50 protein-coding genes, 1 tRNA gene and 1 pseudogene (1 of these 52 running past the window's edge) are annotated in these 56,123 nt (G+C 66.4%); 35 read left to right on the top strand and 17 right to left on the bottom strand.

The features are described from left to right. The 4 genes in view from QMX81_RS06545 to QMX81_RS06530 are tightly spaced (at most 1 nt apart) and all read right to left on the bottom strand, a layout consistent with a single transcriptional unit that may run on beyond the window. Window positions 1–496, bottom strand: the 5' portion of a protein-coding gene (locus QMX81_RS06545; protein ID WP_019185338.1) for a Slp family lipoprotein. Its footprint begins 29 nt before the window's first position; the window shows 496 of its 525 coding nt (coding positions 1–496); it begins with the start codon at window positions 494–496; its stop codon lies beyond the left edge, outside the window. Next, complete coding sequence (locus QMX81_RS06540; protein ID WP_282259839.1) at window positions 493–2,445, bottom strand: DUF3488 and transglutaminase-like domain-containing protein; 1,953 nt, start codon at window positions 2,443–2,445, stop codon at window positions 493–495. Before QMX81_RS06540 ends, QMX81_RS06545 begins: the two co-directional genes overlap by 4 nt. Beyond that, window positions 2,438–3,394, bottom strand: a complete 957-nt coding sequence (locus QMX81_RS06535; protein ID WP_282259837.1) for a DUF58 domain-containing protein — start codon at window positions 3,392–3,394, stop codon at window positions 2,438–2,440. Before QMX81_RS06535 ends, QMX81_RS06540 begins: the two co-directional genes overlap by 8 nt. 1 nt (window position 3,395) lies before the next feature. Next, window positions 3,396–4,349 carry an AAA family ATPase gene (locus tag QMX81_RS06530; protein WP_121043048.1) on the bottom strand — a complete coding sequence of 318 codons (954 nt, stop codon included), beginning with the start codon at window positions 4,347–4,349 and terminating at the stop codon, window positions 3,396–3,398. Window positions 4,350–4,389: 40 nt separating this feature from the next. Here QMX81_RS06530 and QMX81_RS06525 point away from each other — a divergent pair, with 40 nt between their 5' ends. Both QMX81_RS06525 and QMX81_RS06520 read left to right on the top strand, forming a co-directional pair. After that, window positions 4,390–6,231, top strand: coding sequence for a glycosyltransferase family 39 protein (locus QMX81_RS06525; protein WP_282259833.1), 1,842 nt, complete (start codon window positions 4,390–4,392; stop codon window positions 6,229–6,231). A 61-nt stretch (window positions 6,232–6,292) separates the two neighbouring features. Next, the gene (locus tag QMX81_RS06520) at window positions 6,293–7,957 is read left to right on the top strand and encodes a hypothetical protein (RefSeq protein WP_282259831.1); all 1,665 of its coding nucleotides are present in this window, start codon (window positions 6,293–6,295) and stop codon (window positions 7,955–7,957) included. Between the two features lie 3 nt (window positions 7,958–7,960). Here QMX81_RS06520 and QMX81_RS06515 read toward each other — a convergent pair whose 3' ends face one another. After that, window positions 7,961–8,533, bottom strand: coding sequence for a nucleoside triphosphate pyrophosphatase (locus tag QMX81_RS06515; protein WP_282259827.1), 573 nt, complete (start codon window positions 8,531–8,533; stop codon window positions 7,961–7,963). Window positions 8,534–8,647: 114 nt separating this feature from the next. On the opposite strand from QMX81_RS06515, the gene QMX81_RS06510 reads away from it, so the two are divergent. The 17 genes from QMX81_RS06510 to QMX81_RS06430 all read left to right on the top strand — a co-directional run bounded on the left by QMX81_RS06510 (window position 8,648) and on the right by QMX81_RS06430 (window position 24,804). Continuing rightward, window positions 8,648–9,157, top strand: a complete 510-nt coding sequence (locus QMX81_RS06510; RefSeq protein WP_121043054.1) for a YceD family protein — start codon at window positions 8,648–8,650, stop codon at window positions 9,155–9,157. Window positions 9,158–9,265: 108 nt separating this feature from the next. Then, entirely contained in the window at window positions 9,266–9,463 is a 198-nt protein-coding gene (gene rpmF, locus QMX81_RS06505; protein ID WP_017357626.1) for a 50S ribosomal protein L32, read from the top strand. A gap of 88 nt (window positions 9,464–9,551) precedes the next feature. After that, window positions 9,552–10,529 carry a beta-ketoacyl-ACP synthase III gene (locus QMX81_RS06500; RefSeq protein ID WP_152154360.1) on the top strand — a complete coding sequence of 326 codons (978 nt, stop codon included), beginning with the start codon at window positions 9,552–9,554 and terminating at the stop codon, window positions 10,527–10,529. A gap of 75 nt (window positions 10,530–10,604) precedes the next feature. After that, window positions 10,605–11,387: a serine/threonine protein phosphatase gene (locus QMX81_RS06495; protein WP_282259819.1), complete on the top strand. Its 783-nt coding sequence runs from the start codon at window positions 10,605–10,607 to the stop codon at window positions 11,385–11,387. Between the two features lie 88 nt (window positions 11,388–11,475). Beyond that, a complete protein-coding gene (fabD, locus tag QMX81_RS06490; RefSeq protein ID WP_282259817.1) occupies window positions 11,476–12,420 on the top strand; it encodes an ACP S-malonyltransferase in 945 nt (314 codons plus the stop codon). 74 nt (window positions 12,421–12,494) lie between these two features. Further along, window positions 12,495–13,238: a 3-oxoacyl-ACP reductase FabG gene (fabG, locus tag QMX81_RS06485; protein WP_121043061.1), complete on the top strand. Its 744-nt coding sequence runs from the start codon at window positions 12,495–12,497 to the stop codon at window positions 13,236–13,238. 153 nt (window positions 13,239–13,391) lie between these two features. Continuing rightward, complete coding sequence (gene acpP / locus QMX81_RS06480; RefSeq protein WP_017357544.1) at window positions 13,392–13,631, top strand: acyl carrier protein; 240 nt, start codon at window positions 13,392–13,394, stop codon at window positions 13,629–13,631. A gap of 136 nt (window positions 13,632–13,767) precedes the next feature. Further along, window positions 13,768–15,030, top strand: coding sequence for a beta-ketoacyl-ACP synthase II (gene fabF, locus QMX81_RS06475; RefSeq protein ID WP_121043063.1), 1,263 nt, complete (start codon window positions 13,768–13,770; stop codon window positions 15,028–15,030). A gap of 94 nt (window positions 15,031–15,124) precedes the next feature. Beyond that, a complete protein-coding gene (locus QMX81_RS06470) occupies window positions 15,125–16,480 on the top strand; it encodes an aminodeoxychorismate synthase component I (protein ID WP_282259807.1) in 1,356 nt (451 codons plus the stop codon). Window positions 16,481–16,546: 66 nt separating this feature from the next. Next, a complete protein-coding gene (gene mltG, locus QMX81_RS06465; RefSeq protein WP_121043067.1) occupies window positions 16,547–17,608 on the top strand; it encodes an endolytic transglycosylase MltG in 1,062 nt (353 codons plus the stop codon). After that, window positions 17,605–18,273, top strand: a complete 669-nt coding sequence (gene tmk / locus QMX81_RS06460) for a dTMP kinase (protein ID WP_282259803.1) — start codon at window positions 17,605–17,607, stop codon at window positions 18,271–18,273. The genes mltG and tmk overlap by 4 nt, the downstream gene beginning before the upstream one ends. Then, window positions 18,266–19,225, top strand: a complete 960-nt coding sequence (locus QMX81_RS06455; protein WP_176990982.1) for a DNA polymerase III subunit delta' — start codon at window positions 18,266–18,268, stop codon at window positions 19,223–19,225. Before tmk ends, QMX81_RS06455 begins: the two co-directional genes overlap by 8 nt. Then, window positions 19,222–19,575 carry a PilZ domain-containing protein gene (locus tag QMX81_RS06450; protein ID WP_088432861.1) on the top strand — a complete coding sequence of 118 codons (354 nt, stop codon included), beginning with the start codon at window positions 19,222–19,224 and terminating at the stop codon, window positions 19,573–19,575. The genes QMX81_RS06455 and QMX81_RS06450 overlap by 4 nt, the downstream gene beginning before the upstream one ends. 65 nt (window positions 19,576–19,640) lie before the next feature. Next, window positions 19,641–19,715, top strand: a tRNA-Val gene (locus QMX81_RS06445). 215 nt (window positions 19,716–19,930) lie between these two features. Beyond that, window positions 19,931–20,941 (top strand): tetratricopeptide repeat protein, encoded by a 1,011-nt coding sequence (locus tag QMX81_RS06440; protein ID WP_282259794.1) that lies wholly within the window; start codon window positions 19,931–19,933, stop codon window positions 20,939–20,941. Between the two features lie 812 nt (window positions 20,942–21,753). Further along, window positions 21,754–22,917 (top strand): nucleotidyltransferase, encoded by a 1,164-nt coding sequence (locus QMX81_RS06435; RefSeq protein ID WP_282259792.1) that lies wholly within the window; start codon window positions 21,754–21,756, stop codon window positions 22,915–22,917. A gap of 777 nt (window positions 22,918–23,694) precedes the next feature. Then, window positions 23,695–24,804, top strand: coding sequence for an SAVED domain-containing protein (locus tag QMX81_RS06430; RefSeq protein WP_282259790.1), 1,110 nt, complete (start codon window positions 23,695–23,697; stop codon window positions 24,802–24,804). Window positions 24,805–25,183: 379 nt separating this feature from the next. Here QMX81_RS06430 and QMX81_RS06425 read toward each other — a convergent pair whose 3' ends face one another. Together QMX81_RS06425 and QMX81_RS06420 are read right to left on the bottom strand one after the other, a co-directional pair. Further along, window positions 25,184–26,875 (bottom strand): hypothetical protein, encoded by a 1,692-nt coding sequence (locus tag QMX81_RS06425; RefSeq protein ID WP_282259788.1) that lies wholly within the window; start codon window positions 26,873–26,875, stop codon window positions 25,184–25,186. Window positions 26,876–27,154: 279 nt separating this feature from the next. Beyond that, window positions 27,155–27,340, bottom strand: a pseudogene (locus QMX81_RS06420) (hypothetical protein); the annotation flags it as partial. A gap of 181 nt (window positions 27,341–27,521) precedes the next feature. Here QMX81_RS06420 and QMX81_RS06415 point away from each other — a divergent pair. Beyond that, window positions 27,522–28,433, top strand: coding sequence for a type II CAAX endopeptidase family protein (locus tag QMX81_RS06415; protein WP_282259786.1), 912 nt, complete (start codon window positions 27,522–27,524; stop codon window positions 28,431–28,433). Window positions 28,434–29,110: 677 nt separating this feature from the next. Here QMX81_RS06415 and QMX81_RS06410 read toward each other — a convergent pair. After that, window positions 29,111–29,812, bottom strand: a complete 702-nt coding sequence (locus QMX81_RS06410) for a LytTR family DNA-binding domain-containing protein (RefSeq protein WP_282259784.1) — start codon at window positions 29,810–29,812, stop codon at window positions 29,111–29,113. After that, window positions 29,800–31,509: a sensor histidine kinase gene (locus tag QMX81_RS06405; protein ID WP_282259783.1), complete on the bottom strand. Its 1,710-nt coding sequence runs from the start codon at window positions 31,507–31,509 to the stop codon at window positions 29,800–29,802. The genes QMX81_RS06410 and QMX81_RS06405 overlap by 13 nt, the downstream gene beginning before the upstream one ends. Before the next feature lie 159 nt (window positions 31,510–31,668). On the opposite strand from QMX81_RS06405, the gene QMX81_RS06400 reads away from it, so the two are divergent. The 5 genes from QMX81_RS06400 to QMX81_RS06380 all read left to right on the top strand — a co-directional run bounded on the left by QMX81_RS06400 (window position 31,669) and on the right by QMX81_RS06380 (window position 36,443). Beyond that, on the top strand, window positions 31,669–33,183 hold the full coding sequence (locus tag QMX81_RS06400) for an alpha/beta fold hydrolase (RefSeq protein ID WP_282259781.1): 1,515 nt from the start codon (window positions 31,669–31,671) through the stop codon (window positions 33,181–33,183). 96 nt (window positions 33,184–33,279) lie between these two features. Further along, window positions 33,280–33,576, top strand: a complete 297-nt coding sequence (locus QMX81_RS06395) for a hypothetical protein (RefSeq protein ID WP_226956720.1) — start codon at window positions 33,280–33,282, stop codon at window positions 33,574–33,576. A 122-nt stretch (window positions 33,577–33,698) separates the two neighbouring features. Next, the gene (locus tag QMX81_RS06390) at window positions 33,699–34,082 is read left to right on the top strand and encodes a YbjQ family protein (protein ID WP_121043079.1); all 384 of its coding nucleotides are present in this window, start codon (window positions 33,699–33,701) and stop codon (window positions 34,080–34,082) included. Between the two features lie 86 nt (window positions 34,083–34,168). Beyond that, window positions 34,169–35,047, top strand: coding sequence for an SDR family NAD(P)-dependent oxidoreductase (locus QMX81_RS06385; protein WP_121043081.1), 879 nt, complete (start codon window positions 34,169–34,171; stop codon window positions 35,045–35,047). Between the two features lie 13 nt (window positions 35,048–35,060). Beyond that, entirely contained in the window at window positions 35,061–36,443 is a 1,383-nt protein-coding gene (locus QMX81_RS06380) for an energy transducer TonB (protein ID WP_282259776.1), read from the top strand. Window positions 36,444–36,479: 36 nt separating this feature from the next. Here the strand turns inward: QMX81_RS06380 and QMX81_RS06375 are convergent, their stop codons facing one another. From QMX81_RS06375 to QMX81_RS06365, 3 genes are all read right to left on the bottom strand, one after another. Next, window positions 36,480–37,292 carry a sugar phosphate isomerase/epimerase family protein gene (locus QMX81_RS06375; RefSeq protein ID WP_282259775.1) on the bottom strand — a complete coding sequence of 271 codons (813 nt, stop codon included), beginning with the start codon at window positions 37,290–37,292 and terminating at the stop codon, window positions 36,480–36,482. 84 nt (window positions 37,293–37,376) lie between these two features. Continuing rightward, window positions 37,377–38,747 (bottom strand): ATP-binding protein, encoded by a 1,371-nt coding sequence (locus QMX81_RS06370; protein ID WP_282259774.1) that lies wholly within the window; start codon window positions 38,745–38,747, stop codon window positions 37,377–37,379. Then, entirely contained in the window at window positions 38,740–39,423 is a 684-nt protein-coding gene (locus tag QMX81_RS06365) for a response regulator transcription factor (RefSeq protein WP_282259772.1), read from the bottom strand. The genes QMX81_RS06370 and QMX81_RS06365 overlap by 8 nt, the downstream gene beginning before the upstream one ends. Window positions 39,424–39,601: 178 nt before the next feature. On the opposite strand from QMX81_RS06365, the gene QMX81_RS06360 reads away from it, so the two are divergent. The 3 genes from QMX81_RS06360 (at window position 39,602) to QMX81_RS06350 (ending at window position 44,260) form a co-directional block, all read left to right on the top strand. Then, a complete protein-coding gene (locus QMX81_RS06360; RefSeq protein WP_282259770.1) occupies window positions 39,602–40,807 on the top strand; it encodes an efflux RND transporter periplasmic adaptor subunit in 1,206 nt (401 codons plus the stop codon). A 7-nt stretch (window positions 40,808–40,814) separates the two neighbouring features. Next, a complete protein-coding gene (locus QMX81_RS06355; protein WP_282259768.1) occupies window positions 40,815–43,928 on the top strand; it encodes an efflux RND transporter permease subunit in 3,114 nt (1,037 codons plus the stop codon). Between the two features lie 113 nt (window positions 43,929–44,041). Then, window positions 44,042–44,260, top strand: coding sequence for a hypothetical protein (locus tag QMX81_RS06350; RefSeq protein ID WP_143592064.1), 219 nt, complete (start codon window positions 44,042–44,044; stop codon window positions 44,258–44,260). Here QMX81_RS06350 and QMX81_RS06345 read toward each other — a convergent pair. Then, entirely contained in the window at window positions 44,257–44,667 is a 411-nt protein-coding gene (locus tag QMX81_RS06345; RefSeq protein ID WP_282259757.1) for a GFA family protein, read from the bottom strand. The genes QMX81_RS06350 and QMX81_RS06345 overlap by 4 nt on opposite strands. A 212-nt stretch (window positions 44,668–44,879) precedes the next feature. Between QMX81_RS06345 and QMX81_RS06340 the strand changes: the two genes are divergently transcribed. Together QMX81_RS06340 and QMX81_RS06335 are read left to right on the top strand one after the other, a co-directional pair. Next, window positions 44,880–45,857: a DUF4105 domain-containing protein gene (locus QMX81_RS06340; RefSeq protein WP_282259866.1), complete on the top strand. Its 978-nt coding sequence runs from the start codon at window positions 44,880–44,882 to the stop codon at window positions 45,855–45,857. A gap of 38 nt (window positions 45,858–45,895) precedes the next feature. Continuing rightward, entirely contained in the window at window positions 45,896–47,803 is a 1,908-nt protein-coding gene (locus QMX81_RS06335; protein WP_226956682.1) for an alpha/beta hydrolase, read from the top strand. A gap of 25 nt (window positions 47,804–47,828) precedes the next feature. Here the strand turns inward: QMX81_RS06335 and QMX81_RS06330 are convergent, their stop codons facing one another. Continuing rightward, on the bottom strand, window positions 47,829–49,202 hold the full coding sequence (locus QMX81_RS06330) for an MFS transporter (RefSeq protein WP_121043101.1): 1,374 nt from the start codon (window positions 49,200–49,202) through the stop codon (window positions 47,829–47,831). Window positions 49,203–49,293: 91 nt separating this feature from the next. On the opposite strand from QMX81_RS06330, the gene soxR reads away from it, so the two are divergent. Further along, window positions 49,294–49,728: a redox-sensitive transcriptional activator SoxR gene (gene soxR / locus QMX81_RS06325; RefSeq protein ID WP_183073810.1), complete on the top strand. Its 435-nt coding sequence runs from the start codon at window positions 49,294–49,296 to the stop codon at window positions 49,726–49,728. A 25-nt stretch (window positions 49,729–49,753) separates the two neighbouring features. On the opposite strand, the gene QMX81_RS06320 is transcribed toward soxR, so the two are convergent. From QMX81_RS06320 to QMX81_RS06310, 3 genes are read right to left on the bottom strand one after another with little or no spacing between them, the layout of a single operon-like run. After that, window positions 49,754–50,356 (bottom strand): short chain dehydrogenase, encoded by a 603-nt coding sequence (locus QMX81_RS06320; protein ID WP_282259746.1) that lies wholly within the window; start codon window positions 50,354–50,356, stop codon window positions 49,754–49,756. A 60-nt stretch (window positions 50,357–50,416) separates the two neighbouring features. Next, window positions 50,417–51,238 (bottom strand): pyrroline-5-carboxylate reductase, encoded by an 822-nt coding sequence (gene proC, locus QMX81_RS06315; protein ID WP_282259744.1) that lies wholly within the window; start codon window positions 51,236–51,238, stop codon window positions 50,417–50,419. Between the two features lie 27 nt (window positions 51,239–51,265). Then, window positions 51,266–51,946 carry a YggS family pyridoxal phosphate-dependent enzyme gene (locus QMX81_RS06310; protein WP_282259742.1) on the bottom strand — a complete coding sequence of 227 codons (681 nt, stop codon included), beginning with the start codon at window positions 51,944–51,946 and terminating at the stop codon, window positions 51,266–51,268. Window positions 51,947–52,054: 108 nt separating this feature from the next. Between QMX81_RS06310 and QMX81_RS06305 the strand changes: the two genes are divergently transcribed. From QMX81_RS06305 to QMX81_RS06290, 4 genes are all read left to right on the top strand, one after another. Continuing rightward, window positions 52,055–53,092 carry a type IV pilus twitching motility protein PilT gene (locus QMX81_RS06305; RefSeq protein WP_019185385.1) on the top strand — a complete coding sequence of 346 codons (1,038 nt, stop codon included), beginning with the start codon at window positions 52,055–52,057 and terminating at the stop codon, window positions 53,090–53,092. 51 nt (window positions 53,093–53,143) lie between these two features. After that, window positions 53,144–54,280, top strand: coding sequence for a PilT/PilU family type 4a pilus ATPase (locus QMX81_RS06300; RefSeq protein WP_282259735.1), 1,137 nt, complete (start codon window positions 53,144–53,146; stop codon window positions 54,278–54,280). Between the two features lie 113 nt (window positions 54,281–54,393). Then, window positions 54,394–54,969 (top strand): hypothetical protein, encoded by a 576-nt coding sequence (locus QMX81_RS06295; protein ID WP_282259733.1) that lies wholly within the window; start codon window positions 54,394–54,396, stop codon window positions 54,967–54,969. A gap of 133 nt (window positions 54,970–55,102) precedes the next feature. Then, window positions 55,103–56,086 carry an aldo/keto reductase gene (locus QMX81_RS06290; protein WP_282259731.1) on the top strand — a complete coding sequence of 328 codons (984 nt, stop codon included), beginning with the start codon at window positions 55,103–55,105 and terminating at the stop codon, window positions 56,084–56,086. Window positions 56,087–56,123 lie beyond the last annotated feature (37 nt).

Below are 56,123 nucleotides of genomic sequence, written 5' to 3'. Positions count from 1 at the left end.
AACCCGGACCCCAGCCCGGGCCCCACGGGCCGTACGGGTAGGCGGGCACCACATCCACCTGGCGCTGTTCCGGCCACAGGTAGATGACGTCGGCATCCAGCTTCGGCAGGCGATAGTCGTACTCGCCGATCCGGGTGTTCTCGTAGCCGCCGATCTTGCCGATGAAGGTCACATCGCGGCCCGGCTCGAACACCGCTGGATCATAGAAGCCGGCGCGGCAGGCGATGAAGCGGCCGTCACTGGCGTCGGCCGAGGTGGTGCTCGGGCGGCCACTGCCGTTGAGCGGGCGCGAAATCATCTGGAAGCAGGTCTGGCCCTGGCCCGGATTGGTTTCGATGATGCGGCCACCCCAGCGCACCGGGGTGCCCACCTGCTGGGTGGGAACCGCGTCGCGCGGGCTGACCATACTGAACTGCCCCTGCAACGGCTTGGGCGCGGTGGCGCAGGCAGCCAATGCCAGAGAGGCAGCAAGGGGAAGCAGGATTTGAATCTTCATGGGGATGCTCCGGAGGTCGGGCGATGCCTGCGCAGGTCGCGCAATAATGAAGTGAGGTCGACGTCAGCGCCAGCGTAGCGCGCCTGGACGAAACGCGCGCTGAGCGACAGCAGCGCAGGATCGGGTCGCTGCCGGTCTACCCGGCGTGCCCACTCGCCAGCCGGTTCGGCGCTGGCGCGGGACAGTCCATAGCGCGCGTACCGGCGTCCCAGCACGTGCCACGCGCGCAGCAGCGGGTCGCGCTCGCGTTCGCCCCGGGCCAGCAGCCATGCCATCCAGCCTAGCGCGGCCAGTGCGAAGACGATGAAAATTCCCACCAGCTGGCTCGGATCCAGCCGCTCGAAACCAAACGGTTCAAGAAGCTGCTGTTGACGGTTGGCATCGAAGGACAGGACCAGGTCGTTCCAGCCCCGGCGCAGCCAGTCGCCCATCTGCCCGATCTGCAGCCATCGGCTGTCCAGCGTGGCGCCGGCGGCGCCGGCCCCCAGCCGGTCCTCAAGCGTGTCGTAAACGCGCTCCGGCGCAACGGCGGCGGTCGGATCGACCCGCACCCAGCCACGCCCCGGCAGCCACACTTCGGCCCAGGCATGTGCATCCATCCGGCGCAGCACCCAGTAGTCGCCATACGGGTTGCGGATGCCGCCCGCGAAGCCGGTCACCACCCGCGCCGGGATGCCTGCATTGCGCATCAATACGACGAACGAGGAGCTGAAGTGCTGGCAGAAGCCGGCCTGCTGATCGAACAGGAATTCGTCCGCGCCATCGCGACCGGGCTCGGGCGTATCCAGGGTGTAGACGAAACGCGCCCGCACCCAGTCGAGCGCGCGCTGCACGATCACCGCATCATTGCTGCCCGCGTCCTGTCGCCACTGCCGGGCCAGGGCTGCCGTGCGCGGATTCAAGCCGTCGGGCAACTGCAGCGCAAGGCGCCGCTCGTAAGGCGTCAGCGCGTCGGTATAGGCCACCGCCGGTGCCGAGTTCAGCCGCCAACGGGTCAGCGCGTTCAACGCCGCGTGGCTGCGCAGGCTGTGGTTGGCATCCAGGTCGCTGCCGGGCGGTGCCTGCAGCGGCAGATCCAGCGCGACCAGCTGGCGGCGATCGGTCGGCTCGTAATCGATCTGGTAGTCCCACTGCGTGCTGGCGTGGGTCACCGCGGCCGGCGCACGCGTGATCTGCCGCCGGTCCTGCTCCCAGCGCTTGCCATCGAAATGGGTCAGTACCGGCCCGCGCCAATAACGTTGCTGCGGCGCCGGGATCGCGCCGAAGAACTGCACGCGAAGCGCCGGGGTGTCATCGGCCATCAGGTCCAGCCACTCCCCGGGCTCCATCGTGTCGGACAGGCCGGGCTTGCCCACCGCGCGGTCCGGGATGCCCCAGAGCGGTTCGCTCAAGCGCGGGAACAGCCAGAAACCGGCCAAGGCCAGTGGCAGGCCGAGCAGGACCAGCCGGCCGATGCCGCGCAACTGGCGTTTGAGGGGCGCTGGCGGTGCCTGTCCCTCCAGGTGTGCCAGGCGTTGCAGGGCGAGCAGTGCGACCAGGCCGGCCAGCACGGCCAGCGTCATCGTCAACGGGCCTTGGTCGAGCAGGAACGCGGCGAACGGGCCGAACAGCCCGAAGCCGACCAGGCTGCGGCCATCGCGCAGGCTGCGCAGCTCGCTGGATTTCAGCGCGAGCATTGCGGCCAGCAGCGCGCAGCCGGTGTCGCGGCCAGGCCGTGGACCCATCTGCCAATAAATGGCGGCCAGCATGGCCAGCACCAGCAACAGTCGCAGGGCGCCCGGCAGCAGCCGCTGCCGCGAGGCCAGCGCGGTCAGCAGTGCGACACCGGCGATGACGGTGGCCAGCACGGTGGGCAGCTGCAGCAGCAGCGGCAACAGGCCCAGCGCCGCGCTGGCCAGCGTCCAGTAGCGCGCGCCGGGACTGAGCAGGGACACGGGCCGGTCAGTCATGGGGCAACAGCGCCAGCGCGCGCTGGCACAGGTGGTGATGGGCACTGCCGTTGCCGGGCCCGAGCACCGGTTGGCCGGGCAGCTTGAGCGTATAGCGGCGGCCTTCGCGCTCGGCCAGGTCGATCCAGCGCGCCATGCGTGCGATCCTTGCTTCGGTGCCCAGCGGTGCCAGGTGCCACCAGTCCAGCACGATCTCCACCCCGACCGGCTTTTCGTACTCGCGCACCAACAGGGTGTCGCGTCGCGCGGAGTGTTTCCACGCGATGCTGCGCATCGGGTCGCCAGCGCGATACGGGCGCAGCTGATGCAGCTCGTCGCCACTGGCATGCACGCGGGTATGCAGGGGGTCACCGCCGCTTTCCGGCAGGGCGGGTGCGTGCGTTTCCGGTGCGGCATAGACCAGCAACGGCGTTTCCGGCCAGACCCACGACCACGCGCGCACCAGACCGAGCGGTTGCGTGGTGGCGATGCGGATGCGGGCCAGGTCGAACCAGCCGCGCCGGTGCGTGGGCAGCTCGAGATCCACTTCGATCTGGTCGCTGTCGATCAGGTGCCCGAACGCGGCCACGCCCTCGTGCTCCACCTGCAGGCCGCGCCGGGCACGGGTATCGGCGCGCGACAGGCTGATGCGCAGCCGCAACGGCGCGCCCGCGGTGACCGGCTCGGCGGAGACCGCATCCACCTGCAACCCGGACAGCTGCAGGTGCGCGCTGATCGCACTGGCGATGCTGACCGTCGCCAGCAACAGGGCCAGCAGCAGCGCAGGATTGTTGTTGTAGTTCAGCGCGCCGAGCAGCATCGCCGACAGCAGCGCGGCGACGAACAGCCCGAACCGCGTCGGCAGCACATAGATGCGGCGCCGGTCGAACCGGCACGGCAGGTACTCTGGGCGGCGCGGTCGCGCCAGATGTTGCAGTTGCTGCCAGCGGGCTCCCCAGCCGCGGCGCATCTCAGTCGACCTGCACGGTCTGGAGGATGGCGCGGGCCAGTGCCGGCCCGTTGCCGGCTTCTGCCTCGGGCACCAGGCGATGCCCGGCCACTGCCACGAACAGGGTCTGCACGTCTTCGGGCACCACATGCGCGCGGCCGAGCAGCAGCGCATGCGCCCTGGCGGCGCGCAGCAATGCCAGGCCGGCACGCGGCGACAGGCCCACGCGCACCCCGGCGTGCTGGCGGCTGCGGGCGAGCAGGGCCTGCACATACGTGATCAACGCCTCGCTGGCATGCACCTGGCCCACCGCCTCGCGCAGCGTGCGTACGTCCACCTCGCTCAGGCGCGCGGTGGCCTGCGCGATCAGATGGCGGCGATCGGTGCCGCGCAGCAGCTCGCGTTCCGATTCCGGATTGGGGTAGCCCAGGGCCAACCGGAGCAGGAAGCGATCCAGCTGCGAGTCCGGCAACGGGAACGTACCGGAGAGGTCGACCGGGTTCTGGGTGGCGATGACGAAGAAGGGATCCGGCAGCGGATGGGTCACGCCATCCAGGGTGACCTGCTGCTCGGCCATCGCTTCCAGAAGCGCACTCTGGGTACGCGGCGGCGCGCGGTTGATCTCGTCGGCCAGCAACACATGCGTGAAGACCGGGCCGGGGTGGAACTGGAACTGGCGGCTGCCGGCGTCATACACCGAGACGCCAAGCACATCGGCCGGCAGCAGATCGGAGGTGAACTGCACCCGCTGGAAGCCCAGCCCGAGGCTGCACGCCATGGCGTGTGCGAGGGTTGTCTTGCCCAGCCCGGGCAGGTCCTCGATCAGCAGATGGCCGCCGGAGAGCAGCGCCACGAACGCCAGCCGCACCTCCTGTGCCTTGCCCAGCACCAGCCCGTTGACCTGATCCTGGGCGGCGCGAAGGGACTGACGCAGTACATCGGTTAGCATGGCTGGCACGGGGGGCGAATGATCCATGTCCGTCTCGATTCGATGATTCCACTGATTCTATAGAGCAATGCAGGGCGAACAACGCGCACGCACCATATTCCTGTTGTTGTGGACGCTGGTCACCGCCGTCAAGCTGGTGGTGGCCGCACGTCTGCCCTTGTTCGTGGACGAAGCTTTTTACTGGCAGGAAGGCCAGCACCTGGCGGCGGCCTATTCGGACCTGCCGGGCCTGACCGCCTGGCTGGCACGCCTGGGCGTGGAAGTGGGCGGCAATCATGTGCTCGCGCTGCGCCTGCCGTTCCTGGCGATCGGTGCGTGGCTGCCATGGCTGGTGTCACGCATCGCCACGCGCTGGTTCGGTGCGGTGGCCGGTTGGCAGGCCGGCAGTCTCACGTTGCTGATGCCGCTGTCGGCCACGCTGGGCATGCTGGCCGTGCCCGATGTGCCGATGGCGCTGGCTGCGGTGCTGTGCCTGGATGCCGGCGCGCGCCTGCTGCGCAGTGTCGATGCCGCGGCGGCAGTAAAACTGGCCGCCGGCCTGGCGATCGGCGCACTCAGCCATTACCGCTTCATCGGCGTGATCGTGGTCGGCTTCATCGCGCTGCTGGTGCTGCCGCAGGGCCGGCGCATGCTGCGCGATCCGCGCGTCTGGGTGGCCCTGGCGGTGGGTGTGCTGGCGTGGCTGCCGCTGCTGTCGTGGAATGCCGACAACCATGATGCGGGCCTGAAATTCCAGGTGATCGAGCGCCACCCGTGGGCGTTCGAATGGAGCGGGCTGTGGTTCCTGGTGATCCAGCCGATGCTGGTCACCCCGATCCTGTGCATCGCGATGTGGAAGGTGGCCCTGGCGGGCACCCGCTCCGGTGGCGGCGCACGCGCGCAATGGCGTTACTTCGGCCTGATCGGCGCGGTGTCGACGCTGTCCATCTTCGGCCTGGGCTTCTTCACCGATGTGGAGCGCATCAGTTTCCACTGGCCGCTGCCGGGTTATCTGGCGCTGCTGATCGCCGTGCCGGTGGTGCTCAACGGCTGGCCGCGCTGGTTGCGCCGTACCGGCTGGTGGTTGGCCGGCGCCGGGCTCGCGCTGGCCTTCGGCTATTACCTGACGGCGTCCATCCCGAGCGTGCGCGAGCAGTTGGCCGGCTACAAGTATTACCCGCGCAACTTTGCCGGCTGGGAACCGTTGGCAGGCGCCGTGCGCGACGAGCTGAAAAGCATGCCGCCCGGCACGCGCGTGCTGGCCGGCAACTTCAAGGTGGGGGCGGAGCTGGGCTTCCAGTTGCGCGATCCCTCGATCGAGGTGCTGCGCCACCCGCTGAACGACAAGCACGGCCGCAGTGCGCAGCTGGGGCTGTGGGGGCTGCTGCACGATGGCCAGCGCGACGCGCCGATGCTGCTGGTGCTGTCGCCCAGCGATCAGCGCTATCGCGATCTGCTGGCGCGCTACCACGCGGTCTGCGAACAGGTCGGCCCGCTGCCGCCACCGCGTGTGGTCAGCAACGATCATGGCTTCCAGCGCTTCCTGCTGTTCAAGCTGCCGGCCGAACGCGTGGACGGGCCGTGCGTCACGCCGGCGATGGCCTGGCTGGATGCGCCACAGCCCGGTGCCGCGGTGGGGAGCCCCCTCGAGGTGCGTGGCTGGGCCTTCAAGGATGGCGTGGGCATCGCGCGTGTCGAGCTGCTGGTCGATGGCAGGCCGGTGGGCGATGCGGTCTACGGGCGGCCCTACGACATCACCGGCGCGTGGAAGATCTCCACCGATCCGCAGCACCCGAATGTGGCCTTCGATGCCACGCTGAAGACCGACCACCTCGCGCCCGGCCGTCATTGGCTCGGCATGGCGCTGCACGGCAAGGACGGCAGCGTGGAGCAGTGGCAGGAACAGGCCTTTACCGTCCCCGCGCGCTGAACGTGCGTGCTCTTCCATGGATGACACCGTCATGCGCGATGCGCCGCAGGAATCTACCCCCTTGTCTGCTTCCCATCCGTACCCCGCGCCGGTGGCGCCTGCGCTGATCCGGACGTTGTGGTGCGCGGTGGCGGGCATCGTTTCGGTGGGTGTGGCCGCCATGCTGTGGCTGTCGCCACGCGTGCTGTACGCCGATCCGTGGCGCTTCACCCAGAAGCTGCTGGAGATGCCGTGGCCGGGCAACGTACTGGTGTCGGACAATGGCCACCGTGAAATCCTGCCGAACCTGGTGCGCTATGCCGAGCTGGAGTGGCTGCACGGCAATCAATGGCTGCAGATCGGTACCGGCGTTGCGTTGGCACTGGCGACAGCAGGGCTGCTGGCCCGGATCATCAGGGCCGATGCCTTGGCACCACCGGTGCGCGCCGCCGCCGCCCTGGTCGCGGCGCTGTCGATCTTCTGGCTGGGCAGCCAGCGCGCGCTCACCCATGCCAACGAATCGGTCCACGCGTACCTGATCACCGCAGCGCTGATGGCCGGCGTCGCCCTGCTGCTGCGTGGCGATCGTCGCGGCGCGGTAGTGGCCGCCGTGTGTGGCGTCGCGGCGACGTTCTCCTTCGGCAGCGGCGTGGCCGTGTTCGTGGGGTTGGCGGCGGTGATGATGGTGCGGCGTGCGCCGTGGTCGCACTGGGTGCCATGGACCGCCGCCCTGCTCGTGGCAGTCGGGCTGCACCTGGGCATGGGGCGGACGGGAATGCCGACGCAGATGGCGCTTGCCCCGCTGCCGCAGCTGGACGTGCTGCTGCGCTGGCTGGCCTCGCCCTTCATCTATCTGGCCTGGCCGGCACTGGATCCGGCGGCGGCGCAGCAGTTGCCGTTCGCGCCCGTGCGCGGTGCGGTCCAGTCCGTGGCGAGCGCGTATGAGGCGCTGTTCGGACCGGTGCTGACCTCGCGCTGGCCGCATCTGCTGATCGGTGCGTCGGGGCTGACCGCGTTGTTCGGCATGACCTGGCGCACCTGGCAGCGCGGCCGCAGCGCCGGGGCCGGGGAATCGTTGGGGCTGGCGATGGCATGGTTCGGCCTGGCCGTGGGCGCGCTGGTCGCACTGAGCCGCTGGAGTTACTTCGCTGACTACCCCACGCAGGTGGCCGCAACGCGCTATGTGCCCTGGTCGTGGCTGTTCTGGTCCGGTCTGGTGTTGTGGACGATCGTGCGCGTCGGCCTGCGCCATCCCGGGCGGGTGGCGTGGGCAGCCCTGCTGCTGGCGCTGGTGGCCGTGCCGAGCACGGCGTGGATGGCCTATCTCGGCGCCGGCATGCAGCGGGTGGCCAACATGACCGCCACGGCGGCCGCGGCCGGTGTGGTCGATCCGGATCAGACCCATGGCGAAAGCGTGCCCGGCGAAGTGCTGGCGGCGCTACCCAGCCTGCGCGCGCACGGGGCCTCCGTGTTTGCCTGGCCGGAAGCCCGCTATCTGGAGGGTGCGCCAACGGCGGCACCCGGCGTGGTCGTTCCGGTCGGCGATGTCTCCCTCGTGGCGGTGCGCAACACCCTCGGGGGCTCGGCCTGGCGCATCCAGTTCAGCGCCCAGAGCAGGGCGCCGCGGCTGGTCCTGCAATGCGGTGGGCGTCCCGTGGGCCTGGCCATGCCGCTGGCGGGCCGCTGGGTTGGCTGGGCCACCGGCGAACTTGATGCCAGCTGCCTGGAGGCGCTGCAGCTGCGCTGAGGCTCAGGGCAGGGTGTGGCCGGCCTGGCGCAGCAGCTGGCTCAGCGCGATCAGGGGCAGCCCGATCAGTGCGGTCGGGTCGCGGTTCTCGATCGCCTCGAACAAGGTGATGCCCAGGCCTTCACATTTGAAGCTGCCGGCGCAGTCCAGCGGCTGCTCGGCGGCCACGTAGCGGGCGATCTCTTCAGCCCCCAGGGCACGGAAGTGGACCCGGGTCAGATCACAGGTCGCCAGGGCCTCGCCGTCGCGCACCAGGCTCACGGCCGTGTGGAAGTCCACGACCTGCCCGGACATCGCGGCCAGCTGCGCATGCGCGCCCTCCACCGTGCCCGGCTTGCCCAGCGGGGCGCCGTTCAGCTCCGCTACCTGGTCCGAGCCGATCACCCACCGGCCCGGGTGCAGGCGGGCAACCGCCTCGGCCTTCGCGCGCGCCAGCCGCACCGCCAAGGCCCGTGGGGCCTCACTGGGGCCGGGGGTCTCATCCACCTCGGGGCGGGCGGTCTGCAGGGGCAGGCCGAGCCGCTCCAGCAGGTCACGGCGGTAGCGGGAAGTAGAGGCAAGCAGCAGCGGGGTCATGCGACAATACCGGGCACGGAAGGGCGGCAGTCTGGCCCCTCGGGGCGGGGATCGGCAACCTGACTGCGCAGGCATTTGACAGCGGCCCGGACGATCCTTAACATTCAGCGGCTTATGTCCGCAAACGTGCCCGAAATGCTGGATGCTTGGCGGATGGTCGCAGCACGCAGGTGCTTCGACGGCCAGGTGGATCTAGCGGAATTGACCCGCCTCCAGGGCCTTGTCGCCGATACCGAAGGAACGTGCACCTATGCACTGGAATTCGCGCACGACGACATCCTGCAGGTATCCTATGTTGAACTGTCCATCGACACCGCGCTGCCGCTGATCTGTCAGCGCAGCCTGCAGCGCTTCCTGTTGCCGGTTTCGATGGTGCAGCGGCTCGGCCTGATCCGCAGCGAAGAGGAAGAATCCTCGCTGCCGGAAGGCTGGGAACCGTGGCTGGTGCCCGAAGACGGCATGCTGCGACCGCTGGAGCTGGTCGAGGACGAACTCGTCCTGGCCGTGCCCGTCGTGCCGTTGTCTCCCGATGGCGAGGCAGTGGACAAGGACTGGGCACCGACCGAAGAAGAAATCAGCAAGGCCAATCCGTTCGCGGCGTTGGCGGCACTGAAAAAACAATAGCAGCCGGATTGTCGTCGGCGGCTGCGGCGAAAGCGAAAACTGTGCTGGGCGCTGGCGTCCTGCGCGACGATACGACGAAGCAAAACGAACCGAGTTTGGAGCAATCCCATGGCTGTGCAGAAATCCCGTGTCACCCCGTCCCGCCGCGGTATGCGCCGTGCGCATGACGCCCTGAGCGCCAAGCAGCTGTCCACCGATCCGACCACCGGTGAAGTGCATCTGCGTCACCACATCACCGCTGACGGTTTCTACCGTGGCAAGAAGGTGATCACGACCAAGTCGAACTCGGCCGTCGAAGAAGATTGATTTGTAAAGGCCGCTGCCCGGTCGGGCAGCGGCCTTTACCCCATTCTTCCCGATCGTCACGTTTGGCGATCGAGCTACAGGACATGCAATGAGCAAGCGGATCTACTCGAGGATCGCGGGCACCGGTAGTTATTTGCCCGAAAAAGTGTTGACCAACCAGGATCTGGAGAAAATGGTCGACACCAGCGATGAGTGGATTCAATCGCGCACTGGTATCCGCGAACGGCACATTGCGGCCGAAGGCGAGACCACCAGCGACCTCGGCTACCACGCCGCGGTACGTGCGCTTGAAGCGGCCGGTATCGACGCTTCGCAGCTCGACATGATCGTGGTGGGCACCACCACGCCTGACCTGATTTTCCCGTCCACCGCGTGCCTGATCCAGGCCAAGCTCGGTGCGAGCGGCTGCCCCGCCTTCGATGTCAACGCGGCCTGTTCGGGCTTCGTGTTCGCGTTGAGCGTGGCCGACAAATTCATTCGTTCCGGTGATGCACGCCATGTGCTGGTCATCGGTGCGGAAACGCTGACCCGTATCGTCGACTGGACCGAGCGCACCACCTGCGTGCTGTTCGGCGATGGTGCGGGCGCCGTCGTGCTCAAGGCCGACGAAGACACCGGCATCCTCAGCACCCACCTGCATTCGGATGGCAGCAAGAAAGAGCTGCTGTGGAACCCGGTGGGCGTCTCGGCCGGCTTCGGCGAGGGCGAGAATGCCCGCGGCGCGATCCTGATGAAGGGCAACGACGTGTTCAAGTACGCCGTCAAGGCGCTGGACTCGGTCGTCGATGAAACCCTGGAAGCCAACGCGCTGACCAAGGACGATCTGGACTGGCTGATCCCGCACCAGGCCAACCTGCGCATCATCGAAGCCACCGCCAAGCGCCTGGAGATGTCCATGGACCAGGTGGTGGTGACGGTCGACAAGCATGGCAACACCTCCTCGGCCTCCGTGCCGATGGCGCTGGACCACGCCGTCCGCTCCGGCCGCGTGGAGCGCGGCCAGCTGCTGCTGCTGGAAGCGTTCGGCGGCGGCTTCACGTGGGGTTCTGCTCTGCTGCGCTATTGATAGTGTCAGTTACGACAACGTGACGCTGTCGTTACGGCCCCATTACGGGGCCGTATGCATTTCAGGAGAACTGTCATGGTTGAGCCCATCGTCATTGACGGGCAGCGCGCCTGGCTGAAGCAGTACGGCGAAGGAAGCCGCGTGGTCGCGTTGGGCCTGCTGAACTTCATCGCCCGCCGCTTCCAGCTCGATGCCCTGCGCCCACCGCCGCACCGCGGTGGCGACGCCGCCCGCGAAACCGAAGCCCGCCGCCTGGCCGAACTGCAGGCGCAAGGGGTCAACGTCCCCAGTGTGATCGGCAGTGGCCATGCCGCCCTTGTGCTGGGCGACAACGGCTCCTCGTTCAACACCTGCCTGCGCGAAGCCGACGATGCCGGCCGTGACCGCCTCGTGTCCGCCGCGATGAATGCCATTGCCCAGGCGCACCGCAAGGGCGCGTACTTCGGCCAGCCGCTGCCGCGCAACCTCACCTGGGATGGCAAGGAGATCGGCTTCATCGATTTCGAGGAAGATCCCCTGGAAGTCATGGACCTCGCCCAGGCCCAGGCCCGCGACTGGCTGATGTTCGGTTACGGCGTGGCCAAATACTACGAGGACCGTCCGCAACAGCTGCAGACCCTCATGGCGCAGGCGATGGACGGTGCCGAAGCTCCGGTGCTGGCCCATGCTCACGACGTCACCGGCCGCCTGCAGGGGCTGGCCCGCGCCAGCATGAAGATGGGCCGCTCCGCCCGCGCACTGGCCCATTCCATTCTGATCGTGCACGGTGCCACCACCCTGGGCGTGCTGATGCTGGCCGTGATCTGCATCGATTTCTTCAGCGACGGCGATCTGGACATCCTCCAGCTGTTCACCTGAGCAAAGACCCCACATACGCGGCAGTACAGACGAAGGGCGACGTTCCCCTTTATCATTCGCCGTTCGATTTTTGCAGGCGGATGATCGCGTGACCGATACCAATCTCGCATTCGTGTTCCCGGGCCAGGGCTCGCAGTCGCTGGGCATGCTGGCCGAACTGGCCGAGCTGCACCCGCAGATCCGCGAGGCCTTCACCGAAGCCTCCGACGGCGCCGGTGTCGACCTGTGGGCGCTGTCGCAGGGCGGTCCCGAGGAAATGCTCAACCGCACCGAATACACCCAGCCGGCCCTGCTGGCCGCCAGCATCGGCGTGTGGCGCGCCTGGAACGCCGTTGGCGGCGCCCAGCCGGCCGTCCTGGCCGGCCACAGCCTCGGCGAGTACACCGCCCTGGTAGCCGCCGGCGCGCTGACCCTGCGGGACGGTGCCCACCTGGTGCGCCTGCGCGGCCAGCTGATGCAGGAAGCCGCCCCGACCGGCGTCGGCGCCATGGCCGCCGTGCTCGGCGCCGAAGATGCGCTGGTCGTGGAGGTCTGCGCGCAGGCCGCCGGCAGCCAGGTCGTCGTGCCGGCTAATTACAACTCGCCCGGTCAGATCGTCATCGGTGGCGATGCGGCTGCCGTGGATCGTGCGCTGGCGCTGCTGGCCGAGAAGGGCGTCCGCAAGGCCGTCAAGCTGGCTGTCAGCGTGCCCTCGCACACCCCGCTGATGCGCGAAGCTGCCAACCGCCTGGCCGAAACCATGGCCGGCCTGGACTGGCGCGCCCCGGCCCTGCCGGTGGTGCAGAACGTGGATGCCCGTGTGCATGACGGCGTGGACGCCATCCGCCAGGCGCTGGTGCAGCAGCTGTACCTGCCCGTGCAGTGGACCGGCTGCGTGCAGGCGCTGGCCGCCCGTGGCGTCACCCGCGTGGCCGAATGTGGCCCGGGCAAGGTGCTGAGCGGATTGATCAAGCGCATCGACAAATCGCTGGACGCGCGCACACTGTCCACGCCCGCCGATTTCGAGACGGCCCGCGAGACCTGGGCCGCCTGATGTCTTTCGATCGCGCCCGTGCTGGAATGGCTTCGCGCCAGGCCGGCCGGACCGGTCCCGTTTGAGGAAATGAGATGAGCAAGCCCCTTCAGGGTGAAATCGCACTGGTCACCGGCGCCAGCCGGGGTATCGGTGCCGCGATCGCCGACGCACTGGCCGCGCAGGGCGCGACCGTCATCGGCACCGCCACCACCGACGCCGGTGCCGCCGCCATCGGTGAACGCCTGGCCGCCGTGGGTGGCCACGGCCGCGCACTGAACGTCACCGACGCCGCTGCGCTGGAAGCCGTGCTGGACGGGATCGCCAAGGAATTCGGCGCCATCAGCATCCTGGTCAACAACGCCGGCATCACCCGCGACAACCTGTTGCTGCGGATGAAGGAAGAAGACTGGCAGGCGATCCTGGACACCAACCTGACCAGCGTCTTCCGCACCTCCAAGGCCGTCATCCGCGGCATGATGAAGGCGCGCAAGGGCCGCATCATCAACATCGCTTCGGTGATCGGCGTGACCGGCAATGCCGGCCAGGCCAACTACGCCGCGGCCAAGGCCGGCATCATCGCCTTCTCCAAGTCGCTGGCCAAGGAAATCGGCTCGCGCGGGATCACCGTCAACGTGGTCGCGCCGGGCTTCATCGATACCGACATGACCAAGGCCCTGCCGGAAGAGCAGCGCACCGGCCTGGTCAAGTCGATCGCCCTGGAGCGGCTCGGCGAGCCGTCCGATATCGCCAACGCGGTGGCGTTCCTGGCCGGTCCTTCGGCCAGCTACATCACCGGCGAAACCCTCCATGTGAACGGCGGCATGTACATGCCGTAAGCATGTGGCGCAAGGACTGCGCCGCAAGTGGTTGATCCGTTTGATGTTTTGCTGCAATGCAAGGTGTCGCTGGTTTCCACTACACTATCCCACGGTCATCCCTCACCGGATGGCGTCATTTTTGAACCACTACTCCATCTGGAGCGATATCCAATGAGCACCATCGAAGAACGCGTCAAGAAAATCGTCGTCGAACAGCTTGGCGTCAAGGAAGAGGAAGTCACCAACAGCGCATCGTTCGTCGATGACCTGGGCGCTGACTCGCTGGACACCGTTGAACTGGTGATGGCGCTGGAAGAAGAGTTCGAGTGCGAAATCCCGGACGAAGAAGCCGAAAAGATCAGCACCGTGCAGGCTGCGATCGACTACATCAACGCCCACGTCAAGGCTTGATGTCAGGCGGCTCGCGCGCGGCCGTGGCGATTGCTGCGACCGCGTGCGGCAAACCCATGGGGCCGCGCTTGCGGCCCTGTGCTTTTGAGCGTTATACCGCGTGATACCCGCAACACCCGGGTCAGGAGAATCTGCAATGAAGCGTCGCGTCGTCGTTACCGGCATGGGCATGGTCTCGCCATTGGGCAATGATATGGCCAGCAGTTGGAAGGGCATCACCGAAGGCCGTTCCGGCATCGGTCCGCTGACCAACGTTTCGCAGTCCTACCTGGACCGTTTCACCACCAAGATCGCAGGTGAGGTCAGGGACTTCGACATCACCGCCGACAACGAACAGTTCGGCAGATTCCGGGTCACTGGCAAGGATGCCAAGAAGATGGACCCGTTCATTCATTACGGCCTCGGTGCCGCCTTCATGGCCTTGAACGATTCGGGCCTGGAAATCACCGACGGCAATGCCGAGCGCATCGGCGCCATCGTGGGCGCGGGCATCGGCGGCCTGCTGGGCATCGAAGAGCAGACCATCGATTTCCACGAGGGCAAGAAGATCTCGCCCTTCTACGTGCCCAAGACCATCATCAACATGCTCCCGGGCCAGCTGAGCATCATCACCGGCCTGAAGGGGCCGTCGTTCTCGGCGGTCTCTGCCTGCGCGACCTCGAACCACTCGATCGGCACCGCCATGCGCATGATCCAGTACGGCGATGCGGACGTGATGGTGGTCGGCGGTGCCGAGCGCGGCTCCTCGCCGACGGCCCTGGGCGGCTTCTGCGCGATGAAGGCGATGAGCACCCGCAACGATGCACCGGCTGAAGCCTCGCGCCCGTGGGACAAGGAACGCGACGGCTTCGTGCTCGGCGACGGTGCCGGCATCCTGATCCTGGAAGAGTACGAACACGCCAAGGCGCGTGGCGCGCGCATCTATGCCGAGCTTGCCGGTTTCGGCGCCAGCTCGGATGCGTACCACATGACCGCGCCGAGCGAGAACGGCGAAGGCGCCGCACGCTGCATGACCATGGCGTTGAAGGACGCCGGCGTGACCCCGGAGCAGGTCGGTTACCTCAACGCGCACGGCACCTCCACGCCGCTGGGCGACCTGGGCGAAACCATGGCGATGAAGACCGCCTTCGGCGACCACGCCTACAAGATGATGGTCAGCTCCACCAAGTCGATGACCGGCCATCTGCTCGGCGCGGCCGGCGGCGTGGAAGCGATCTTCTCGGTGCTGGCGCTGCGCGACAACATCATTCCGCCGACCATCAACCTGCATGAAGCGGGCGAAGGTTGTGACCTGGATTACGTGCCCAACACCGCACGAGAGGCCAAGGTCGATGTGGTGATGTCCAACGGCTTCGGCTTCGGCGGCACCAACGGCACGCTGGTGTTCAAGCGCATCTGACCGCCCGTTCCGTGTATCCCCACCCGGGCCGCCATCATGGCGGCCTTGGTGTATCTGGCCCCGCGCACGCTGCGCGCCCTTCCGGTGTCCTGTCATGTTCCAGACGCTTCCGCTGCCCGCCACCACCGACCTGCTGGCCCTGCAGCGCCTGGCCCCGCGGCGCTACCCCCTGCTGATGGAATCCACCGCCTCGGGCACCGCACAGGGGCGCTGGGATCTGCTGCTGATGGGCAACGGGGAATCGCTGGCTTTGCACGCCGATGGCGTGGTGCGTGATGCCGAGGGTGCCGCGCATGACGGCCGCTTCCTCGAGGTGCTGGACGCGCACTGGGCCGCACTGCGGCTGCCGCGCGAAGAAACCACGTTGCCGTTCCGCGGTGGCTGGGCACTGATGCTGGATTACGAGCTGGCTGGCCAGATCGAGGACGTGCTGGCATTGCCGGCGCGCGCCGATGGGCTGCCGTCCGCGCTGGCGCTGCGCTGCCCGGCGGCCGTGCTGCACGACCGCGTGCTCGGCCAGTTCCATGCCGTGTGCGAGACCGGCCAGGCCGCGCTGCTGCAGACCCTGCAGGATGACCTCGCCGCGGCCGCCACGCTGGCGCCGTTGCCGACGTGGCAGCCACCGGTCGCAATCGGTGAAGACGCGCCACAGCGCTTCACCGACGGCGTCGGCAATGTGATCGATTACCTGCGCGCGGGTGACGTGTTCCAGGTGAATCTGTCGCGGCGCTGGAATGCGCAGTTCCCCGAGGCGCTCTCGCCGCAGGCGCTGTATGCGCAGCTGCGCGTGGCCAACCCCGCGCCGTTCGCCGGGCTGTTCATGGCGCAGGGCAGGGCGGTGGTCAGCTCCTCGCCCGAGCGGTTGGTCTCGGTGCACGGCGATGACGTGCAGACCCGCCCGATCGCCGGCACCCGCCCGCGCTTCGCTGGCGATGACGATGCCGCGCGCATCCAGGAGCTGGTCGGCCATCCCAAGGAACGCGCCGAGCACGTGATGCTGATCGATCTGGAACGCAACGACCTCGGCCGCATCTGCGCGCCGGGCAGCGTGGAGGTGGATGAGCTGATGACCGTGGAGAGCTACGCCCACGTGCACCACATCGTCAGCAACGTGCGTGGCCGCCTGCGCGAGGACGTCAGCCCGGGCCAGGTGATCGCCGCGACCTTCCCCGGCGGCACCATCACCGGCTGCCCCAAGGTGCGCTGCATGCAGATCATCGCCGAGCTGGAGCAGACCGCCCGCGGTGCGTACACCGGCGCGTTCGGCTGGCTGAACCGCGATGGCGACCTGGACCTGAACATCCTGATCCGCACCGCCGAAGTGGCCGGCGACACCGCCAGCTTCCGCACCGGCGCCGGGATCGTGGTCGATTCGGTGGCCGACAAGGAACTGGACGAAACCCGCGCCAAGGCCCGCGGCCTGCTGCGTGCGCTGGGCAGCGATGCCTGAGCCGTTTGGCGGTGTGCAGCACCCGCGCGGTATGCTGCGCGGCGAAGAAATGGATTCGAGGTGAGCATGGCGGGTGCGAAACGGGGATGTCTGGCCGTACTGGCCGTGTTGCTGGTGCTGGCCCTGCTGGTTGCGGCCGCAGGCGCTTGGTTCTGGCATCGCCAGGGCGCCTTTGCCGATGCACCGGTCACCCCCAGCGCGGAGAGTGTGGTGATCGCCTCCGGTGATGGCTTCAGCACCGTGCTCGGCAAGCTGCGCCAGGCCGGCGTGGACGAAGGCAGCGACACCCAGTGGCAACTGCTGGCGCGCCAGCTCGACGCCGCCGGCAAGCTCAAGGTGGGTGAATACGCGCTCGATCCCGCGCTGACCCCGCGCGAGCTGCTGACCCGCATGCGCCAGGGCCGCGTCCTGCAGCACCGCGTCACCATCGTGGAAGGCTGGAACATCCGTCAGCTGCGCGCCGCGCTCAAGCGCGCCGATCCGCTGGTGCACACCACCGACGAACTGGACGATGCCGCCCTGATGAAGGCGGTCGGCTTCCCGGGCGAGCATCCGGAAGGCCGCTTCCTGCCCGAGACCTACGTCTACCAGCGTGGCGACAGCGATATCGACGTGCTCAAGCGCGCGCATGCCGCGATGGAAAAAGAACTCACCGCCGCGTGGGACAGCCGCGTGGACGACCTGCCGCTGAACTCGCCGTATGAGCTGCTGATCCTCGCCTCGATCATCGAGAAGGAAACCGCGCTGCCCAGCGAGCGCCCGCAGATCGCGGGGGTGTTCATGCGCCGCCTGAAGATCGGCATGCGCCTGCAGACCGACCCCACCGTGATCTACGGCATCGGCAGCAGCTACGACGGCAACATCCGCAAGCGCGACCTCACCACCGATACGCCGTACAACACGTACACGCGTGCCGGCCTGACCCCGACCCCGATCGCCATGCCCGGGCGCGACGCGCTGCATGCCGCCGCGCAGCCGGCCAAGGGCGACGCGCTGTACTTCGTGGCCGTGGGCGATGGCAGTGGCGCGCACATCTTCTCGGCCAACTACACCGACCACAACGCCGCCGTTGCCCGCTACCTGCAGCAACTGCGCAGCAAACGCACCAACGAGGCCGCACCCCAATGAGTCCCGCGCTGCACCGGCACCCGCATTTCGTCAGCCTGGAAGGGGGCGAGGGCGCCGGCAAGACCACCGCCATCAACGCGATCCGCGAGGCCCTGCAGGCGCGCGGCCATGAGGTGGTGCTGACCCGCGAGCCCGGCGGCACCGCGCTGGCCGAGCGCATCCGCGCGCTGGTGCTCAAGCCGGACGCGGAGATCGCCGCCGAGCCACTCTCGGCCGAGGCCGAGCTGCTGCTGGTGTTCGCCGCCCGCGCCCAGCACGTGCGCCAGGTGATCGCACCGGCGCTGCAACGCGGCGCCTATGTGCTGTGCGACCGCTTCACCGATTCCAGCTACGCCTACCAGGGCGGTGGCCGCGGCCTGGATGCGGCGTGGATCGCCGATCTGGAGCGCCGCGCCGTCGGCCTGCTGCCCGGCCTGACCCTGCTGCTGGATGTGGACGTGGCCGTCGGCCGTGCGCGCGCCAACGGCCGCGACCTGTGGCCGGACCGCATCGAAAGCGAGCACGATGATTTCTTCCAGCGGGTGCGCGCGGTGTTCCGCCAGCGTGCCAGCGAAGACCCCGCACGTTACCGCCTGATCGACGCCAGCCAGGACCAGGCCGGCGTCGCCGGCGCGGTGGTGGCGGCCGTGGAGGCATGGTTGGCACAGGAGCCGGATCGTGGCTGAACCCTTTTCCCCCTGGCAGCAGCGCGCCTATGACCAGACCGTGGCCGCGCTCGACGCCGGTCGCCTCGGCCATGGCCTGCTGTTCTGCGGCCCGGCCGGCCTGGGCAAACTGGGCGTCGCGCTGCGGCTGGCCGAGCACGTGCTGGGGCAGGGCGAGCCGGCCGCGGCCAAGCGCAGCGCCCAGCTGCTGGCCGCCGGCACCCACCCGGACCTGCAGCGGATCTCGTTCATCCCCAACAAATCCGGCGACAAGCTGCGCACCGAGATCGTGATCGAGCAGATCCGCGAGGTCTCGCAGAAGCTCTCGCTGACCCCGCAGTACGGCGTAGCCCAGGTGGTGATCGTCGATCCCGCCGACGCCATCAACCGCGCCGCCTGTAACGCCCTGCTCAAGACCCTGGAAGAGCCGCAGCCCGGCCGCTACCTGTGGCTGATCAGCGCCGACCCCGCGCGCCTGCCCGCCACCATCCGCAGCCGCTGCCAGCGTCTTGAGTTCAAGTTGCCGCCGCGCGAGGAAGCGCTCGCCTGGCTGCAGACCCTGGGCCACAGCGAAGCCAGCGCCCGCGAAGCGCTGGATGCCGCCCGCGGCCACCCCGGCCTGGCCGACCAGTGGCTGCGCGAAGACGGCCTGGCCCTGCGCCGCCAGGTCGCCACCGACTTGGAAGCCCTCGTTGCCGGCCGCTCCGGCGCGGTGGAACTGGCCCAGCGCTGGACCGCCGACGACAACGCCGCCCTGCGTCTGCGCCACGCCGCCGATCTCGCCCTGGCCCAAGCCACCGGTGGTGGCTTGACCGATCCCGATCGATTGCACAAGCTGGCCGCCTGGTTCGATGCGGCCAACCGCACCCGCGACCTGCTGCGCACCACGGTGCGCGCCGATCTTGCGGTGGTGGAGCTGCTGCTGGCCTGGGGAAAGGTCAACGAACGGCACGCCAAGGGGAATAGAGCATGAGCGCCACCAACGCCCGACAGGGCATCCTGTCCCTTGCCGTCAAGGACAAGGCCGCGCTGTACAGCGCCTACATGCCGTTCGTGAAGAACGGCGGCATCTTCGTGCCCACGCCCAAGCGCTACTTCCTGGGCGATGAGGTGTTCCTGCTGCTCACCCTGCCGGACTCCAGCGAGCGCCTCCCGGTGGCCGGCAAGGTGATCTGGGTGACCCCGGCCGGGGCCCAGGGCAACCGCGCGGCAGGGATCGGCGTACAGCTGGCCGATGGCGCGGAAGGGGAGACCGTCCGCCACCGGATCGAGACCCTGCTGGCCGGCATCCTGACCGCGGACAAGCCCACGCACACGATGTGAAGAAATTTCGGCGAAACCGTTGACGTCAAAATTTGCCGCCCTATAATGAGCGGCTCAGCAGCATCGGGCGGTTAGCTCAGCGGTAGAGCATTGCCTTCACACGGCAAGGGTCACAAGTTCGAACCTTGTACCGCCCACCATGATTCAGTCGAAAAAGCCTCCGGAAACGGGGGCTTTTTTGTTGGCGTGCGGTTAGCCATTCCAGGCTTGAGCAGGGCGACTTGGCGGACGAAATGGGCGACCCCACTATCCTCCGCATGGGAGGGACAATTACGCCGCATCGAAATCGGACGGGGGCATTGAATAAATGCCTGGGCGCGTCGTCGCACCATCGAATGACGAATGGAGAATGTTCATGGAAGGACCGATTGGAACCCTGGCTCGGGTAGTGATGTGGGTCGGCCTGGCTGCCTTCGTCTGCAGTGCGCAGGCGTCTGGCGCTGACAAGCCGCCTTTGTTTGAGGAAGTGCAGGCAGCGGCCAAGGCGGGTAGCGCTGAAGCCGAGAATGACCTGGGTTACAGGTTTCTTCAGGGCGCTGGAGTCGCCAAAGACGAGGTGCAGGCGGCGATCTGGTATCGCAAAGCGGCAGAGCAGGGCTATGCGCCGGCCCAATCCGCGCTCGGTGGACTGTATCTACACGGAGTTGGCGTGCCGCCAGACGCGATGCAGGCCAGCGACTGGATACGCAAGGCGGCGGAGCAGGGCGACGCACTGGCACAGTCCGATCTTGGAATGATGTATCTCAAGGGAATTGCCGTCCCACAGGATGATGTCCAGGCCATCCTCTGGCTCCGCAAGGCGGCTGAGCAGGGTTCACCCGCAGGGCAATACAACCTTGCCAGTCTGTATCAAAGAGGAGGTGCCGGCCTCGCTGAAGATGACGCTGAGGCCATACGCTGGTACGGCAAGGCAGCTGTGCAGGCCGCCTCGCAGCTGGGCGTCAGGCAGTCCCGCCAGAAGCTCTGCGAGTATCGCGGCGAAAACAGCGTGTGGTGTGCCGAGGTCGATACGCCCGGGGCTTTCGGTCCCGTGGACGACTTGGTGGCGGCGGCCGAGGGCGGCGACGCAAAAGCGCAGAGCGCACTCGGTGACATGTATCAGCGGGGCCTCGGTGTGCAGAAGGACGTGACTCAATCGGCCGACTGGTACCGCAAGGCGGCAGCGTCGGGGTACGCCCCGGCGCAGGCCATGCTGGGATACATGTACTACGAGGGGATCGGCGTGACCAAGGACATTGATGCGGGTCTATCTCTGTACTGCAAAGCTGCTGCACAGGGAAACTCACGGGCGCGGGCAAATCTCGAGATCATGCAGATTTACGGGCAATTCGATCTGAAGGAATGTTCCGTTCGTCTTGCGCGATGAGCATTGAATGCTCAAGCTTTCTAGAGTTAATTTGATGGTTGAAGCTTCCGCTTCCAAGCTGGGTCACGGCGGTTATGTGCTTAGGTAATCTTTAGGGGTGCCGGCGAGGTGATTCCCTGTGTGGATCTGTCCGCTACTGGCCGGAAGCGGACATAGAGCTGAGCAATGGATGAGTGATGTTTCGCCAGTGGCAGGGGGTGGACGCTTTCGACCAAAAGCAGAGATCCTTACCGCAGGCTTTGCGAAGCAGCGCATACGGCAAGTGCGCACGCGGACTTGGGACAGTCTGACCTACTCAGTACCGGGACAAGACCAGCCGGCGCCACCCCGCTGTAGTTGATGCCCATTACTGGACCGTTGCCCGGAGGAGCCTGCCCCATGGGTGCCCAAGACCTCAAGGCCCAGAGATTTCAGGGGCCCAAGGTCCTGAGGTTCTAGAGCCCTAAGTGCGAAGGTCTGAGAGACCCCGCCGGCCTTCAACGGCGGGCCAATAGACCCCAAGGACCCCAAGGGACTCAAGCGGACTATGCCTACCCCGGGCCATACCGGGTCCTTCCGTAAGGGCGCCTTTAGGTCTCAACTTCCTGGTCGATTCGGGGCGATTTACGAATTGTCCTCTAGGTTCTCAGCCTGTGAGACAACAAACCCACATTATGCCCTTGTGAAAGTGAGACGTAGCCCTCACTTCTGAACCTAGACTTAGGGGCGGGCTGAACCCACCGTCGCGCGGTCCGCCGTAATAAAGCGATGTGGCTAAAGGGAAGTTGCTCATTTATGTGCAACGCCGCATGACTCAATCAAGGGAGTGTTCTATGGATAGCTTGGCACCGAAGTCGCGGTTGGAAGTGCTGTTGAAGGACATTGATTTGCCCGAAGGCGCCTATAAACGAGCGGAGGGTCGATACCACGACCTCGCAAGCTGGATTTCTAGGGATGGCTCTACTCTCGCATCCTATGACGCGCACATCTTCGTCCAAGGCTCGTTTGCTCTGGGGACGGCAATCAGGCCTGTCAATCCTGAAGAGGAATACGACCTGGACTTCAGTTGCAAGCTGCGTAAAGGCATATCCCGAGAGTCGCACTCACAGGCCGACCTTAAGGAGATGATTCGCTTCGAGTTGGAGGGTTATCGGAAATCAAGGGGAATTCAAAGCCCGCTCGAATCGAAGCATCGCTGCTGGCGCCTGAGCTACCAAGATGAGCTCGCCTTCCATATGGATGTCGTCCCAGGTCTCCGCGCAGATGACAAGCGCCGCTCTGTGCTTACCGAGCGCATGGTGCACGCTGGCGTGAACCGGTCCTTGGCTGAAGAAGTCGCGCGTCGAGCTCTCTGGATCACTGACGATCAGCGTGACAGCTTCAAGGAGCTGACGGAAGACTGGCCATCAAGTAACCCCGGCGGCTATCAGAAATGGTTCACCTCCCGCATGGAGCCTACAGGCTTCCGCGCATTGGCTGAGGCACGGGTCGATCCAGTCCCGGTGTATCGCGCTCGTCAGCCTTTGCAGCAGACGGTGCAGCTACTAAAGCGTCACCGGGACGTGATGTTTGCAGAGCAACCGGACTTGAAGCCGGCGTCCATTCTAATAACCACGATCGCGGGATTGGCTTGCGTGCCAGGAGAGCCTCTTGACGCGACGTTGGGTCGGGCTCTTCAGGGGCTGAAAGAAGTGCGTGATCGCCAAGCTACGCAGATTCTCAATCCGATCAACCCGCACGAGGATTTTGCAGATCGATGGATGGGTCCTAACTGCCCACTTCGACGCAACTTCTACCAATGGATTGACTCGGCGCTGATCGCGTTCGCCGCTTGGCGGACAATCAATGTTCCCCAGCGGCTCATTGAGGTTGCCAAGGATGACTTCGAGGTATCTCTTGGCGCAGACGCGGCACGGGCCCTCTCCGGGGGCGTGACGCGGGCTCCGACTGCGCGTCAGGTTGCGATTGATGCGCCGCCGGCGCCTTGGTGCGGATAACGGGGATGAATTTCGCCGAGACGGAGATCGGCAGGTTGCTCGACGCATTCCCGCGACTGCGTCGGCGTCCCGTCCATCAGCCAGGGATTGCTCTTGTTGAAGGGTTTATTTCTTTCGAGGCGTCACCACCTGGAAAGCCTACGATCATCGACGAGTATCGAGTTCGTATCGAAGTTCCGCTGCTCTCGTCGTCGGAACCGCCCAAAGCTTACGAACTGGGTGGACGGATTCCGCGTGCCGCAGATAGCCATGTGAATCCTGGTGGTGATCTATGCTTAGGTTCTCCCCTTAGAGTGCTGGCCGTTCTGGGCTTCAGGCCGACTTTGATCGCATTCGTCGAGAAGTGTCTTGTGCCATTCCTATACGCCGCGTCATGGCGAGAGCAAGGCTTGCCAGGATTCCCGTTCGATGAACTTGCACATGGCGCTGCGGGACTTGTCGACGACTATGAGCGAATCTTTTCGATCAGGGGCCCGGAACGCGTTGCTTACGCTTTGCTTCTGCTTGCAAAGCGGAAGCGAGTAGCCAACAAAATGCTCTGCCCATGCGGCTGCGGGCTTCGGTTGGCAAAGTGCAAGATCCATGCTTCATTGGTGGTCTTTAGACGCCTTGCGCCAAGATCCTTCTATCGACGTCAATCGCGGGTTGTATTTCAAGCAGGCAGTCCGCCGAAGAATCTCTCTAGGCGAGCAGCTCAGTCCCCACTAAAGGTGCGATCGGTCCGTACGCAACATCCGTTGTTGCTTGGTCTGGCGAACTGACTATCTTGAGGCTTCAATGAGCTGGAGTTCAAAGCTACAGGACTGGATATCCCTCTTGGTTCACTGGATCACCCGTCGTCGCCACCCAAGCAGGTTCATGCTGCATGCGGGTGTAGGTATGGTCGCGGCGAGCTTGGCCGGAGGTTGGACTTTTGGTGTGCGTGGCTCCGCCGGCGCCCTTCACTTGGCGGGCTTCGCCTCGACCAGCGATGGTCTTCCAAAATCTCTGCTGGTGGTTGTGCTGTTTTTTGGCTTGTTATTGGCCTTGACGGGCGCCGGCGTACTACTGTTCGACTGGAAATCCTTCAGAAATGCCGCGGAACGTAGCGCGGTCGTCGTAGTGGAGTTTAGAGGCCTCATCGATACCTCAGACAGTTCGCTCCTGAAATCTGTACCTCGTGGTCTTATCGGCCAGAGGCTGGATGCGCTCATTGATGTTCGGGAGCTGGCAGTGGCAGGTGCGATCAAGCAGGCTATGCAAAAGGTCGTCGCGATGCCGGACCTGATTAGGCTCCTTCGCGGATCCCGCGCGAAATCCGATGTACAAGTGGTGGTCGGAGGAGTGCTGCATGTGCCACTCCTTTTCCTGGCCGGTACCATGCTCGACGACGAAGGCAGGGTTCTACCATTCGACTGGGATCGAGTATCAGAAGTCTGGAAGGCGCTCGATGAGCCTGATGATGGTGAGCGTTTTACACTGTCTGGAATGGATGAGTTGCCGAGCGGAACGCCCCGCGTAGTGCTCGCTATTTCCGCGTCCTACCGGAGCGACGCCTTCGCCATCAAAGATTCTTTTGGCGATGTGCCTGTGGTGTCGCTGTCGCTGGCAAATCCACTGCCCGGTACGCTCTGGTCGGGTGCAAAACAGGATGCACTGGCAGCGCAGTTTACGGCTGCAGTTGCAACTCTTGGCAACAAGGGGGTCAAAAGGATCTCGTTGGTTTTGGCCGCGTCTAGTACTCTGGCGCTTCGAATGGGGCGTGCCTACGATCGCAGGAATATGCCGGAGATCGCCTGCTATCAATACGAACGTAAACCTACGCCAGCATATCCTTGGTCGGTTCTGATTGGACCAAGCGATGTGGAACTCATCCCCACCACGTCAGAAGATGTGACCTCCCGATAGGCTGCAGCGCGGGCAAAGTGAGCTAAGAGGCGCGAGTCGCTGCCATCCATAGATTTGCAAGATATCTACTAAATCTGTCTAGGCCAGCTGTACGCGGAGAGTCGCCTCTACTCCGGCACCCCATTGCTTAGTGAGAGCAAGAGGAGCTCGAAATCTCACGGTCTTTGTACTGGCTGACTTGAACGATGAAATCGGCGTCAAACGTGGAATTCTCGGATCTCTACGTTTCGTTTGGCCTTCGGATCGAATAGTCCCATTGCTGTCCAGCAATTCGTCTAGGGCAAGCCGCTTCGCGGCACGTCTTAACTTTGGCGTTGCGAATGTCGGCTTCTGGGCGGGAGCCGACACTCACTTCAGGAAGCTTGCCTTGGTGCGAGCGCTATTCCCCCGCACCAGCTAACAGGCTGTCCCAGATACGTCCGTCACGTTGCGCTTCAGTGGTGACGTTGATCACCGCCTGTTCGCCCAGACGATCACGCAACTGCTGCAGATACAGGCTGCGAGGTGTCACCACCTGGCCCATCGATTGCACGATCCCCGCAGGCTCTTCAGGCGGGAATTTCCCCGCTGCAGTAGCGCCCACCTGGCCCACGCTCCAGTTCATCGCGAAGGGCGGCGCCTGGACGACGTAGATGTCGTGCTCGGTGTTCCAGAACATCTGCTGCGCGCCCGCCCACCCGTGCCCCGTTCCGCTGTACCGGCGGTTCTGTGCCCGCAGCATGTATCCCTTGGTGTTGTCATACAGCGTGCCGCTGGACCAGCGATGATGTGGACCACTGTCATTGCTGTCACCTACGGCGAGGCAGTCCAGAAACACATTGGGACCGGGTACCCGTGCGCCGATGACGAAGGTATGCCTGCCGCCCTGGTTGTAGCAGCGCTGGATCAGATTGAAGGCGGCGTTACCCTCGTAAAGGAACACATAGCGGCGGGCGCCTTGTGTTTCGCCATACCTGGGGTCGAGATAGGCAATGTCCTGCAGGGTATTGAACTGCGCGCCGTTGCGGGTCACGAAGCCATGCGACACATAACGCACGGTCACGTCGCGAACCCATGAGTCGTAGATTGCACCCAAGCGGAGTGCGGTAAAGGGACCGGAATCGGCGGTGCCGTTGACCGTACCGGTCTCGGGGTTACCCTCAAGGCGGAGGTCTTCGATGCCGACCTGCGAGATACGGATGGGATCCGTGCGATAGACGCTGCCGCCACCGAAGCGCGTCGCGATGGCATCCATGATCGGGGCATCCAGGCTGATCGTGTCGTGGTCTACAGCAGTGACGACGCGTTCGCTGTACACAGCGTAGTCGCTGGGCGTCCATCGGTATCGTGCGGTATCGATGCCCTCGGGGCCGACCCAGCGGGCATTGGGTTCCCTTGCGATCGACACCGTATCGCCCACCCGATAGCCGGCTGCGGACTGCACCGTGATCCGCATCGCCCCCACCGGCACGTAGTCCATGGTGATGGCGGTCCGGCGTGGGTCCAGAGCGGCGCGGGGAACCGCGGATTCGCTGCTGCCCACTTCAAGAATCCTGCCCTGCCGATCGCTGACTTGGGAGCGGATCACCGTGCCGTCGGCACCTCGACCTTCACCGCGCAACACCACGCCGCTGGCCCGGATGGTCAGCGTCTTGCTCAACCTATAACCGCCGCGCCGTAGCAGGACTACGCCGCGTAGGCCCCGGCTGTCCTGGACACGCACGGCGACCGCGTCGATGGCGGCCTGGATGCGGGGATAGTCGTCACCCTCCGCGTTTGGCTCAAGGACCTCAATAACAGGCATGCTGGAGCGGATGGGCAGGCTGACACCGCCGCCCTGGTAGCCGGCGCGGGAGAAGTCCGGGACGATGTTGCGCGCGTGATCGCTACCGCGTTCGGAGTACAAGGCATAGCGCAGCAGGCCGTTGCTACCCAGTGCTACCAAGGGGGCGTCTTCGGCATTGTTGATGGGGTGGATGAAGGCGCTGGTCTCGGAAGCAGGCTCCGCCGCTGATAAGCTAGAAAACGGACAGACCGGCAACGCCACGAGCGTCAGCGCTGCGACTCGGCGAAACGCCGGGAGGAAAGGCATGCGGGCGACGTCCTTCCAGGGAGGAGTAGCTTGCAATGTTAGCAACTGCTTGCAACGATGCAGTCCGTGCTGAAGAGTCAGGCTGGTCTGCTTTTCCGGCCGATCGCGGACTTTTCGGACAACAGAAAGGCGCCAATTGCTGGCAGTGTCCGCTCCTGGCCGAAAGTGGACGTTCGGCGAGGGCGGAGGCGCCGACCGCTGGTGATGTCCGCTTTCGACGGCGGTTTCAACTGGTCAATGCAACAGCTCGTTGATATCGCTCGATCGGTGTCTGGAAGTCCCGCGCGACTGGATGAAGAGCGTGCGATAGATCGTCTCGTGTGAGACCTGGCAGCTCGGATCGTCCGGGTAAGTCCGCTTGAGCCAGCCAGTCTCGGCGAGAACCCCTCGCACGGACGAGTGATGCCGATCGAACAGCCTCGCCATCTGGTGCAACGACTCGCCCTGCCGCCAGCGGTCCCACATCAGGGCCTTGTGGCTGTCGAACCGCCACCCAAAGCGGACACCACGGGCGCCGACTCAGCGCTATTTCGTCGGCGATCCGGGTGATTCATCGGCGGCTTCTGTGGCTTGGTCGCAAACGGGTAGCCACGCCCCCGCGCGGATGGCAACTTGCAGCGGCGATCACGTCGACCTGGAGCCCCGCATGACCCCCGTTGTCCTGTATTCGCCCGATCCGGCCCGCGGCTGGCTGCCCTGGGCCTGGCTGACGCCGATCCTGATGATCCTGTTCAACGCGGTACCGGTGATCGCGCTGGACGGGTGGATGCAGTCGCAGCATTGGTCGACGCCGGGCGGTGATCCGATCGGCCTCGCTGGCTTGCATGCGCTGCTGTGGATCGGCTTCGCGCCGACGCTGGCGGCCGTGCTCGCCTGGGTACGCTTCGTCGAAGGGCGCTCGCTGGCGAGTATCGGGCTGACCGGTCCGGCGCCGCTGAAAACCTTTCTGCGCGGAATGGCCGTTGGATTCGGCACGATCGCGCTGGTCGTAGTCGCGATCTGGATGGCTGGCGGCATGCAGGCGGCGGGCGTGGGGCAGGCCTGGCGGTCGCCCGTCAGTCTGCTGCACATCGGCCTGCTGCTAGTGAGTTTCATGTTCCAGGCGAGCGTGGAGGAAGTCATCTTCCGCGGCTGGATGCTGTCGGTGGTGGCGCGCAAGACCAATGTTGCGGTGGCAGTGCTGCTGGTGTCGCTCGTTTTCTGCTTCCTGCATTTCAGTCCGCACCAGCCGCCCTTGGTCATGCTCGGCACGTTCCTGTTCTCGCTGTTCGCCTGCGCCTGGGCGCTGCGGAGCGGCAATATCTGGGGCGTGATGGGCTGGCACGCGGGGTGGAACTGGTTGCTCGCAACCGGCTTCGAACTGCCCGTCACCGGCATGGATCCGCACTTGCCGGCGCTGCTGGTGGCGCTGCGCCCGCAAGGCCTCGACACCCTGACCGGTGGCGCGCAAGGGCCGGAAGGCAGTTACCTGTGCAGCGTCTTCTTCGTCGCCGCGATCGCGTGGATCCAGTGGCGAAAGACGCGCGGAGCTCAGAACTTCTCGCCGACCAGCAGGTAACGCCACTGCCCGGGCGGCATCGCCCCGTCCGGGCCCTTGCCGATCGGATGCGGGTTCGCGCCGTACCGGCGGCGACCAAGCAATGGAGCGTCTGCTAGCGCTCAGGGCACTCGGTGGTGCCTGAGCGTGGTAGCCGTGGGAATCTCCGTCTTGAGGGAGTACAAGCATGCCACTTAACCTCCGCGGCCGCATTCGACCCAGAGCGAACGTTCGCCCCTTGTTCGCGTAGGCTCCGTACTCGTTTCTTCAGCAGTTCGACCTGCACGGAGATATCCCTTGTGCGCAACGTCCATGTAGGCGGAAAAGTTGGCGTCATCTGAGTAATTGCAGTCCTTGCACTCGTGGTCTGGTATCTCAAGGGGCTTGAGCAAACCTCCGAGTTTTCGGCGGCGCGCAGGGCGTACGTGCAAGCTCATCCGGAAGCAGCGGGTGCTCACTTTGCAATTCGCTACTGATGCGGATTCCGCTCCAGATATTTAGCGAACCAGAGGCGGCTCAGGTTCGGCATGCGAGTGCCACTACCGGCTGGAACCGAGACTGCCTTTGCTGAAGTGTCAACAAAGAGTGATCTGGCTTCCTCGATAAAGTTCGACTAGGCCCACCTTCGACTTACGTTTCGCGACGACCGCTCCTGGCCGAGAGCGGACGTCGGTCCTGCAGCGGTCTTCTCGAAGCGCTTATATCGACCCAAGCTTCCCGCGCACGTCCTCAACAAACGCCCGCCCCACCGGCACCTCAGTCCCATCATTCAGCACCAACCAGTAACGGCTCCCCGAAGCCGCATGCAACGTCCGCACGTGCGTCAAATTGACCAGATACGACCGATGGCAACGCACAAAGTCCGGCGGTAGCAAGGCAGTAAGACTCGCCAGCGATTTGTCATGCAGCTCACTCCGCCCATCGCGCATACGTACTTCGCTGTAGTCCCCATCAGCACGAATCCAAAGCACATTGGCGAGCTCCACCATCGCCGTCCCCTGCGCATGCCAGATGCCCAGGTAACGCGCCGCGCCAGATCGATACCGCCCAACATCCAGCAGCCGCTCCAGCGCCTGCCCCAGCCGTTCGCGTGAGAAAGGCTTCGGCACGAAATCCAGCACCCCATGCTCAAACGCCTGCAGCGCCCGCTCCCGATGCGCGGAGACCACCACGCAGTGGTATCGGCCAGCGACCACGCGCTTCAGCAGGTCGAAGCCATCCTCGCCCCCCAGATTCAAATCCAGCAGCAGGCCGTCATACACGCTGCGCTGCAGCCGGTCACCGGCGGCATCCAGGTCGGCCACGGCATCGAATCGGGCGCGGCTGCCGGCCAGTTCGGTGCACATCCGCAGCAGCCGCTGGCGGACCAGCAGTTCGTCCTCGACGATCAGGATGCGCATGTCAGCTCCATGCGGCCGTACCAGTCGTTGCCATCGGGACCTTGTTCAAAGCGCCAATTCTCGGGGCAGGTGGCGGCCAGGCTGGCCTCGATGTAGCGGTTGCCCGTGCCTTGCCCGCGATGCGGGGCGGTCCCACGGGCGCTGCGCAGCTCCAGTATCCAACGGTCGCCGTCGCGTTGGATACGCAGGCGGAACGGATGCTCGGCACACGCGACGGCCCCCGCATGCGTGAGCGCATTCTCGACCTGCGCATGCAGCACGCCGGGCGGCAGCCACAGGCCGTTGTGTTCGCCCTCGACCTCAAAGCCGATGTGGCGATCCAGTGCGAGCCCGACGATGTCCAGGTGGTTGCGGCACAGCGCCAGCTCTTCCTCCAGCGGCACGCTGGGGCGGGTGCTGCTCTCGCGCAGGCGGTCGAACTGCTCGGCCAGGGATTCGACCATGCGGCTGGCGCGCATCGGTGCCTGTTCGATCAGTTCCTGCAGGCCGGTGAGGGTGTTCATCAGCCAATGCGGCTGGATGCCCCGCTGCAGCAGCTGCAGCGAGAGACGGGCGCGCTCTCCGCGCAGCTGCGCGTTGTGGTGGTCCAGCATCCGCAGCTGGGCGGCGTGGCGGATCAGCAGGAAGCCCATCAGCACGGCCAGGAACAGGAAGTAGGGGCCGTCGAGGAAAATCCCGCCAGCGAGCGGCACGGCGAGTGCACCGGCCACCACCAAGGTCAGGATCGGCCAGCGCTCGTCGGGCTCGCCGCGGGCGCGCAGCAGCACGTAGGTGGAGGTCAGCAGGCTGAGCAGCAGCAGTGCGGCACCGCGGCCGTCGAAGCTGGGCACGAAGGCGGCCAGCGCCAGCAGGGTGGCGAGATAGGCGATGCGGGCTGTCTTCGGCACCGCGACGCCGAAACGACGCGCCAGGTAAGCCGGCAGCAGGATCGCCGCGGCGAGGTGCAGCAGAAGCAGCATGAGCAGTCGTGGGCCGTGCCACGGATAGGCATAGCCGACCAGCGGACGCCATGCTTCGACGACGGGCAACGCAAGGCCGACGACACCCAATGCGAGCAGCAGGCGCGCACCCGCTACCCGTGGCCGGCCGCGCTGTGCAGCGAGGAAGTAGAGGCAGGCGGCACCCAGCGCCCCCGTGGCAAGCGCGGCGATCAACCACGGTCCAAGGTTGAGGCTGTAGATCGAGGCGGCCGGCCCGACCGCAACGAAGGCATCCGCGCCCCGCAGTTTGAACCACTGATGATGGCTGGAGGCGAGCAGCACCAGCGTATCGGTGCTGCTGGAGGAAGAGGGCGGGAGCACACGGATGATGTCCACCTGTCCCGGCTGCTCTTCGTCCGCGTTGCGGCCGACGGTGCCATTGGCGGCCAACGGCTGGCCATTCCAGAAGGGCTGGCTGGCGGCGCGCACCGAGATGCGCAGTGCACGGTCGGCCGCATGGTGTGCTGGCTGCGCAGGCAGGCGCCAGCGCAGCCAGTAGGGGCCGCGCCACTGCACCAGTTCGCGCTGGTTGGCCGGTTGCCACGCCAGTGTCGTTGGCGGAGCGGTGGGCAGTGCGCCGTCAGCGCCCAGCGTGACGGGTGCCATCTCCTGGGCTTCGTAGTAGCGCACGCCCGGTGGAGGCGCGACCAACAGCAGCCACGCGGCGACCGCGATGAGCAGGACGGCGAGGGCGGTCAGGGTGCGTGGGATCTGCATGGGCCCATCGTATCGGTTGCACGGAGTCACTGGACCCCCGCCTGGAGCTGTTCGGCGGACGGGCCGTCCTCGGCTGCCGTGGGGAAGGTGATGCTCGCGGCGTGGTGCATGCGCCCTCACTCGGCGCGCGATTCCCTTACCTCCCACCCGGAGTCCGTCATGTCCAACGTCCCGATGTCCCTGTTCCGTTCTCCTGCTCCCGGCCTGTGCCTGGGGGTCACGCGGTGGGCAGCGCTCTGCCTGACCCTGGTCGGTGCACCCGTGCTGGCAGCCGATGCGCCGGCGCCGTTGGTGTTCACCCCGTATGCGTTCGAGACACAGAAGCACGGCACGATCGCGGCCGAGGCGGGCTATCTGGAGGTGCCGCGCCGGCATGCCGATCCGAACGGACCGCGCATGCGCCTGCGGGTGGTGCGCCTGCCGGCGACCGGTGGCGATGGCCGCGCCGCACCGGTGGTCTATCTGGCCGGTGGCCCGGGGGGCTCGGGGATCGGGACCGGGCGCGGACCGCGCTGGCCGGTGTTCGATCAGGTCCGGCGCGATACCGACGTGCTGCTGCTCGATCAGCGCGGGGCGGGCGAGTCCGAGCCGCCGCCGGCGTGCCCGCATGAGCACACCTTCGACGACGCACTGCCGCTGCAGCACGATGCGGCGCTCGCCGCGCTGCGTGACGTCGCCGCCCGCTGCGTGGCGTACTGGCGGGAGGCGGGCGTGGACCTGGGGGCCTACACCACCGCCGAGAGTGCCGGCGATCTGGAGGACCTGCGGCGCGCGTTGAAGGTGCCGAAGATCAGCCTGTGGGGCATGAGCTACGGCACCCATCTGGCGCTGGCCACGGTGCGCCTGCACGGCGCCGGTCTGGACCGCGTGGTGCTGATGGGGACGGAAGGGCCCGATGACACCTTGAAGCTGCCGCTGTCGGCCGATGCGTTGCTGGCGGAGTTGAGCGTGCTGGCCAAGGGGGCGGGATTCGATGATCTGACCGGCTCGGCCACGCGCGTGCTGGCAGCACTGCGCGAGCAGCCGCGTCAGGGCCGCAGTGTCATGCACGGTGGCAAGCCGGTGATGATCGGCGCGTATGACGCGCAGTTGGCGATCAGCGCCTGTCTCGGGCGCCGCATGACCCAGCAATGGCTGCCGCTGATCCTGCGCGATGCCGAGAACGGCGACTACGATCTGCTGGCGGCGATGGTCCTGCTGCTGCGCAGTGAGTACGGCAGCTACGGCGCGATGTCGCTGGCGATGGATGTGGCCTCGGGCCAGACTGCGCAGCGCCGCGCACTGGCCGAGGCGCAATCACGCGAGAGCCTGTTTGGCGATGCGCTGAACTTCCCGTTCCCGGCGCTCGGGGATGGGCTGGGGCTGGTCGATCTTGGCGATGCTTTCAGGGGGCCACTGCGCAGCAACGTGCCGGTACTGTTCATCAGTGGCACGCTGGATGGGCGCACGCCGCCAGCCAACGCCGAGGCGCTGCGGCCGGGGTTCAGCGATAGCCGCACCTTGCGGGTGCGCGGGGCCAGCCACGACAACGAGCTGTGGCTCGGGACCCCTGCCATCGCCGCAGGCATCACGGACTTCCTGGCGGGTCGGCCGGTGGGTGATGCGGAGCTGGACGTGGGGGCGCCGGTGTTTGCCAGGAGCAAGAGCGATCTGGTGGATCCGCGGGGGCGCTGAGGGCTGCCGGAAGTGCGACTGTGTGCAGGCGCTGTGGACCGACCGAGGTGTATGGTTTCGGCTGGCCCGGCGCTTGCGCCAACACAGGAGGACGCGATGACCGACCCAACGGTGACTTCCGTGCACGGCACGCCCGATGATTATGGCGACACGCTGTACCGGGTGTATTTCGAAGTCGGGGAATCGGAGGACATCGCCCGCGATGCGATCACCACGTTCCTCGTTCAACGCGCCAGAGACAATCCTGCCTTCGACTTCGACGCCTCGCTCCTGCACGCGCGTCCGCACGGCTACGAAGTGGACCTGCCGATGCAGCTGATTCCCGAGGTGGTGCGGGCGCTGGCCGAGCAGAATGTGGCGGTGTACCAGGTGGTCCGGCTCGGCGGGGTATAGGGGCGCCGCTGGGGCATCACGTGGCATCACATCCGTGCTCGCCTTGGCGCTATCCTTCCGCCAGCGCCAGCCGCACCCTGCGTGCTGGCCGGATCGATACTCTCAACCTGGATAAGGCAGCAATGGCAGATCCTTACAACAGCGGTGGCCGCGCAGGCCCGGCAACCCGGCTCGACGATGCGATGGTGACCACGGCGATGGAGCTGCCCGGCTTCCGCGTGGTGCGCAGCCTGGGCGTGGTGCGCGGCATCACCGTGCGTTCGCGTTCCATCGTGGGCAACTTCCTCGGCGGGCTGCAGACCATCTTCGGCGGCAACATCACCATCTACACGCAGCTGTGCGAGCAGGCGCGCGAAGAGACCTACCGGGACATGTCCAACCATGCGCGGCTGCTGGGCGCCAACGCGATCATCGCGATGCGCTATGACGCTACCGATGTGATGACCGGCCTGACTGAAGTGCTTTGCTACGGCACGGCGGTGATCGTCGAGCCCACGCACGTCTGAGCATCGCGCGCGCGATACGCCCTGAGTATCGCAGCAAGCTCTCATCGGTATTGGCATCCGCGCTGACCAGGGCGGATGCTGTCCGCATGACGATCAACGACACACTTTCTTTCGTCGGGCAGGTGGCCCTGGTCACCGGTGCCGCGGGTGGGCTCGGCTTCGCTTACAGCCGATTGCTGGCGCAGCGCGGCGCACACGTGGTGATGCAGGACGTGGGCGCCACGCCGGACGGCACCGGCCGCGATCCGCAGCGGATCGATCACGCTGTAGCGCGTCTGCGTGCAGAGGGGCTCCCTGTCGAGGCCAGCCACCATGACATTGTTACCCGCACTGCGGCTGCCGCACGGGTCGCTGACATTCTGCAGCGACACGGCCGTCTGGATGTGATCCTGCACAATGCTGGCTGGGTCGAGTATCAGCAGACCGATGCGGTGGATGAGGATCGTTTCGACCACATGATGGCGGTCGCGGCCAAGGCGCCGCTGTGGCTGGCGCAGGCGGCATGGCCGGCCATGCAGGCGCAGGGCCATGGCCGCATCGTGCTGACCACCTCCGACCGCGCGCTGTATCCGCAGTACGTGCAGCACGGGCTGGCGGCGTACGCGGCGGCGAAGTCGGCCGCGGTTGGGATCGTCAACGTGCTGGCGGCCGAGGGTGCGGCGCATGGCATCGTGGTCAATGCGGTGTCGCCGGTCGCCAAGACCCGCATGTGGGGCATAGAGGGCGAGCCGGATGAGCTTCATCCAGAAAACGTAGCACCAGGCGTCGTGTTCCTGGCCTCGCGCGCCTGCAGCGAAGGCGGTTGGATCCTGCGTGCGAGCAACGGCCAGTTCCATGCCACGCGGCTGACCGAGGCCGAGGGTGTGCACTATCCGCGTGATCTGCGGGCGGTGCCGGCCGGCAGTGTGGAGGAGGTCGCCGCGCAGTGGCCGGCTATCGCGAAGGCGGCTGTAGAGCCACGCTGAAGGCTGCGCATGTATGGCGCGACCAACGGGGATCACCTCGATCGCCAGCGTGGTTGGGCTGCCGATGGAGATAGTCTCCGTCTACAATCCCCGCATTCACTACATCGAGGGAACGATGGACATCAGGAAATGGATCATAGGTCTTGGCTTTGCTCCATTGATAGCATCATGTTCATGGATGGGACCGTCTTCCCCTACGGTCGATAGAATCACTGAGGCGCGCCGTAACAGCCCTATCGAGGTGAAATTCAGGGGTGTTGGGCCAATCGGTAATGACCTGCTTGAGGTCGTGCAGGTCAGGCCCGTCAGTATCACGGAGGTGCCCTTCCCGGAACGCAAGCGGTATCGGGTTCAAGGCCGGACAGTACTGGCCTTGCGCGCTGGCGGCGCTGCATCTTATGAGTTTCTCCAGCAGCGTGCCGCAGAAGAGGAGGGCGCACGTACGACACTGGCGGAGCACTATCGTCAGTTGGAAGGAAAGATTGGATTACGCTTTGCCAAGGATCGGATGGAGTCTTGGAAGGCGGGTGAGCAGGAGACCTTCAAGGACGACTTCGTCATCGAATGGTGCAAAGGGGCCTGGCGTCATATCGACACTGATTGCGGTTCAAGGCCCGTCGAGGTCATTTCGATGGATCGCTTGCAAAGGATGCAGCGTTCATTCGAAGAGCGCCTTGCCTCCGAGGAAGTCCACAAGGAAATCGAGCAGCGGCGCCTTGAACAGTCTGAGATGGAGCGTCGGCTGCAGAACGCGGCTGAGCTTGACGCACGCAAGGTCGCTATCCGCGCGGACCTGGCTGAACTGCAGCGCTGCACAGGGCACGATGGTCGCGCGTACAGCATGGAGTGCTTCCGCCCGATTCAGTCCTCGCTGTCCAAGCATGTCTCCAACTGCTCCAGGTCTGCATCGTTCGCACGTTCGGATGATCCCGAGGACTTCCTATGCAGTGAGGTCAGCAGTAACTACACCTTGATCGATGACTTCAGAAGACGTGATGGTAGTGGTCGCCCTGGCGCCAAGCTCGAGTGTCTGGAGAAAGATTGCTTCGCTGAGATTTCCGATGACACCAAGATCGGAGACCAGAATGTGAGGGTATTTAGGGCCACCATCGGCATGAGTGGGCCGGTGCTGGTGGGCGTGGATGTCTCCGCTGAGGGCGTCGCAGGTGCGGTGCAGCTTATGCAGTCCAGCGGTTTAGTTGAGCTGGACAACTGGGTCACTGCGCGCGCTCAGAGGTGGCACTACCATCCCGCAACGGAGGGCCACGCAATGAGGGATGGGCAGGCAAAGGTCGTTGTTTCCTTCGAGGTAGTCGCCGAGGATCCCACCTATGGATCGCTGGCCCGCGTGACTTCAGTCAGCAACTGGGCCGGCGCTGAGGATGGCCAGCAGTAACGCTCCGCCGACTGATGGGCTGCCACAAGGTAGCTATCAATCCGCCAGCACGGCCTCCAACGCGGCCATCGCCTCACGCGCCACGTCACGGGGATCGCGTGCCTTCAGCGCATCGTTGAACACCTCCAGCCCGATCGGCCCGCTGTAACCCATCGCGGCCAGCGCATCGATCAGCGTCTCCAGCGGCCAGAGGCCATCGCCCGGCAGGCAGCGGTGATGGCGCGCCTGCGTGGTGACCTGGCCGGGCAGTGGCTGGGTCAGCACATCCGACAGCTGCACCAGCGCGATGCGCTCCACCGGCACGTCGCGCAGATCGTCGGCGGTGCGCCCGGCGGCGAACAGGTGGAAGGCATCGACCACGATGTCCATGTTCGGCGCGCCGACCTGCTCGATCTGCTGCCACGCCGAGGGCAGGGTCGAATGCAGGCGACTCCACGCCATGCCTTCGTAGGCGATGCGCAGGCCACGTTCGGCGGCACGCGCGCACAGCCAGCGCAGATCATCGGTGACGCGGTCGGGCACGTAGTCGGTCGCTGTGCAGGCGGGCACCAGCACGGTGCCTGCGCCCAGGTCCTTGGCCAGCGCGAGCAGTGACATCGCCTCTGCACGCTTGCCCTCGCGGGTGGCGGCCGAAGCGCCGTCGAAATCCAGCAGCACCTGCACATCGGTGAGCTGAAGGCCGGTGCGCGCAAGGATGGCGTGGACCTCGGCTACCGACGAAGACGCTACATCCTCGCGCCACAGCTCGACCTGTGCGAACCCAGCGGCTGCGGCGGCATCGAGTTTCTCGGTGGTGCTGCCGCCGAGCAGGACGGTGTTGAGGAAGCGCGGGCCGGGCAATGAGGACATCGAGGGGTACACCTTGCAGCGAATCAAACGTCGCCGCCGATGCTAGTGGCTACCGCATCGCCGCTATGTGCAGGCGGCCGGATGTCAGCGAAGCCCCTCCGCCTCGCAGCGGATGCTCAGCCATGCGCCGCCGCCCGGCGCGTCCCCGGCGCGGACCCGGAACCCATGCAGGCCGGCGATGGCGGCCACGATCGACAGCCCCAGCCCGAAGCCCTCGGTCGTCTCGCCGCCGCTGCCGCCGCGGAAGAAGCGCTGGTAGATCAGGCTGCGATCCTGCGGCGGGATGCCGGGGCCGTTGTCGATCACATCGATGCGCGGTGCGCCGTGGTCGTCCACCGCGCGCAGCACGATCCGGCCCTGCGCCGGGGTGAAGTGCAGCGCATTGGAGAGCAGGTTGGCCAGCGCCTCGAACAGCAGTTCGCGGTCGCCCCACAGCGTGCCCACCTGCGGGTCGATCTCCAGCAGCAACTGCTGGTCCTTCTCCTCGGCCAGTGGCAGGTAGAACGCGTGCAGTTCCTGCAGCAGCTCGCCCGCATCCAGTTCCACGAAGGCCGAACGGCGCTGGTGGCTTTCCAGTTCCGATACGCGCAGCAGTGCGGAAAAACGCGCCATCAACATATCGGTTTCGGTCAGTGCCTTGTCCAGCTGCGCCGCGCGCGGGTCCTCTTCCTCCAGCCCGACGCGGGTGCGGTACAGATGCGCACGCAGACGGGTGAGCGGGGTGCGCAGATCGTGGGCAATGCTGTCGCATACCCCTTTGACCTCGGTCATCAGCTGCTCGATGCGTTCGAGCATGGCGTTGACGATGCTCGACAGGCGGTCGATCTCATCCGGGTGGCCGGAAACGGGCAGGCGCTGGCCGAGATCGCCGGCGATGATGCGGTTGGTCGCGGCCTCGATCTGCTGGATCCGTTTGAGCGGGCGCCGGCGCAGGATGTGCCAGCCGGCCAGGCCGGGAACGATGGTCAACGAGACGCCCCACAGCAGCGCATCGAGGATGATGCTGTTGACCGCGGTGAGCTTGCCGCTCTGGCGAACGAACACCAGCAGGCGGCCATCCTGGGTTTCCACGCCGAGCGCGCGCCCGGGCGCCTTGATCGGCCCACTGCGCAGGGACCAGCGTTCCACCGCCTGCGCGTGTCCGTCGATGTGCAGGCCATCGGGAATCGCCAGGAGTGGGCCGGACAGTGGCTGCCCGCTGCGGCTGAAGATGCCGTAGGCATACGCCCCGTGCAGGTCGTAGCGCAGGCTGTCGCGCAGCGCATCGTCCAGCGCCTGGCCCTCGAACTTCTCGAACAGGTGCGCGCGCTGCTGCAGGCCGGATTCGGCGAGGTCGTTGAGGTAGTCCGAGACGCGCCAGTACATCACCCCCAGCAGTACGCTGGACCAGGCGACGAACAGCACGCAGTACAGCCCAAGCAGCCGGCTGCTGGAGGAACGCCAGTGATCAGACATGGTCGTCCAGGACATAGCCGGTGCCACGCACGGTGCGGATCGGCTGGGCACGCCCGGGCTGGTCGATGCGCTTGCGCAGGCGGCCGATGTGGACGTCGATCAGGTTGGTGCCGGGATCGAAGTGGTAGCCCCATACCTCCTGGAACAACATGGTGCGGGTGACCACCTGGCCGGCGTTGCGCACGAGGAATTCCAGCAGTTTGAACTCGGTCGGCAGCAGGGTGATCTCCTCGCCGGCGCGGCGGGCGGTGCGGGTCATCAGGTCCAGCTCCAGGTCGCCGGCGCGCAACTGGTTCTCCGCCACGGCTGGCTGCCCATGGCGGCGGATCAACACCTCCACGCGGGCGGCCATTTCATCCGAGGCGAAGGGTTTGGTCAGGTAGTCATCGCCGCCGGCGCGCAGGCCCCGGACCCGCTCATCCACATCGGAAAGGGCGCTGATCATCAGCACCGGGGTGGTGATGCCCTGGCGCCGCAGGGCCGTGACCAGGGCCAGGCCATCCATGCCGGGCAGCATGCGGTCCAGGGTGATCACGGCGTAGTCGCCGCGGCAGGCGATGGCCAGGCCGTCCTCGCCATTGCCCACCCGGTCCACCTCGAAGCCGTGGCTGCGCAGTTCCGTGGCGATTTCCTCGGCGGTGACGAGGTCGTCCTCGATGGTGAGTACGCGCGGCATGGGCCACTTTGACGATTGGGACGGGTGCATCGTCGCAACCCCCCGGAGGGACTGCAAATGAAAAATGTTTCATGCGGTTTTCGCCGGATCCTCGCCCCGCTTCTCCTATATTCGCCCCGAGCAGTGGCCCTGCCGCCCGGGGCCATGTGCCCCGTTCACGCCTGGAATACCGTCCCCCATGACCGATCCGCTCCCGTCCTCCCCGGCCCCCGGCCTGTTGTCCGGCCCTTGGCGCCTGCCGCTGCTGGGGCTGGCCGTGGCGTTGGGGCTGGCCGCCTGCAGCAAGGAAGCGCCCAAGGCAAAGGGACCGGCGCCGGAGGTGACGGTGCTGACCCTGCAGACGCAATCGTTGGCGCTGGCCCAGGAATTGCCCGGGCGCACGGTGGCCTCTCAGGAATCGGACGTACGCCCGCAGGTTTCCGGGGTATTGCAGGCGCGGTTGTTCGAGCAGGGCGAGATGGTGAAGGCCGGGCAGCCGCTGTTCCAGATCGAACCGGCGCTGTACCAGGCCTCGGTGAACGAAGCGCAGGCCAACCTGCGCACGGCCGAGGCCAGTGCGGTGGCGGCGGGGTTGCGTGCGAAGCGCATGCAGCAGCTCGGTGTCGGTCAACTGGCGGCGCAGCAGGACGTGGATGATGCGGTGGCCACCCACCACCAGGCCGAGGCGGCGGTGCAGGCGGCCCAGGCGGTGCGCGATACCGCACGCACCAATCTGGGTTTTGCGCGGGTGACCGCGCCGATCAGCGGGCGGATCGGCCGCGCGCTGTTCACCCCGGGCGCGCTGGTGACCAACGGCCAGGCCGAGCCGCTGGCGCGCATCCAGCAGGTGGACCCGATGAACGTGGATATCACCCAGTCCAGCAACGAGTATCTCGCGCTGCGCCGGGCGATCGCCGAGGGCGGCGTGGAAGCGACGACCGCGCCGGTGCAGCTCAAACTGTCCGACGGCACCGATTACGCCGTGACCGGCACGCTGGAATTCGCCGATATCGATGTGGACCAGGAAACCGGCAGCATCACCCTGCGCGCGCAGTTCCCGAATCCACAGGGGCAGCTGCTGCCCGGCATGTACGTGCGCGCCCGGGTCGGACAGGGCACGCGCCAGCAGGCCCTGCTGGTGCCGCAGGCCGCCGTGGACCGCAGCCCGAAGGGCGAGGCGCTGGCGTGGGTGGTGGGCGCGGACGGACGCGTGCATCAACGCACGTTCGCGACGGCGCGCGCGGTGGGAGACCAGTGGCTGGTGCTCGATGGCCTGCGTGCCGGTGAGCAGGTCGTGCTCAGTGGCCGCCAAGGGCTGAGCGAAGGCGCCACGGTCCGGATCAAGCCTGCCGGCGAAGCCGCACCGGCCACGGTGCCCGCCGCCGCGCCGGCCGGCGAAGGCTGAGCCGCCGATGCTGCCGCGCTTCTTCATCCACCGCCCGGTCTTCGCCTGGGTCCTGGCCATCTGCATCATGGCGCTGGGCACGATCGCGGTGACCCAGTTGCCGGTGGAGCAGTACCCGGACATCGCGCCACCGCAGGTCAACATCACCGCCAACTACACCGGTGCCTCGGCGCAGACAGTGGAGGACAGCGTCACCCAGGTGATCGAGCAGCAGATCAAGGGCATCGACCACCTGCTGTATTTCTCCTCCACCAGTTCATCTTCGGGCCAGGCGCGGATCACGGTCACCTTCGACCAGCGCGCCAACCCGGATATCGCCCAGGTGCAGGTGCAGAACAGCGTCAACCAGGCGATCAACCGGCTGCCGCAGGAAGTGCAGCAGCAGGGCGTCACCGTGGCCAAATCGCAGGGCGATTCGCTGATGGTGGTGTCGCTGTATGACACCCACCGGCGCATGGAGCGGGTGGACGTCTCCGATTTCCTGGTCAGCAACGTGCAGGATCCGATCAGCCGCATTCCCGGCGTGGGCGAGATCAACGTGTTCGGTTCGCCCTATGCGATGCGTATCTGGCTGGACCCGCACAAACTGCGCGCGTTCGATCTGATGCCCTCGGATGTGCGCACCGCGATCCAGGCGCAGAACACCCAGGTCACCGCCGGTGAGCTGGGCGCGTTGCCAACCGGCCCGGAGCAGGCGCTCAACGCCACCGTCACCGCGCAGTCGCGGCTGCAGACCGCCGAGCAGTTCCGCGCGATCATCCTGCGCACCCTGCCCAGCGGCGCGGCCGTGCACCTGAGCGATGTGGCGCGAGTGGAAATCGGCGCGGAAAACTACCAGACCAGCAGCTTCCTCAACGGCTATCCCGCCGCAGGTTTCTCAGTGACGCTGGCCTCCGGCGCCAATGCGCTGGAAACCGCCGATGCGGTGCGCGCCGAGATCGAGCGGCTGCGCCCGAGCTTCCCGCCCGGGCTGGAAGTGGCCTACCCGCGCGACAGCACGCCGTTCGTGCGGGTCTCCATCGAGGGTGTCATCCACACCCTGATCGAGGCGATCGTGCTGGTCGTGGTGGTGATGTTCCTGTTCCTGCAGAACCTGCGCGCGACGCTGATCCCGGCGATCACCGTGCCGGTGGTGTTGCTGGGCACGTTCGGCGTGCTGGCGCTGGCCGGCTTCACCATCAACACGCTCACCCTGTTCGCGATGGTGCTGGCGATCGGCTTGTTGGTGGATGATGCGATCGTGGTGGTGGAGAACGTCGAACGCATCATCCATGAGGAACACCTGCCGCCGCGCGAGGCGACCGAGAAATCGATGGGCGAGATCACCGGTGCGCTGGTCGGCATCACCGTGGTGCTCGGCGCGGTGTTCCTGCCGATGGCCTTGTTCGGCGGCTCCACCGGCATCATCTACCGGCAGTTCTCGATCACGATCGCCTCGGCGATGGCGCTGTCGGCACTGGTCGCGCTGACGCTCACCCCGGCGTTGTGCGCGACCCTGCTCAAGCCATCGAGCGCGCAGAAGCCACCGGGCCGTTTCTTCGCCTGGTTCAACCGCGGCGTGGAGCGCAGCCAGAACGGCTATCGCGGCAAGCTGGGCGGCATCGTGGCGCACCCGCGGCGCTGGATGGCCTTCTACGTGCTGCTGGTGGTGGGTGTGGTCGCCTTGTATGCACGGATGCCGACCGGCTTCCTGCCGGTGGAGGACCAAGGGCAGGTGACGTTCCAGTTCTCCACCCCGGAAGGCACGCCGATGGCGCGCACCGAGGCGCTCGGCGAGCAGATCAGCCGCTACTTCATGGAACACGAGAAGGACAGCCTGGACGTGGTGTTCGTGGTGGTCGGCCGCAACAACGCCGGCACCGGGCAGAATGCGGGGCAGGGGTTCATGGCGCTCAAGCCGTGGTCCGAACGCGATGCCAAGCACAGCGCCGGGGCGATCATCGCCCGCGCCAACGCGCACTTCCGCAACCTGCCCGATGCGAAGGTCAACGTGCTGGCGCCGCCGGCGGTGCGTGGGTTGGGACAGTCCAGCGGGTTCGAATTGTGGTTGCAGGACAACAGCGCTGCCGGGCGGCCGGCGCTGCAGGCCGCGCAGGCAAAGGTGGTGCAGGCCGCCAGTGATGACGATCGGCTCACCTCGGTGCGGTTGAATGGTCTTGGCGACAAGGCCGAGCTGCATCTGGACATCGACCAGGCCCAAGCCAGCGCGCTGGGCCTGGCCCAGGCCGACATCAATTCAACGCTGTCCTCGGCGTGGGGCGGCACCTACGTCAACGACTTCCTGGACCGCGGCCGGGTCAAGCGTGTGTACGTGCAGGGCGACCAGCCCTACCGCAGCGTGCCCGACGACATCGGCCAGTGGTACGTACGCGGCAGCAGCGGGCAGATGGCCTCGTTCGCCAGTTTCGCCAGCAGCCATTGGTCGCGCGGGCCGCAGTTGCAGCAGCGCTTCAACGGCCTGCCGGCGATGCAGATCCAAGGCAGTGCCGCCGAAGGGCGCAGCTCGGGCGAGGCGATGCAGACCATGCAGTCCCTGGTGGCCGATCAGCCCGGTTTTGAACTGCAGTGGAGCGGGCTGTCCTACCAGGAGCAGCTCTCCAGCAATCAGACGCTGTGGCTGTATGCGGCGTCCATTGCTTTCATCTTCCTGTGCCTGGCCGCGCTCTACGAGAGCTGGACGGTGCCGGTGGCGGTGATGCTGGTGATCCCGCTGGGCGTGATCGGCACGGTGATCGCCACCACCGCGGCGGGCTTCGTCAACGACATCTACTTCCAGGTGGGGCTGCTGACCACGATCGGTCTATCGGCCAAGAATGCGATCCTGATCGTGGAGTTCGCCGAGGCCGAGTACCGCGCGGGCAGCTCGGCGGTGGAGGCGGCACTGAAGGGCGCGCGCCTGCGCCTGCGGCCGATCGTGATGACCTCGCTGGCCTTCGTGGCTGGCGTGATTCCGCTGGCACTGGCGAGCGGCGCTGGTGCGGTGAGCCGGCGCGAGATCGGTGTCAGCGTGATCGGCGGCATGCTCTCCGGCACGCTGCTGGCGATCCTGCTGGTGCCGCTGTTCTTCGTGCTGGTGCGGCGCCTGGGCAAGGGCCGGCCCGATCCGGCGGCAAAACACTGAACGGCGTTGCCTCCCCGGACCCCCGATTTCATCTTTTTGACCCATTCCGTTCACGGTGTCCATGCCGGTGCGCCATTAGCGTAGATCGTCCCCACACCGCTTGGAGACACGCCATGAATCCCCTGCAGACGGTCGCCCGGACCATGCGAAACGGGTTGGAAGAAGTGGCGGCCCTGCTGGTCGGCCAGCGCGCCGAGTCACTGCGCCAGGACGATACCGCCGCGCCCGGGGTGGGCATCCCGATGCCGCGCCGGCTGCCGCTCAAGCGCCCGCTGTTGCATGGGCGCAAAGGCATGGCCCCGTGGCAGAAGATCGGCCCGGGCCGCCGCTAAGGACGCTTGGCATCGGAAGGGTGGTTGACCCCGTCGTTGACCGGCACCTGCCCGATATCAAACGGATTGACCCCGTCCAGACACCCGACGTTGTAGCCGTATTCGTCCGGTGAAGAGCGGCGCTGATGATGTGTATAGATGCCGCACATGCTGCAGAAGTGGTGGCGGGCCACATGCGTGTTGAACTGATACAGCCGCAGTGCGTCGTGGCCCTGCACGATCTCCAGATCGGCCAGCTTCACCGAGGCCACGATCGCGCCGCGTCGCCGGCACATCGAACAGTCGCAGCGGCGGGGTGAGACCACGCCGTCCGGCAGATGCAGGCGCAGGACGACGGCCCCGCAATGGCAGCGCAGCAGATGGTGGCGCTGGATGGGCACCCCGCCCACGGTGGTCAGACCCTGCATGCTGGGCGCTTCCTTGATGGCCGTTGATAGCGCAAGTATGCGACCGGCCGGGGGGGGCGGAGCCAGCCGGTGCGGGGCCCCGGGGTGAACGGCGGCCCGAAGCTGAACAGGCTCGACATGCGGCGCACACAGGGGTTATGGCTAACTAGCGCCCCGGACAGACGACGGATCGATGCGTGAAGAAGGCAGGACGATGGGGACTGGCGCTGCTGATGCTGCTGGCGGCGCTGTGGATCACCGGTTTGCTGGCCTACCAGCTGCCGGGTCCCGGCTGGGTGCGGTATCTGCTGGTCGGGCTGTGGGTCGTGTTCGCCGTCACCGGGGCGATCGGGGTGGCGCGTGCGCGCGCCGGGCGCTGGCCGGGCGTGCTGTACGGCGTGGCGCTGGTGGTCTCGGGCATCTGGTGGCTGCTGCTCACCCCGCGGCAGGATCGCATCTGGGCCGATGATGTCGCCCAGCGGCTGAAGGTGGTCGAGGTGGATGGCCCGCGTGTGGTGCTCGACAACGTACGTGATTTCACTTGGCGCAGCGAGACCGACTACGACGCGCGCTGGGTGCGCCGCGAGTACAACCTGGACCAGCTGCGCTCGGCCGACCTGATCCTGTCCTACTGGATGGGCCCCATGATCGCGCACACGCTGATCTCGTTCGGCTTCGACGACGGTCGCTACCTGGTGTTCTCGCTGGAGATCCGCAAGGAGCGCGGCGAGTCGTTCTCCGCGCTGGGCGGGTTCTTCCGCAAGTTCGAGATGACCCTGGTCGCCTCGGAGGAAACCGACATCGTGCGCACGCGCACCAATGCGCGGGGCGAAGATGTCTATCTGTACCGCCTGCACGGCATGACCCAGGAGCAGCTCAAGGCGCTGTTCGTGTCCTACCTCGGCGAGGCCCGCAGGCTCGATGCCGCGCCGGCGTTCTACAACACGCTGACCAGCAACTGCACGACCATTGTGTACGAACTGGCCAAGCAGATCGCACCGGGCCTGCCGATGGACTACCGGCTGCTGGCCTCGGGCTATTTCGCCGAATACGCGCGCGATCTGGGGGTGCTCACGCCGGGGGTACCGTTCGAGACGCTGAAGGCACGCGGGCGGATTACCGACCGTGCGCGGGCGAGCGATGCAAACGATGATTTTTCACAGGTGATCCGCCGGGATGTTCCGGGGACAGGGCAGGGAAGCGTTCCATGAGATCCATTGTGAAACTGCTCGCGCACCGCGCGTTGCCGATGACGGCCGTGGTGCTCTCGCTGCTGCTCTCCAGCGGCTGTGCGATGGTCACCATGAAGCAGGTGGCCCCGACCGAGTACCTGGCCAACAAGCGTGGCGACGTGCTCACCTCGGGCAAGCTCAGCGCCGCCTCGCAGGAAACGCTGAGCGTGATCGGCATGGACGTGGCGCAGTGCGAAAAGGATGTGACTGCCTGCCAGAAGACCCTCGCCGACACCGATGTCCTGCCCGAAGAGCAGCGCTTGTCGGCGCAGTCCGAGCTCTGGGTGAAGACCGCGCTCGCGCTGACCCCCAAGCCCAAGGACCGCGAGAAAACGCCGATGTCCGATGCCGCGCTGGATGCGTGGCTGGAAGCGGCGCGCTATGCCTATGCGTACCTGTTCTTCAGCGGGCGCACGCCTTCGGACCGCGCCTTCGAGGATCGCCAGACGCAGGTGCGCGATTACTACAACTACGCCGCCGAACAGACCGCCTCGGTGGTGTTCAAGCGCAGCCGCGAGAGTGCGCTGGAAGGCGAGGATTACAACGCCGCCGTGGCGGGGGAGCGCTGGACGCTGACCTCCGATTTCGATGAGCTGCGCATGCAGAGCATCCCGACCCGCATGGTGTCCGCCTCGGCGGTGAGTTTTGCCGGGCTGCGCAGCACCTATCGCCGCGACGGCTTCGGCGCCGAGCTGGTGGTGATCATGGACCCCCCCAAGCTGGTTGCACCGGCCGACGGCGGGAAGGCGGAGATTCCGCAGTACAGCGAGATGTCGGCGATCAACGCCACCGCCCTGCTGCGCTTCAAGGGCGACAATCTGCAGCAGGTGCTCGATACCACCCAGGTGCTGTTTGATGTGTACTCGCCCGAGTCCACCGAGAGCGTGGACCTGCACGGTGAGAAGGTACCGCTGGCGGGCAACTTCACCGCGGCCTACGGCTTGTGGCTGGCCCAGTCCGGCTTTGCCACGCAGTCGCTGCGCACGCTGTTCGGCATGAGCGAAGGCATCGGCGCGCCGCACATGTACCTGATGCAGCCGTGGGACCCCAACCGCCGCATCATCTTCATGCTGCACGGCCTGGGCAGCAGCCCGGAAGCCTGGGTCAACGTGGCCAACGAGATCATGGGCGATCCCGAGCTGCGCCGGCACTTCCAGGTCTGGCAGGTGTACTACCCGACCAACGCCCCGATCGCGCTGAACCGCTACGAGATCAACCAGGCCTTCAACAACACGCTCAAGCACTTCGACCCGACCGGCAGCACGCCGGCCGCCAAGGACATGGTGTTCATCGGCCACAGCATGGGCGGCGTGCTTGCACGCCTGCTGGTGACCTCCTCCGGCGATGTGCTGTGGAACGATCTGCTCGCCAACTACGATCTCAAGGGCGAGCGCCTGAAGCGCGTCGAAGCCAAGCTCGGCCCGCTGCTGCACTTCACCGCCGAGCCGAACGTGGAGCGGGTGATTTTCATCGCCGCGCCGCACAAGGGCACGGACATCGCGGGCAACCGGCTGGGGCGCCTGATCGGCCGGCTGGTGCGGTTGCCGATCACCATCCTGGGCAAGTTCGAGGATGTGTTCCTGACCCTGCAGGAATCCGAATCGGCCAACACCACCACGAAGCTGCAGGTGCCCAACAGCATCGACAACCTCAAGGCCAGCGATCCCTTCGTGAAGGCGGCTGGCGCACTGCCGATCACCCCGGGCCTGAAGTACCACTCGATCATCGCCCAGCGTAAACCGGACGTGCCGCTGCTGCAGTCCGACGATGGCCTGGTGCCGTACTGGAGCGCGCATCTGGAGGGGGCGGTATCGGAGAAGGTGATCCTCTCCGGGCACAGCGTGCAGGAGACCCCGCAGGCCGTGCTGGAGATCCGCCGCATCCTGCGTGAGGATCTGAAAGAGGTCGGCGACACGCATCCGTGAGGAGGCGCACGCCATGCCACCTCGCTCAGATCCGCCGCGCCACCGCCACGCTGAGCATCGCCAGCACCAGCATGATCGCGAAGGTCAGCAGGTAGCCCAGTGCTTCCCGGCCCTCCAGGAACAGCGCGAACAGCGAACCGGAGACGGCCAGCGTAGTCGCCACGCCCAAGGCCTCGCTGAGCTGCAGGGCGGAGGTGTTGGCGCCCTGGTGTGCCGGCGCTGACAGCGACAACGTGAGCACCGAGAGGCTGGGATAGATCAGCCCCATGCCCAGCCCGGTCAGCACCCAACCGACCATCGCCGACCATAGCGGCATGCCGGGCTGGATCGCCAGCGACGTGGCCAGGATGCCCACGCACATCAACAGCGCGCCGGACTGCAGCAACTGCCGGCGTGACCAGCCCCGCTGCTGGTGGCCCTGCAGCCACGAGCCGGCAAACCAACCCAACGCGCCCAGGCTCAATGCCACGCCCGCCAACAGCGGGGTCAGGCCGCGTTCTCGCTGCAGCAGCAAGGGCAGGAACGCTTCGCAACCGAAGAACGCAGAGGCCGCGATCCCACGCAGCGCGATCACGCTGGGCAGGCCGCGGCGCAGGGTCAACGTGCCGGCAGGCAGGAGCTTCCAACTGCACAGTGCCAGCACGGCCAGGGCCGGCACCAGCAGCGCGGGCGCGAGCCATCCCTGCTGCTGGCCGCCGACATACAGCGCGAGCGCGCCGAGGGAGGCACCCACGGCCCAGGGCACCACGTTGCGGCCGGTGCTGCCCGCGGCCACTACGCCGACCTGGCGCAGGGCCGGGCGCAGCAGCAACGCCGCCGGAATGGCCAGCAGCGGCACGATCAGGAACACCCAGCGCCAGCCCAGGTGCTGCACGATCAGGCCGCTGATGCTGGGGCCGATCAGCGAAGGCACCACCCAACCGGCGGAGAATGCGGCGAACACGCGCGGCCGCATCGGCTCGGGGAACGAGCGCCCGACCAGCACATACAGCGCCACGGAAATCGCGCCGGCCCCCAGCCCCTGCATCAGGCGCCCAAGCACCAGCACCGGCATGTGCTGGGCGAAGCCGGCGACCAGCAGGCCGGCGATGAAGCACGCCAGGCCCAGCCACAGCGGGCGCGCCGGGCCCTGCTGGTCGCTCCAGCGCCCGGACAGCGTCATCCCGATCACGCTGGTGGCCAGGGTGCCGCCGAACGCCAGCGCGTACAGCCGCAGCCCGTCCAGGTCATGGGCCACCGTGGGCATCGCTGCGGCCACGGCCAACGCCTCGAAGCCATGCAGCGAGACCAGCGCGACCATGCCGATCGTGGTCGCCCGGTACGCCGGCGACAGGATCGAGGGGATCGGCGTGTCCTCCACCGGAGCGGTGGCGGGCGGAGAGGAAACTTCAGCGGACATGCGGGTTCCAGACATCGGGAGGAGGGCCGGGCTTGCAGTGCACCCCCAGCGGCGCGCAGGATGCCACCTGAACCATGGTTGAGGTCAAGCAGTGATCGCGCAGGAACTGAGTGTAGGCGAGGTCGCCAAACGGAGCGGGGTGGCCGTATCGGCGTTGCATTTCTATGAGCGCAAGGGTTTGATCCGCAGCCTGCGCACCGCCGGCAACCAGCGTCGCTTCGCCCGCGATGTGCTGCGCCGGCTGGCGGTGATCCGGGTGGCGCAGCGGGTCGGCATGCCGCTGGAGGCGGTCGCGACCGCATTTGCGGCGCTGCCGGAGAACAAGACGCCGACCAAGGCCGAGTGGGCGAAGATGTCGGCGTTGTGGCGCAGCGAGCTGGACCAGCGCATCGAGCAGTTGCTGCTGCTGCGTGACCAGCTCACCGACTGCATCGGCTGCGGGTGCCTGTCATTGAAGCGCTGCCGTCTGACCAACCCCGGCGACGCGCTCGGCGATCAGGGCGATGGCCCGCGCCGCTGGGAGTAGTGCCGGCCGCTGGCCGGCGTCGGCCTCACCAGACAGTGAATACCTGCCCGCTCTGGATCCCTTCCACGCTGCGCTGGTAGGCCAGCGATGCGCGCTGCGCGGTCACCGGTTCAAAGCCCGGGAAGTACGCGCCGTAGTCATCCATCGATTCTGCCAGCACATTCGGGCTCACGGCATTGATGCGCAGCCCCCGCGGCAGCAGCTCGCAGGCGGCGGCGCGCACGAAACCTTCCAGCGCGGCATTGGCCGCCGTGGCGTTAGCGCCATCGCGGATCGGCTGGGCGCTGATGATGCCGCTGGTCAGGGTGATCGAGCCGCCGGTGTTCAGGTGATGCTGGGCGGCCAGGCTCAGCCGCACCTGGCCGAGCAGCTTGTCCTGCAGGCCGAGATTGAAGTCGGCAGGCCGCATCTGGGCCAGCGGACCGAAGTGGACCCGGCCGGTGGTCGCGATCACGGCATCGACCTTGCCCACTTTCGCGAACAGCGCCTGCACGCTGGCATCGTCGGTCAGATCGACCTGCACATCGCCGCCGTGGCGGCCGGCGCGGATCAGTTCATGGTGGACGCCAAACGTGCTGGCGACTGCCTGGCCCAAGGTGCCGCTGGCACCGACAAGCAGGATCTTCATGTGCATGTCTCCCGTAAACGTAGGGGGTAGCGCCACGCCATGCGTGGCTGCGCTTGGTCGTCAATCATTCGCCGCCGACAATGCCTGCCCGCGCGTCGTCGCCGCGTCGATCGCGCGCGCGACCATGGCTTCAAAGCCGTCGGCCTGGAAACGCTCGATCGCGGCCTGGGTGGTGCCATTCGGCGAGGTCACGCGGCGACGCAGTTCGGCCGGGGCTTCGCCGGATTCATCGAGCATGCGCGAGGCACCGAGCAGCGTCTGCACCACCAGCGTGCGGGCCGCGTCGGCGGGCAGGCCCTGGGCGATACCGGCCGCTTCCATCGCTTCGGCCAGCAGGAACACGTAGGCCGGGCCACTGCCGGAGACGGCGGTGACGGCGTCCATGCGCGCTTCGTCATCGATCCACACGGTGCGGCCGGCGCTGGCCAGCACGGTGTCGGCCTGCGCGCGCTGCGCGGCGCTGACCGTGGCGGTGGCGAACAGTCCGGTGACACCGGCGCCGAGCAGGGCGGGCGTGTTGGGCATCGCGCGGACCACCGCCATGCCACCGCCCAGCCAACGGTCCAGCTGGCCGCTGGTGATGCCCGCGGCGATGGAGACCACCAGCGGTTGCTTGCCTTGGGCGATACCGGTCAGCGAGGCGCAGACATCGCGCAGCACCTGCGGCTTCACCGCCAACACCCAGACCGTGCCCTGCGCGGCGGCCTCGCTCGCGCTGGCGTAGGTCTTGATGCCGAATTCGGCGGTCAGCTGCTCACGCAGTTCGGTCACCGGCTCGGCGACATGCAGGCTGGCCGGGGCCACGCCCTGGCGGACCAGGCCGGCGATCAGGCTGCGGGCCATGTTGCCGCCGCCGATGAAGGTGATGGGGGACGTGCTCATGAACTCTCCTTGGAACGGGCGGGGCGCTCAGGCCGGTCGCGGGCGGGCGCCGAACAGCGCGGTGCCGATGCGGACCAGGGTGGCGCCGTGGGCGATGGCCTCAGGGTAATCGCTGCTCATGCCCATCGACAGCGTATCCACGTGCGGATGCGCTGCGGCCAGTGTGGCGAACAGCGCGGCCATGCGGGTGAAGGCGGCCTGGCGACGCTCGGCGTCCGGCCAGGGCGCGGGGATCGCCATCAGCCCGCGCAGGCGCAGCTGCGGCGCCGCGGCGATGGCGGCGGCGAGGGTATCGATGTCTTCCGGCGCGCAGCCGTGCTTGCTGTCCTCGTCATCGATGTTGACCTGGATCAGCACGTTCAGCGGCGGCCGGCCGGGTAGGCGGTGCGTGGCCAGCGCGGTGACCAGCTTGGGCCGGTCCACGCTCTGCACCCAGTCGAAATGGCGGGCAGCCAGCTCGGCCTTGTTGGACTGCAGGTGCCCGATCAGGTGCCATTCCAGGCCCAGCGCCGCCAAGGCCTCGATCTTGGCCAGCGCCTCCTGCACGTAGTTCTCCCCGAAGGCGCGCTGGCCCTGCGCGGCCAGGGCCTGCACGGCCTCGGCCGGCTGCGTCTTGGAGACCGCCAGCAGGACCGGATCTGGCCGCCCGGCGGCCACCGCCGCGTTGTGCAGGTTCGTCAGGATGGCAGGCAGGGTCTGGATGGTCACGGCGGGTCCGGTGGATCAGGGGCTGGAGCGTATTGTGCACATCTCGCTCTATACTGCCGCCCGGGGAAAGAACCTTCCAGTCGCAGCAGTCATGGGGAGTAGCAGCGCATGGATATCGCCGAACTATTGGCGTTTTCTGTAAAGAACAAAGCGTCGGATCTTCATCTGTCGGCCGGCCTGCCGCCGATGATCCGCGTTGACGGCGATGTCCGTCGCATCAATATTCCGGCCCTGGACCACAAGCAGGTCCACGCGCTGGTGTACGACATCATGTCGGACAAGCAGCGCCGCGATTACGAAGAATTCCTCGAGGTCGATTTCTCGTTCGAGATTCCCTCGCTGGCGCGCTTCCGAGTCAATGCCTTCAACCAGAACCGCGGCGCGGGTGCGGTGTTCCGTACCATTCCCTCCGAGGTGCTCACGCTGGAAGACCTGGCCTGCCCGCCGATCTTCCGTGAGCTGATCGATCAGCCGCAGGGCCTGATCCTGGTCACCGGCCCGACCGGTTCGGGCAAGTCGACCACGCTGGCGGCGATGATCGACCACATCAACAAGAACGAATACGGCCACATCCTCACCGTCGAGGATCCGATCGAATTCGTGCACACCTCGCAGAAGTGCCTGATCAACCAGCGCGAAGTGCATCGCGACACGCACGGCTTCAACGAAGCGCTGCGTTCGGCCCTGCGCGAAGACCCGGACATCATCCTGGTCGGCGAACTGCGCGATCTGGAAACCATCCGGCTGGCATTGACCGCCGCCGAAACCGGCCATCTGGTGTTCGGCACGCTGCACACCAGCTCGGCCGCCAAGACCATCGACCGCATCATCGACGTGTTCCCCGCCGGCGAAAAGCCGATGGTGCGCTCGATGCTGTCCGAGTCGCTGCGCGCGGTGATCTCGCAGGCGCTGCTGAAAAAGGTGGGGGGTGGGCGTACGGCCGCCTGGGAAATCATGGTGGGCACCCCGGCCATCCGCAACCTGATCCGCGAGGACAAGGTCGCGCAGATGTACTCGGCGATCCAGACCGGCCAGCAGATGGGCATGATGACCCTGGACCAGCACCTGCAGGATCTGGTCAAGCGCAGCCTGATCACCCGCAACCAGGCGCGCGAGTACGCCAAGGACAAGCGGATTTTCGAATAGTGGTAGTGCCGGCCGCTGGCCGGCTCCTGAAAACCTTCGGAGTACACCGCGATGAGCACCACCACCATCGACTTCACCTCGTTCCTCAAGCTGATGGCGCACCAGAAGGCGTCGGACCTGTTCATCACCGCGGGCATGCCCCCGGCGATCAAGGTCAACGGCAAAATCTCGCCGATCACCCAGATACCGTTGACGCCGCAGCAGAGCCGCGACCTGGTGTTGAACGTGATGACGCCGGCGCAACGCGAAGAGTTTGAAAAGACCCACGAATGCAATTTCGCCATCGGCCTGTCCGGTGTCGGCCGCTTCCGCGTGAGCTGCTTCTACCAGCGCAACCAGGTCGGCATGGTGCTGCGCCGGATCGAGACGCGCATTCCCACCGTGGAAGAGCTCAGCCTGCCGCCGATCATCAAGACGCTGGCGATGACCAAGCGCGGCATCATCCTGTTCGTCGGCGCGACCGGTACCGGTAAATCGACCTCGCTGGCGGCGATGATCGGCTACCGCAACCACAACTCGACCGGGCACATCATCACCATCGAAGACCCGATCGAATTCGTTCACAAGCACGAGGGCTGCATCATCACCCAGCGCGAAGTGGGCATCGATACCGACAGCTGGGAAGCGGCGCTGAAGAACACCCTGCGCCAGGCGCCGGACGTGATCATGATCGGCGAGGTGCGCACCCGCGAGGGCATGGACCACGCCATCGCCTTCGCTGAAACCGGCCACCTGGTGCTGTGCACGCTGCATGCCAACAACGCCAACCAGGCGATGGATCGCATCATCAACTTCTTCCCGGAGGACCGCCGCAACCAGTTGCTGATGGATCTCTCGCTGAACCTCAAGGGCGTGGTCGCCCAGCAGCTGATTCCCTCGCCGGATGGCAAATCGCGCAAGGTCGCGATGGAGATCATGCTCGGCACGCCGCTGGTGCAGGATTACATCCGCGACGGCGAGATCCACAAGCTCAAGGAAGTCATGAAGGACTCGGTGCAGCTTGGCATGCGGACCTTCGATCAGAGCCTGTTCGAGCTGTACCAGGCCGGCGAAATCAGTTACGAAGACGCACTGCGCTACGCCGATTCGCAGAACGAAGTGCGCCTGCGCATCAAGCTCTCGCAGGGTGGCGATGCACGCACGCTGTCGCAGGGCCTGGACGGGGTGGAGATTTCGGAAGTCCGCTGACACAGGGGGCTTCAACAGGCGGCGCGACGCTGCGATAGTCGCGCCGTCCCGGGCAACCGGGCTGCAGGGGGCGCCGGCACCTCGCCGGTATCAACGCATCAGGTGATGGGCATATGGACATGCACGATCCGTATCGCGCGCCGGCGACCGCGCCGACGGCTTCTCCCGTACTGCCGGCGGCGACCTTTGCCGCCACCGATGTCGCACCGTATTACTCGCCACCCACTCTGAAGATCGCGGCGTTGTCGCTGACCACGCTGGGCATCTATCCGGTGTACTGGTTCTGGCGCAACTGGCGGGCGATCAAACGTGAAACCGGCGGCGATCAGTGGCCGTGGGCGCGTGCGTTGTTCTCGCCGCTCTGGTCGTTCCTGTGTTTCAGCGATCTGCGCAACGCCGCCAGCAATCATCGTCGCCCGCTGGCGTTCGCACCGGGGCTGCTCGGTGTCGCCTACTTTCTGCTCAATTTCTCCAGCCGCTTTCCCAACGCCCTGTGGCTGTTCGCATTGTTCAGCTTCGTTCCGCTGCTGCCGGTCAACAGCCTGCTGCGCCGCTACCACCACGACGAGGGCATGGACATGCGGGCGTATGACCGCTTCGGTGTGTGGCACATCCTGGTGGTGATCTTCGGCGGGCTCTTCCTGCTGATCGCATTGGTCGGCACCTTCGTGCAGGGCGCCACACGGTAGGCCCCGGCGTATCGGTGAGCATTGATGAGCCACGCTCATCACCGACAGCACTGCGCGGCATCCAATCTTCGCCGCCGACAGGGCTATCGTGGCTGTCCCCCATGATGCCGGTCCCACCGGCAGGAGTACCCCCATGCAGACACGTGAACTGGGCCGCAGCGGCCTGCGGGTTTCGGCCCTCGGCCTGGGCTGCATGGGGTTGAGCTACGGCTATGGGCCGGCCACCGACGGGACCGAGGCGATCGCGCTGCTGCGCGCCGCCGTCGAGCAGGGCGTGACCTTCTTCGATACGGCCGAAGCCTACGGACCCTTCTTGAACGAGGAACTGCTCGGCGAGGCGCTGGCCCCGTTCCGCGACCAACTGGTGATCGCCACCAAGTTCGGCTTCAAGGATGGCCATGCCGACGCCGGCCTGGACAGTCGCCCCGCGCGTATCCGCGCGGTGGCCGAGGCCAGCCTGGTGCGCCTGAAGACCGACCGCATCGACTTGTTCTACCAGCACCGGGTGGACCCGAACGTGCCGATCGAGGACGTGGCCGGCACGGTCAAGGACCTCATCGCCGAAGGCAAGGTGAAGCACTTCGGGCTGTCCGAGGCCGGTGCCGATACCATCCGCCGCGCGCACGCGGTGCAGCCGGTGGCCGCCCTGCAGAGCGAGTACTCGCTGTGGTGGCGCGAACCGGAGCAGAGTGTGCTGCCGGTACTGGAGGAACTGGCCATTGGCTTTGTGCCGTTCAGTCCGCTCGGCAAGGGCTTCCTGACCGGCGCGATCAACGCCGACACCGCGTTCGCCGCCGACGACTTCCGCAACAGCGTGCCGCGGTTTGCAGCTGAAGCGCGCCAGGCCAATCAGGCGTTGGTGGATCGCATCACCGCAATCGCCGCCGACAAGGGCGCGACGCCGGCCCAGATCGCCTTGGCCTGGTTGCTGGCGCGCAAGCCGTGGATCGTGCCGATTCCCGGCACGACCAAGCTGCACCGCCTGAAGGAAAACCTGGGCGCGGCGGCCGTGGTGTTGAGCGATGCGGAGCTGCAGCAGATCGGTGCGGCGCTGGACAGCGTCGCCATCGTCGGCGATCGCTACAGCGCCGAGCGGCAGAAGCTGGTCGCGCGCTGAGCGGGGCGGTGGTAGCGCACGACCCACGGTCGTGCGC

Source organism: Stenotrophomonas sp. PS02301 (assembly GCF_029959485.1).
Classification (GTDB): Bacteria; Pseudomonadota; Gammaproteobacteria; order Xanthomonadales; family Xanthomonadaceae; genus Stenotrophomonas; species Stenotrophomonas maltophilia_Z.
The sequence above is the reverse complement of the archived record's forward strand: the minus strand, read 5'-3'. Positions and strand labels throughout refer to the sequence as shown.

Bases quoted from the DNA above. Each gene is read 5' to 3' on its own strand.
- QMX81_RS06515 (WP_282259827.1), bottom strand. From the start codon at position 8,533: ATGACCCCGCTGCTGCTTGCCTCTACTTCCCGCTACCGCCGTGACCTG.
- QMX81_RS06535 (WP_282259837.1), bottom strand. From the start codon at position 3,394: ATGCGCCGCGGCTGGGGAGCCCGCTGGCAGCAACTGCAACATCTGGCG.
- QMX81_RS06380 (WP_282259776.1), top strand. From the start codon at position 35,061: ATGGCGCGACCAACGGGGATCACCTCGATCGCCAGCGTGGTTGGGCTG.
- QMX81_RS06470 (WP_282259807.1), top strand. From the start codon at position 15,125: ATGTTCCAGACGCTTCCGCTGCCCGCCACCACCGACCTGCTGGCCCTG.
- QMX81_RS06450 (WP_088432861.1), top strand. From the start codon at position 19,222: ATGAGCGCCACCAACGCCCGACAGGGCATCCTGTCCCTTGCCGTCAAG.
- tmk (WP_282259803.1), top strand. From the start codon at position 17,605: ATGAGTCCCGCGCTGCACCGGCACCCGCATTTCGTCAGCCTGGAAGGG.
- QMX81_RS06430 (WP_282259790.1), top strand. From the start codon at position 23,695: ATGAGCTGGAGTTCAAAGCTACAGGACTGGATATCCCTCTTGGTTCAC.
- QMX81_RS06320 (WP_282259746.1), bottom strand. From the start codon at position 50,356: ATGAAGATCCTGCTTGTCGGTGCCAGCGGCACCTTGGGCCAGGCAGTC.
- fabF (WP_121043063.1), top strand. From the start codon at position 13,768: ATGAAGCGTCGCGTCGTCGTTACCGGCATGGGCATGGTCTCGCCATTG.
- QMX81_RS06510 (WP_121043054.1), top strand. From the start codon at position 8,648: ATGTCCGCAAACGTGCCCGAAATGCTGGATGCTTGGCGGATGGTCGCA.
- QMX81_RS06365 (WP_282259772.1), bottom strand. From the start codon at position 39,423: ATGCCGCGCGTACTCACCATCGAGGACGACCTCGTCACCGCCGAGGAA.
- QMX81_RS06340 (WP_282259866.1), top strand. From the start codon at position 44,880: ATGCTGCTGGCGGCGCTGTGGATCACCGGTTTGCTGGCCTACCAGCTG.
- QMX81_RS06440 (WP_282259794.1), top strand. From the start codon at position 19,931: ATGGAAGGACCGATTGGAACCCTGGCTCGGGTAGTGATGTGGGTCGGC.
- QMX81_RS06435 (WP_282259792.1), top strand. From the start codon at position 21,754: ATGGATAGCTTGGCACCGAAGTCGCGGTTGGAAGTGCTGTTGAAGGAC.
- QMX81_RS06330 (WP_121043101.1), bottom strand. From the start codon at position 49,202: ATGTCCGCTGAAGTTTCCTCTCCGCCCGCCACCGCTCCGGTGGAGGAC.
- proC (WP_282259744.1), bottom strand. From the start codon at position 51,238: ATGAGCACGTCCCCCATCACCTTCATCGGCGGCGGCAACATGGCCCGC.
- QMX81_RS06395 (WP_226956720.1), top strand. From the start codon at position 33,280: ATGACCGACCCAACGGTGACTTCCGTGCACGGCACGCCCGATGATTAT.
- QMX81_RS06500 (WP_152154360.1), top strand. From the start codon at position 9,552: ATGAGCAAGCGGATCTACTCGAGGATCGCGGGCACCGGTAGTTATTTG.
- QMX81_RS06355 (WP_282259768.1), top strand. From the start codon at position 40,815: ATGCTGCCGCGCTTCTTCATCCACCGCCCGGTCTTCGCCTGGGTCCTG.
- QMX81_RS06385 (WP_121043081.1), top strand. From the start codon at position 34,169: ATGACGATCAACGACACACTTTCTTTCGTCGGGCAGGTGGCCCTGGTC.
- QMX81_RS06300 (WP_282259735.1), top strand. From the start codon at position 53,144: ATGAGCACCACCACCATCGACTTCACCTCGTTCCTCAAGCTGATGGCG.
- acpP (WP_017357544.1), top strand. From the start codon at position 13,392: ATGAGCACCATCGAAGAACGCGTCAAGAAAATCGTCGTCGAACAGCTT.
- QMX81_RS06415 (WP_282259786.1), top strand. From the start codon at position 27,522: ATGACCCCCGTTGTCCTGTATTCGCCCGATCCGGCCCGCGGCTGGCTG.
- QMX81_RS06540 (WP_282259839.1), bottom strand. From the start codon at position 2,445: ATGACTGACCGGCCCGTGTCCCTGCTCAGTCCCGGCGCGCGCTACTGG.
- QMX81_RS06350 (WP_143592064.1), top strand. From the start codon at position 44,042: ATGAATCCCCTGCAGACGGTCGCCCGGACCATGCGAAACGGGTTGGAA.
- QMX81_RS06335 (WP_226956682.1), top strand. From the start codon at position 45,896: ATGACGGCCGTGGTGCTCTCGCTGCTGCTCTCCAGCGGCTGTGCGATG.
- QMX81_RS06295 (WP_282259733.1), top strand. From the start codon at position 54,394: ATGGACATGCACGATCCGTATCGCGCGCCGGCGACCGCGCCGACGGCT.
- QMX81_RS06530 (WP_121043048.1), bottom strand. From the start codon at position 4,349: ATGGATCATTCGCCCCCCGTGCCAGCCATGCTAACCGATGTACTGCGT.
- QMX81_RS06405 (WP_282259783.1), bottom strand. From the start codon at position 31,509: ATGCAGATCCCACGCACCCTGACCGCCCTCGCCGTCCTGCTCATCGCG.
- QMX81_RS06400 (WP_282259781.1), top strand. From the start codon at position 31,669: ATGTCCAACGTCCCGATGTCCCTGTTCCGTTCTCCTGCTCCCGGCCTG.
- QMX81_RS06425 (WP_282259788.1), bottom strand. From the start codon at position 26,875: ATGCCTTTCCTCCCGGCGTTTCGCCGAGTCGCAGCGCTGACGCTCGTG.
- QMX81_RS06390 (WP_121043079.1), top strand. From the start codon at position 33,699: ATGGCAGATCCTTACAACAGCGGTGGCCGCGCAGGCCCGGCAACCCGG.
- QMX81_RS06290 (WP_282259731.1), top strand. From the start codon at position 55,103: ATGCAGACACGTGAACTGGGCCGCAGCGGCCTGCGGGTTTCGGCCCTC.
- mltG (WP_121043067.1), top strand. From the start codon at position 16,547: ATGGCGGGTGCGAAACGGGGATGTCTGGCCGTACTGGCCGTGTTGCTG.
- QMX81_RS06345 (WP_282259757.1), bottom strand. From the start codon at position 44,667: ATGCAGGGTCTGACCACCGTGGGCGGGGTGCCCATCCAGCGCCACCAT.
- QMX81_RS06410 (WP_282259784.1), bottom strand. From the start codon at position 29,812: ATGCGCATCCTGATCGTCGAGGACGAACTGCTGGTCCGCCAGCGGCTG.
- fabG (WP_121043061.1), top strand. From the start codon at position 12,495: ATGAGCAAGCCCCTTCAGGGTGAAATCGCACTGGTCACCGGCGCCAGC.
- QMX81_RS06370 (WP_282259774.1), bottom strand. From the start codon at position 38,747: ATGTCTGATCACTGGCGTTCCTCCAGCAGCCGGCTGCTTGGGCTGTAC.
- QMX81_RS06305 (WP_019185385.1), top strand. From the start codon at position 52,055: ATGGATATCGCCGAACTATTGGCGTTTTCTGTAAAGAACAAAGCGTCG.
- QMX81_RS06525 (WP_282259833.1), top strand. From the start codon at position 4,390: ATGCAGGGCGAACAACGCGCACGCACCATATTCCTGTTGTTGTGGACG.
- QMX81_RS06375 (WP_282259775.1), bottom strand. From the start codon at position 37,292: ATGTCCTCATTGCCCGGCCCGCGCTTCCTCAACACCGTCCTGCTCGGC.
- QMX81_RS06360 (WP_282259770.1), top strand. From the start codon at position 39,602: ATGACCGATCCGCTCCCGTCCTCCCCGGCCCCCGGCCTGTTGTCCGGC.
- rpmF (WP_017357626.1), top strand. From the start codon at position 9,266: ATGGCTGTGCAGAAATCCCGTGTCACCCCGTCCCGCCGCGGTATGCGC.
- QMX81_RS06495 (WP_282259819.1), top strand. From the start codon at position 10,605: ATGGTTGAGCCCATCGTCATTGACGGGCAGCGCGCCTGGCTGAAGCAG.